Below are 56,444 nucleotides of genomic sequence, written 5' to 3' on the forward strand. Positions count from 1 at the left end.
GGCGCCGGCCGCGACGAGCTGCACCAGGCGGTGATCAACGCGGCCGACGAACTCGACGAGGCCTCGCGGCTGTCCCCCGCCACCGAGGCGGTCCTCACCCAACACCTGGACGAGCACCAAATGATGGAACTCGTCTTCACGGTCGGCTGCTACAGCATGTTGGCCATGGCCTTCAACACATTTGGCGTTGAACTCGATGAAGAACCCGAATCAGAGAGGTAAGACCGTGCCCCATTTCCCCAAACCGGCAGCCGGTAGCTGGACACAGAGCTACCCCGAGCTCGGCACCGAACCGGTCGATTACACCGACTCGTTCGATCCGGCGCATTTCGCCGACGAGCAGGAGGCCATCTTCAAGCGCACCTGGCTACACGTCGGGCGCATCGAGCGGCTGCCCAAGACCGGCAGCTACTTCACCCGGGAACTGCCCTCGGTGTGCAAGGGCACCTCGATCATCGTCGTCAAGGGCAAGGACGGCGTGGTCCGGGCGTTCCACAACATCTGCCGCCACCGCGGTAACAAGTTGGTGTGGAACGACTTCCCGAACGAGGAGACCGAGGGCACCTGCCGCCAGTTCACCTGCAAGTACCACGCCTGGCGCTACAGCCTCGAAGGCGACCTCACGTTCATCCAGCAGGAGGGCGAGTTCTTCGACGTCGACAAGAGCCAGTACGGCCTGGTCCCGGTGCGCTGCGAGGTCTGGGAAGGTTTCATCTTCGTCAACTTCGACGACAACGCCGGCCCGCTCAACGAATACCTCGGATCCCTGGCCAAGGGCATCGAGGGCTACCCGTTTGGCGAGATGACCGAGGTCTACTCCTACAAGTCCGAGATCGGCAGCAACTGGAAGCTGTTCCTCGACGCGTTCGTCGAGTTCTACCACGCGCCGATCCTGCACCAGGGCCAGTACACCAAGGAAGAGGCCGCCAAGATCCAGAAGTTCGGCTACGAAGCGCTGCACTACGAGCTGGCCGGACCGCACAGCCTGCAATCAACGTGGGGTGGTCAGTCGCCGCCGGCCGACCTCAACATGGTCAAGCCGTTGGACCGGGCGCTGCGCAGCGGACTGTTTGGCCCTTGGGACAAGCCGGACCTCATTGCCGACCTCAAGGAATTGCCACCGTCGGTGAACATCAAGCGAGTGCCGCAGTGGGGCATCGACTCCTTCGTGTTCTTCCCCAACTTCATGATTCTCATCTGGGAGCCGGGCTGGTACCTGACCTACCAGTACTGGCCGACCGCTGCCGACAAACACACCTTCGAAGCGAGCCTGTACTTCGTGCCGCCGCGCAATGCCCGGGAGCGTTTGGCCCAGGAATTGGCCGCGGTGACCTTCAAGGAGTACGCGCTGCAAGACGCCAACACCCTGGAAGCAACCCAGAGCATGATCGGCACGAAGGTCGTGGACGACTTCTTGTTGTGCGACCAGGAGGTCCTGATTCGACACCTGCACAAGACCGCCCGTGACTACGTATCCGAGTACAAGAAGGAGCACGCCAATGGCGCTACCGTCTGACTTCGCTGACCTGCAGCCCTACGCCGACTGGGCGCTGGCGACCGAGCCGGAGCGCTACGCCAAACGGCTGGCCTCCACCATGGGCGAGATGCAGGAGTTCTACGACGCGTCGTTCGGGCGACTCGAGGACGCCATCACCTACCTGGACAAGTTCGACCTGAATGACCTGCCCGAGGACGCGCGGTCGTTGATGCACCTCATGCAGTCGCTGGTGATGGTCTCCTTCCCGATCGAGGCCTGGAAGCAGCCGCGGGTGCCGGACAGCGGCGCGGCCTGGATCGACTGCATCAAGGAACCGGTCGTCTAAAGGTGCTGACGCTCAAGGCAGCCGGGCTGCTCGACGTCGACTCCGGAGAGATCATCCGGCCCGGGGTCATCCGGGTCGACGGCGACAAGATCGTCGGCATCGGCGAAGCCCCGGCCTCCGGTACGGATGACGAGGTGCTGGATCTGGGTGACCTGATCCTGCTGCCCGGGCTGATGGACATGGAGGTCAACCTGCTGATGGGCGGCCGGGGTGAGAACCCCGGCCTGTCCCAGGTGCAGGATGATCCGCCGACCCGGGTGCTGCGTGCGGTGGGCAATGCGCGCCGCACGCTGCGCGCCGGCTTCACCACGGTGCGCAACCTCGGGTTGTTCGTCAAGACCGGCGGATACCTGCTCGACGTCGCACTGGGCAAGGCGATCGACGCCGGCTGGATCGAAGGCCCGCGCGTGGTGCCGGCCGGTCACGCGATCACCCCGACCGGGGGCCACCTGGATCCGACGATGTTCGCGGCGTTCATGCCAGGCGTTCTGGAGCTGACCATCGAAGAAGGCATCGCCAACGGCGTCGACGAGATCCGCAAGGCGGTCCGCTACCAGATCAAGCACGGCGCACAGCTGATTAAGGTGTGCTGCTCGGGCGGTGTGATGTCATTGACCGGAGAGGCCGGCGCTCAACACTATTCGGACGAAGAGCTGCGCGTCATCGTCGACGAGGCGCACCGGCGCGGGCTGCGAGTGGCGGCGCACACCCACGGCGCCGAAGCGGTCAAACACGCGGTAGCGTGCGGAATCGACTGCATCGAACACGGGTTCCTGATGGACGACGAGGCAATCGCCATGCTCGTTGAGCACGACCGCTTCCTGGTGACCACCCGGCGCCTGGCCGAGGCGATGGACGTCTCCAAGGCTCCGCCGGAACTACAGGCCAAGGCGGCCGAGATGTTCCCCAAGGCCCGCACCTCGATCAAGGCCGCCTACGAGGCGGGGGTCAAGATCGCCGTCGGCACCGATGCGCCGGCGATCCCGCACGGCCGCAACGCCGACGAACTGGTCACCCTGGTCGACTGGGGCATGCCGCCCGCCGCGGTGCTCAAGGCGGCTACGGTGACGGCGGCCGAGCTGATCAACGCAGCCGACCGCGGCCGGCTGGCCGAGGGACTACTCGCAGACATCATTGGGGTGCCGGGAGATCCGTTGTCCGACATCAGCGTTACCCAGAACGTTAAGTTCGTCATGAAAGGCGGTCAAGTGTATGTCAACAAGAACTGACGAGCTCGTCGAGATCCAGCAACTACTCGCCCGCTACGCGGTGACGATCACCCAGGGCGACATCGACGGACTGGTGGGGGTGTTCACCCCGGACGGCACCTACAGTGCTTTCGGCGAGACCTATTCGCTGGACCGGTTTCCGGTACTGGTCGACGCCGCACCCAAAGGCTTATTCATGACCGGAACCCCGGTGATCGAACTCGACGGCGACACCGCGACCGGCACCCAACCGCTGTGCTTCATCGACCACGCCAGCCACGACATGCGGATCGGCTACTACAACGACACCTATGTGCGCACCACGGACGGCTGGCGGTTGAAGACCCGGGCGATGACGTTCATCCGCCGCAGCGGTGTCCACGATTCCGGGCGCCCACACGCGATCGGTCGCCCCTCATCGAAATGAATGTCTCTGAATTCCAAGCAGATCTGCGCGCCTGGCTTGACGACAACGACCTGACCCCGGGGACGGATCACTCCCTGGAAGCCCACATCAAACAGTTCGGCCGGGTCTGCGCCGCGTTATATGAGGCCGACTGGATGCGGTACGGCTGGCCGGTCGAGGCCGGCGGCCTGGGCGGTCCGGCGATGCTGCGGGCGGTCGTCGGCGAAGAGGTCGTCGGCCGCGGACTCGCCGAGCCGGGCCCCTACTCGATGCTGGAAGTGCTGGCGCCGACCATGATCGACTATGCGCCACCGGAGCTCGCTGCGGGGATGGTGCCCCGGCTGCTGTCCGGCCGGGAACTCTGGTGCCAGGGCTTCTCCGAGCCGGGCTCCGGCAGCGATTTGGCATCGCTGTCCACCCGCGCCACCCCCGACGGCGACAACTGGATCATCAAGGGCCAGAAGGTCTGGACCAGCTTCGCCCAGCATTCGACGCGCTGCGTCCTGCTGACCCGCACCGCCCCCGGACATGACGGCATCACCGCATTCTTCGTCGACATGGACACCCCCGGCATCACCGTGCGCCCGCTGCGGACAATGCACGGCGTGGACGAGTTCTGCGAGGTCTACTTCGACGACGTGGTGGTCCCCGCCGAGCGCATGCTCGGCAAGCCCGGCGACGGCTGGCGGCTCGCGATGGATCTGCTGCCCTTCGAACGCTCCACCTGCTTCTGGCAGCGAATCGCCTACCTGTACTCGCGGATGGATCGACTCATCGCCGAGACGACCGAGACCGACGACGCCGAGCTGGGCGAGGCCTACCTCGCGCTGCATACACTGCGCTGCCGGTCCCGCGCCACCCAGCACCGGCTGGACGGTGGCACCCGGCTGGGCCCGGACACCTCGATCGACAAGGTGCTGCTGGCCACCGCCGAACAGAAGCTCTTCGATACGGCGCGCGACATGTTGCCGGGCACCATCGAGCTCGACGAATCATCCTGGCGCACCGAGTTTCTCTACTCTCGCGCGGCGACCATATACGGCGGTACCTCGGAGATCCAGCGCAACATCATCGCCCGCCGACTGCTCGACCTCGGGAAGGAGTGACGATGACCACCGGGATGGACACCGCGTCGATCGCTCTGCTGGAAGATGCCCTGCGCAAGACCATGGCGTCGTGTTCCGGCGCCGAGCTGGATGGCGCCCTGGCCGAACTCGGCTGGGCCGAAATGCTTTCCGAGGATCCGGACCTGGCCATCCCGCTGGTGTTCCGGCTGCTCGGCGAGACCGGGGCACACGCCTCGGTGCTCAACGACGTGATACTGGAGACCATCGGCGGCCTGCCCGGCGGCACTCCCCCGATGCCTTACGCCGGCGGCAGCTGGGTGATCTGGGAACGCAGCGTTCACGAGGGCAATCCCGTTCTTGGCGGGCTGCCGCTGCGCGAAGTGCCCGGCGGAGAACTGATGCGGGTGGGTGAGGCGCGCCGCGCGCTGGGCTGGTGGCTGGTCGGCTCGGCGCGGGCAATGCTGGCGCTGGCCCGCCAGCACGCCCTGGACCGGGAGCAGTTCGGTAAACCGATCGCCTCCTTCCAGGCCGTCCGGCACCGGCTCGCCGAAACCCTGGTCGCCATCGAGGGCGCCGAGGCCACCCTCACCGTGCCCGTCAGCGAAAGCCCGGACCTGACCTCCATGCTGGCCAAAGCCGCCGCCGGCAAGGCCGCGCTGACCGCGGCCAAGCACTGCCAGCAGGTCCTCGGCGGCGTCGGATTCACCGCGGAACACGATCTGCACCGCCACATCGAGCGAGTACTGGTCCTGGACGGATTGCTCGGCAGCGCCCGGGAATTGACCCGCCGGGCCGGCGGCGGCCTGCGAGCCCGCCGCTCGGCCCCCCGACTGGTCAATCTCTAACCGCGAGCAGTCGCGAAAGCCCCCAAATCCACTCGGATTTGGGGGCTTTCGCGACTGCTCGCGCTGGTTTTATCGCGGGAGCCCGAGCACCCGTTGCGCGATGATGTTGCGCTGGATCTCCGAGGTGCCACCGGCGATCGTCCCGGAGAAGCTGCGCAGGTAGCGATCGAACCAGCTCGACGTCGCGTAGTCCTCGTTCATCGGCGTGTAGGTCCCCGAGTTGGCCGGATGCGTCAGCCCGCTGCTGCCGGCCGCGTCGAGCGCGTGCTCGGCGGCGGACTGCACCGCCTCGGAGCCCAGCAGTTTGAGCACCGAGAGCGCCGGGACGTCCTGCTCCCCGCGAGCCGCCTGCGCCAAGGCCACCGAACCGAGCAGCCCCAGCGCCTGGTTGTCCATCAACAAGGTGGCGAACCGGTCGCGGTTCAGCGCCCCGACCGGCCGCAGGTCATGGATCAGGTCGCGCAGCCGATCGGCGAAGCTCATCCACAGCAGGGTGCGTTCATGGCCGAGTGAGCCGTTGGCCACTCCCCAGCCGCCATTGAGCGGGCCCACCAGGTTCTCGGCGGGCACCTGGACATCGGTGAAGAAGACCTCATTGAAATCGACGTCGTCGTGGCCGCATGCCGAGGCGAAGGGCCGTCGCACCACTCCCGGGGCGTCGGTCGGTATCAGCAGCACGCTGATGCCCTTGTGCTTCGGGGCATCCGGGTCGGTGCGGACGAAGGTCAACAACACGTCGGCATCGTGGGCGCCCGAGGTCCAGACCTTCTGGCCGTTGACCACGAAGTCGTCGCCGGTCAGCACCGCGCGAGTCTGCAATCCGGCCAGATCCGAGCCCGCACCGGGTTCGCTCATGCCCAAGGAGGCGGTGATCTCGGCCCGCAGGATGGGAACCGCCCACCGCCGCTTCTGCTCCTCGGTGCCGAACGACAGCAGGGACGCCGCGATGATGCCGACCCCCTGCGGGTTGAAGCTGGGGTAGATCCGCCGGCGGGAAAGCTCCTCGGAGTGCACGTACTGCTGCAGAATGCTGGCGTTGCGGCCACCGAATTCGGGAGGGTTGCCGGGCAGCAACCAGCCGTTGTCGAACAACAGGCGCTGCCAGCGCCGCGCCCACTCGGGGACGTGCGAGCACGACCGGGAGCGCTCGAGCGCCTCGGCTTCGGTCGGCAGGTGCTCGTCGAGGAACGCCGAGAACTCGGCGCGGAAACTCTCGACATCGGCATCAAAGGTGAGTTGCACCGGCACTCCTCGACTCGTGCGCCCCGGGGTCTTCCGCTGGCGGACCGGCTCGGATCTTGCGAGTCCGCTTCCATAGACGCACGGATGAGAATATCATTCTCGAATGGAGAAGTTGCGATCTCTGAATCGTCACCCCTTGGCCGGCGGCCTGCGGCGCCGGCAGGTTACCGTCCAGTACAGTTGCGCTGTGCCTTGCCTTCCGCACACCAGGCCGGAGTGCCGGTGACCAGCCCGAGCGAAGAACCAGCCTGGAAGCAGCGCGCGGTCGAACGCTCGATCAAAACGGCGAAAATACGTGCGGCCCAACGTGTTCAACGCTTTTTGGATGCTGCGCAGTCAATCATCATCGAAAAGGGCAGCACCGACTTCACCGTCCAGGAAGTCGTCGACCGCTCGCGGCAGTCGCTGCGCAGCTTCTACCTGCAGTTCGACGGCAAGCACGAGTTGCTGCTGGCGCTCTTCGAGGACGCCCTGAGCCGGGCGGCCGAACAGATCCGCGCCGCGACGGCGAACTATCCCGACCCGCTGGAACGCCTCAAGGTCGCCGTCGAGCTGCTGTTCGAGTCGTCCCGCCCGGACCCGGCCGCCAAACGGCCGCTGTTCACCGATTTCGCCCCGAGCCTGCTGCTGACCCACCCCACCGAGGTCAAGGTCGCCCATACCCCGCTGTTGGCGTTGCTCGCCGAGCTGACCGAACAGGCGGCGGCCGCCGGGCAGTTGCGCGCCGGGCCCAACCCCCGGCGGGTGGCCGCGATGATCATGCAGACGGTTATGTTCAACGCCCAATCCAGCCCGGCCTCAACGGATCCGGCGGTCAAGCCGCTGACCGCTGACGAGGTCTGGGATTTCTGCGCACACGGCTTCGCGCGCAACTGAGCGGCCGCCCGGCGCACGTCCGTCGGCGCCGCAGCCGATGCCGTCCGGCGGCCCCGACACGGTCTTTCCCCGGCGCTGGTTTGCGTCGCACCGCCAACCCTGGACTTCCCATGCCGAAACGCATAACCTCATTCTGCGAACGTAATTATCGCTGAATGAGAAGGGGATTATCCATGTCGGTGCAGACGGTGTTGGACGACATTCGGAAAGTCCCCGGCACCGGCGACGTGATTCCGATCATCGATCCGGCCACCGAAGAACAGCTCACCGAGTTCACCGACTGCGGGCCCGAAGCCGTCAACGACGCCGTCGCCCGCGCCAAGGCCACCGCCGAATCCGGGGTGTGGTCGCAGATGGCCGACTACGACCGGGCCAAGGTGCTGTGGCGGATCGCAGACCTGATCGACGAGAACGCCGAGATCCTGGCCGAACTCGAGTCCGTCAACGCGGGCATCCCCGCTTCCCAGGCCGCGATCATCACCAAGGTCGGGTCGGAGTGGTTCCGCTACTACGCCGGCTGGTGCACCAAGATCGACGGCATCGCCCGCGACGTCAACACCGGCGGCCTGACCGGCATCGAGTCACATCAGCACGTCTACACGCTGCGCGAGCCCTACGGCGTGGTGGGGCTGATCTTCCCGTGGAACGGTCCGGTCTTCAACTTCTGCGCCAAGCTGGCTCCGTCGCTGGCCGCCGGCTGCAGCAGCGTCGTCAAGCCGGCCGAGGAGACCCCGCTGTCCGCGCTGGTCTTGAACCGCATCCTGTCCGAAGCCGGGGTGCCCGACGGCGTGGTCAACATGGTGCTCGGCTACGGTCACACCGCCGGCGCGGCGATCACCGCCCATCCCGACGTCGAGAAGGTCGCATTCACCGGATCGACCGAAGTGGGCCGGGAGATCGTGAAAGCCTCGGCCGCAACCAATCTCAACAAGGTGACCCTGGAGCTCGGCGGAAAGTCGCCGGTGCTGATCTACGGCGACGCCGATCTGGACATGGCCATCACCATGGCGGCGTTCGGCACCTTCGTGCACTCCGGGCAGGCCTGCGTCTGCGGGTCGCGCATCTTCGCCCAGCGCGGCGTCTACGAGCGGGTCGTGGAGGGCATCGCCAACATGGCCAACAGCATGCAGCTCGGCGGCCCCAAAGACGACGGCGTCATGGTCGGGCCGCTGATCAGCCAGAAGCAGCTCAGCCGGGTGCTGGGTTATCTGGAGCAGGGCAAGGCCGACGGCAATGAGCTGGTCACCGGCGGGCACCGGCTGGACCGCAAGGGCTACTTCGTGCATCCCACCGTCGTCACAGGCGTCGACCCTGACTCCAGCCGGCTGTTCCAGGAGGAGATCTTCGGGCCGGTGGTCACGATCCTGCCGTTCGATGACGACGACGAGGCGATCGCGTTGGCCAACAACAGCACCTACGGTCTGGCCGCCACCGCGTGGACGTCCAACCTGGGCCGGGCCCACCGGCTGGCCAAGCGGCTCAAGGCCGGAACGGTGGGGCTCAACTGCCAGATGCAGTTCGACCACTCGATGCCGTTCGGCGGCTACAAGCAGTCCGGCTGGGGCTACGAGTCCGGCAAGGCCGGCATTGAAACCTACCTCCAGACGAAGATCGTCTGGGCGCAGATGTAGCGCGGGCCGAGAACACGAGGTGATGCACATGCCTACCGTCCCTTACCGAATCGTCCAGTGGACCACCGGAAACGTCGGGAAGAGCTCCGTCCGGGCGATCGCGGCCAATCCGGATTACGAACTCGTCGGGCTCTTCGCGTGGTCGGATGACAAAGTCGGTCGTGACGTCGGCGAGCTGGCCGGCATCGACCGCCTCGGCGTCGCGGCCACCAACGACGCCGCGGCGCTGCTGGCGCTGAAACCCGACTGTGTCGTCTACAACCCGATGTGGATCAACGTCGACGAACTGGTGCAGATCCTTTCGGCCGGCGTCAATGTCGTGACGTCGGCGTCCTTCATCACCGGCCGCAATCTCGGCGATGATCGAGCCCGGCTCGACGAAGCGTGCCGCAAGGGCGGGTCCACCCTGTTCGGTTCCGGAGTCAGTCCCGGCTTCGCCGAGCTGCTGGCGATCGTGGCGGCCACCGCCTGCGACCGGATCGACAAGATCACCATCACCGAATCGGCCGACACCACGCTGTATGACTCCCCCGACACCGAGCGCCCGGTCGGCTTCGGCGTCGCGATCGACGACCCGGATCTGGCGCCGATGGCAGCCAAGGGCACCGCGGTATTCGCCGAGGCGGTGCAGCTGGTCGCCGACGCGATCGGCGTCGAGCTCGACGAGATCACCTGCGTCTCCGAGTACGCGCAGACCACCGAGGATCTGCCGATGGCGTCGTGGACCATCCCGGCGGGCCATGTGGCGGGGGTGTTCGCCAGCTGGCGGGGAATCGCGGGCGGCGAGACCGTGGTCGACATCAATGTGCGGTGGCGCAAAGGCCAGACGCTGCAGCCGGATTGGGAGATGGACGGCGACGGCTGGAGGATCACCATCGACGGCCGCCCGACGGTGAACATGCAGGTCGGCTTCACCCCGCCACCGGACATGATCGCCGCCGCGAAGTCCATCGACGATTTCTTCGAGCTCGGCCACATCATGACCGCGATGCCGCCGATCAACGCCATTCCGGCCGTGGTGGCCGCCGAGCCCGGCATCGCCACCTACAACGATCTGCCGCTTCCGCTGCCGCGCTGGTCGGCTCGCAACCGGTCGTAGAACTACTCGCCGCCGGGCGAGAGCAGCCGCTCGGCCGCCGAGTACGGGTCATCGCTTCCATCGACAACCAGCTCGGCGAGTCGGTGCAGCGCCGGATGGGTTCGCAGCCGGGTCTGGGCCAGCGACAGGATCTGTGAGCGGGCCCGTGCCAACCGGCGCTCCCGGCTGTCGGTGCGGTGATGGGCCTCGATGGTGTCCACCAGCTCATCGAGCCCCTCGCCGCGCGCGGCGATCAGGGTGAGAATCGGTGCGCCGGTGTGCTTCAGCTCGACCCGCAGCTCGCGGACGGTCTGCTGGGCACCCTCGCGGTCGGCCTTGTTGACCACCACGATGTCGGCCACCTCCAGTAACCCGGCCTTGGCGGCCTGGACCGCGTCGCCGGCACCGGGATTGAGCACGACGACCGTCGGGTCGGCGATCGCGGCGATCTCGATCTCGGATTGGCCCACCCCGACCGTCTCCAGCAGCAGCACGTCGTAACCGAGTCCGGCCAGCAGCTGGAGGGCCGCGGGCACCGCTTCGGCCAGCCCGCCGAGGTGTCCGCGGGAGGCCACCGACCGGATCAGCACCGCCGGATCGTTGATGTGCGCGGCCATTCGGATGCGATCGCCGAGCAGTGCGCCGCCGCTGTAGGGCGAGGACGGGTCGACGGCGAGCACCGCGACCCGCAGCCCCCGTTGCCGATACGCCCCGACCAGTGCGGCGATCGTGGTGGACTTGCCCGCGCCGGGCGGCCCGGTCACCCCGATGACCCGGGTGGTGGCGGGCCCGACGGCGGACAGCACCTCGGCCCGCCGGCCGCTTTCGACCAGGCTGAGCAGCCGCCCCGTCGCCCGCACGGATCCATCACGCGCGGCGGCGAGCAACTCGGCGATCGTCATCGCAGGGATCAGTTCTTGTTCGCGGTGAGCCGATCGATGATGTTGTTGAAGTCCTCGGTCTTGAACGACTGGTCTTCGGCCATGTTCGCGAAATCCAGGGTGGCCAGCACCGAGCGCTCCAAGTGGATGTTGAGCAGCCGCTTGGTGCTCTCGACTGCCTGGCGCGGCAGCTCAGCGATGCGTTTGGCGCATGAGATCGCTTCGGCTAGCGGGTCTTCCACGACGTGGTTGGCCAAACCGAGCTCCACTGCCCGCGCGGCCGGGATACGGGCCCCGGTCAGCGCGTACTCCTTGGCCTGCAGCAGGCTCATCTGCAGCGGCCAGGTCAGCGGGCCGCCGTCGGCGGCGACCAGACCCACCTGCACGTGCGGGTCGGCGAGATAGGCGGATTCGGCCATGTAGACGATGTCACTGAGCGCCACCAGGCTGCAGCCCAGCCCGACGGCGGGACCGTTGACCGCGGCGATGACCGGGGTGCGGCAGCGTGCCATACCCAGCACGATCTCACGGCCGTGCAGAATCGTCTTGGCGCGCAGCTTCTCATCGCGGCGCAGCTCGTCGAGGTAGGCGAAGTCGCCGCCCGCGGAGAATGCCCGCCCGCTTCCGGTCAGCACCGCCGCCCTCGCGTCGTGGTCTTCCTCCAGTTGCGCCCAGAGTTTCGCCAGTCCGGTGTGCAGCGCGTCGTTGACGGCATTGAGCGCGTCGGGGCGGTTGAGCGTGATGATCCGCAGCGGGCCGTCGGCGCGCACGTCGATTTCGTCAGGCAGGTCATACATTTCAAACTCCCAATCCCAGTATTCGGCCGGCAATAATGTTCTTCTGGATCTGCGAGGTCCCGCCCATCACACTCTGGGCGCGACTGTAAAGATAGGCGCTGAGCAGGTCGGGATCGTCGACACCGCCGACCGCCAGCGCGGCGTGGCCCACCGACTGCTCCACCCAGGTCATCAGCAACTTGTCCAGCGAGCCTTCCGGTCCGTGCGAAAGCCCGTCGAGCTGTTCGGAGAGCCGGCGGCGCACATGCAATCGCAGCATCTCGGTTTCCACTGCCGCCCAGGCCAATTCCTCCGGAACATCGCCCCCGGCACCCTCGAAGCGACCCGCCATCTGACGGACCAGCTTGCCGTAGCGGGCAGAATAGCCCAGCGTCGACGGTTCGCGCTCATGGCCGACGACGGTCATCGCCAGCTTCCACCCCTCGCCCGGTTCGCCGACCATCTGACTCGCGGGGACGGTGGCACCGTCGAAGAGCACCTGCCCGAATTCGGTGGTGACGCCGTTGATCATCTGCAGCGGCCGCTGTTCGATGCCGGGCTGGTGCATGGAGATGATGAACGCCGAGATACCGCGGTGCCGCGGGGCGTCCTTATCGGTGCGGGCCAGCAGTAGACACCAGTCGGCGACGTCGGAGTAGCTGGTCCAGATCTTGTGTCCGTGAATGACGTAGTCGTCGCCGTCGCGGGTAGCGGTGGTGGTCAGCGACGCCAGATCCGAGCCGGCCCCGGGTTCGGAGAAGCCCTGGCACCAACGCTGCGTTCCGTCGATCATGCCGGGCAGGAATCGTTGCTGCAGTTCGGGACTGGCGTGCCGGCCCAGGCCCACGACGAGGTAGCCCAGGCTTGGCCGCGGCGCGGCACCGGCGGCCGCCAGCTCCTCGTCGACGATCACGTCATAGACCGGTGGCAGCTCCTGGCCGCCGTATTCGCGTGGCCAGGACACCCCGAAGAATCCGGCGCCGTAGAGGGCCTGATGCCATTCGCCTTGGCGCGCCCAGTACTCGTCGTCGCCGGCGGCGGGGAAGGTGCCGGCCCGCTCGGTCAACCAGGACCGAAGCCGGCTGCGGAACTCGGCTTCCTCGGGCGAGTCACGAAAGTCCATCAGCGATCTCCCTTATCGTCACGGGCCACAGGGCCGTCGAGGTCAGTGCCCGCCGCAGGTACACGTGCGCCAGGCATTCCCAGGTGTTGCCGATACCGCCGTGCACCTGAATCGCGGTCTCGCACACCGTCCGAGCGCTGCGGGCGCAATAGATCTTGGCGATGCGGGCGGCGCGCACCGCCTCGGCCGCCTCGGCTTCGTCGACCGCCCAGGCGGCGTGGCGCAGCACGCTCACCGAGCCTTCGATCAGCGCCAGCCCTTCGGCGAGCAGGTGGGCGATCGCCTGATAGCTCCCGATGGGTTTGCCGTACTGCTCCCGAATCTTGGCGTAGTCGCACGCCAAGGCGTGTGCGCCGCGCGCGGTACCAACCAGATCGGCGGCGGTCGTCGCCAGTGCCAGCGCCTGCCAGCGCAACGCATCCCCGGCGCTGAGCTCGCCGGCCTGCTGCAGCGCACCGGCCAGGTCGGCTCCGGTCCGGGTCAGGTCGGCACCGCTGCGCGGCGCACCGACCGGGGCGGTCAGCACCGCATGCTCGCGCAGAGTCGCGGCGTGCGCAGCCCCGCGGGCGTCGATCGCAACATCGTTGAACGCGACCGTGGTCGGCTCTTCACCGAGCGGCAGGTGCCGGCTCAGATCGTCGGCGAGCACCGGCCCGAGGAACGGCACGTCGACCAGGCCGCGCCCGAACTCCTCGGCAACGATCGCCACCTCCACCCCCGACGCGCCGTCGGAGCGCAGCGAGCGCCAACCGGTCTGGGCGACAGTCTTTTCCAAGCGTGTCACCCGAGCGGCATCGTCAAGCTCGGCGACCGAGCCCGGGCCCAGGTCGTCGGCGAGTTTCGCTGCGGCATCCCGCAGTTGGCGCTGCTCAGCATTCAGCCGGACATCCATAGGCGCTCCTTCAGTAGTCGACGCAATAGCTTTCCGGACGGCAGCCGGGGGATCTCGGGTACGACCACCACCCGGCTGAGTCGTTTGTAGGACGCCAGGCGCTCACCCACCAGCGCCGCGAGCTCGGCTTCGTCGACCGGTGCGCGCAGCGTTACCGCCGCGACGACGGCCTCTCCGCCGGCCGCGTCGGGCACCCCGAACACGCCGCAGTCGGACACCGCCGGATGCTCGTGCAGCACCGCCTCGATCTCGGCGGGAGCGACCTGGAAGCCGCGCACCTTGATCATCTCCTTGCAGCGGTCGGTGATCCGCAACCAGCCGTCGGCGTCCAGATAACCGATGTCGCCGGTGTGAAACCAGCTGTCGCGCACCACTTCTGCGGTCGCCTCGCTGGGAAGGTAGCCGGCCATCAGCGAATCGGAGCGGGCGCGGATCTCACCGGCGACGCCGGGCGGCAGCGGCTCGCCGCTATCCACATCCACCACCTGCAGCTCGACCCCGGGCACCGGCCGCCCGACCGTGTCGAGGCGCGCCGTATCGGTCGGACCGCAGGCGAGCACCGGCAGTTCGCTGGTGCCGTAGGCCGGCACCCATCGGACCCCGGTGCGCCGGGTGACCTCCTCGGCGACGGCGGCGGCGACCGGCGTGGCGCCCCACATGATGAAACGCAGCGACGACAGGTCGAACGCCTCCAGGTCCGGATGCCCGGCGATGGCCAGTGCGATCGGCGCCACCGCCATCTCCACGGTGATCCGGTCTTCGCCGATCGTTGCCAACATCAGGTCGATGTCGAAACGGCGATGCAGGCGCACCCGCGCCCCGACACTCAATGCGGTCAGGATGTTGAGCAGGCCGAGGATATGCGACGGCGGCGTCGCGACCTGGATCCGGTCGTCGGCGGTCAGCCCCAGGGCATCGCGCCAGTGCCGCACCCCCGCGGCAAGCGAGGCATGGGTGTGCCGCACCGCTTTGGGCAGCCCGGTGGTGCCGGAGCTGAACACCAGCAGTGCGTCGGCGCCGGGATCGGCCGGCGGCGGGCCGGCGGCCGGGGCAGCGGAGACCGGTTCGTCCAGATGCCGCATCGGCATCAGCTCGGCCAGCACCGGAAGGTCGCCGAGCGCGTAGCGGGGTTCGGTCAGGGCCAGGGCGTGCGCCACCTCGTCGCGCTTCCAGGCGGGGCTGATCAGGGCGGCGACGGCCCCCAGCCGCCAGATGGCGCACACGGCGATGACGAATTCGGGCCGGTTCGACGCCATCAGCGCCACCCGGTCGCCGGCGCGGACACCGTCGCCGGCCAGGGCGGCTGCCAGCGCATCGGCGCGTGCGTCGAGCTCCGGCAACGGCAACTGCCGGTCCTCGAACGCGAGCACCGCGGTGGATGGCGCAGGCAACCCAGACAACATTTGAGAAGATCCTATCGGTTTGAGAGAATAGTATTCTCTGTAACGAAGAACGCAAACCGGAAGGGGTGGTCATGGCGGTCACTCATGTTTTCCAGCGGGCAACCGTGACCCGCATCGTCAAAGAGACCTCCGACGCTTACACGTTCGTGCTGGCGCCGCACCAGACTCCGTTCGCCTACCGAGCCGGCCAGTACGCGACGTTTCAGGTCAACGTCGGCGGCGAGGAGCTCTACCGGTCCTACTCGATGTCGAGTGCGCCGGAGACCGACTCCGAGCTGATGACCACGGTCAAGCGGGTTCCCGGCGGGAAGGTGTCGAACTGGCTGCTGGACAACGTCGCCGAAGGCGACGAACTGACCATGACCCGCGCGGCCGGCACCTTCTGCCTGGATCCCTCGGACACCCCGCTGCTGGGGTTCTCCGGCGGGAGCGGGATCACACCGATCCTGTCGCTGGCCAAGAGTGCGCTGGCGGGCACCGATCGCACCGTACGGCTGCTCTGTGCCGACCGGGACTCCTCATCGGCGATCTTCGACGATGCGCTCAGTGAGCTCGCTGACCGCTACCCGGGCCGACTGTCGGTGCAGCGGCACCGCGACGACACCGACGGACTGCTGGATGCGGCCGCCGTCGCCGCGTTCGTCGGCGACGACACCGGCGCCGACTGCTACCTGTGCGGCCCGGAGGGCTTCATGGCGGTGGTGCGGGGGAACTGGCCGGGACCGGGCCGGCTGTTCGTCGAGGACTTCGACACCACGGCTACACCGGAGGCGCCCGCCACCGAAGGCTCGACCGACACCGCGGCCGAGGTGAGCGGGACGGTGACGATTCACCTGGGCCGCAAGCAGGCGTCGGTGCCCCGGGTCGCCGGCGAGACCCTGCTGCAAAGCGCCCGGCGGGCCGGGCTGGCGCCGCCGTTCTCCTGCGAGGCCGGCAACTGCGGAACCTGCATCGCCCACATCAGCGAGGGCTGGGCGAAGATGATCGCCAACACCGCGCTCGATGACGACGAAGTCGCCGACGGCTATATCCTGACCTGCCAGGGCGTGCCCGAAGGCGGCTCGATCACCGTGCACTACGAGTGATTTTCGGGCCTCAGCCCGCCCCGCACCCCAGGGTGCTCTTGATCTCCAGGTATTCCTGGAACCCGGCGTCGCTCCATTCCCGGCCGTTGCCGCTGCGCTTGTAACCGCCGAACGGCGCGTTCATGTCGAAGGCGTGGTTGATGGTCACCCACCCGGCCCGGATCCGCCGGGCCACCGCACGCGCGGTATCGGCGTCGGCGCCGGAGACGTAGCCGGCCAGGCCGTAGTCGGTGTCGTTGGCGATCTCCACCGCCTCGTCCACGTCGTCGTAGCCCAGGATGCACAGCACCGGCCCGAAGATTTCTTCGCGCGCGATCGTCATCTGGTTGTTCACGTGCGCAAAGACCGTCGGTTGGACGTAGTAGCCGGTGTCGAGGCCGTCCGGACGTCCCGCGCCGCCGGCGGCGACCGTCGCGCCTTCGGCGATGCCCTTCTCGATCAGGCTCTGCACCTTCTCGAACTGCGTCTGGGACGCCACCGGCCCGATGGCGCGGGCATCGTCGGGATCGCCCACCTTCACCTGTCCGGCCACCGCGTTGGCAATCGCGATCGCCTCGTCCATCCGGGAGTTCGGCACCAGCATGCGCGACGGCGCGTTGCAGCTCTGCCCGGAGTTGACCATCATGTTCGCCACGCCGGCGGTGACGCTGTCGACGAACGCATCGTCGTCGAGCACGATGTTGGGACTCTTCCCGCCGAGCTCCTGCGTCACCCGTTTCACCGTGGGCGCGGCGTTCTCGGCCACCGACACCCCGGCCCGGGTCGACCCGGTGAACGACACCATGTCGATGTCGGGGTGCCGCGCCAGGGCCACCCCCACGCCGGGACCGTCGCCGTTGACCATGTTGTACACCCCGGCCGGAACGCCTGCGGCGGCCATGATCTCGGTGAAGATGTAGGCGGAGAACGGCGCCACCTCCGAGGGCTTCAGCACCATGGTGCAGCCGGTGGCCAACGCCGGATAGACCTTCACCGCGATCTGGTTCAGCGGCCAGTTCCACGGGGTGATCAGGCCGCACACGCCGATCGGCTCCCGGGTCACCAGCGTGTCACCGCGCTGTTCTTCGAAGGAGAAGTTCTTCAGCGCGTCGATCGCCGTGAGCATGTGGCCGATGCCCAGCTGCACCTGAGCTCCGGCGGCCAGCGCCGGCGGAGCCCCCATCTCCTCGTGCACCGCGTCGGCGAGATCGGCACTGCGGCGCTGGTATTCGGCCAGGATCGACTGCAGCAGATCCAACCGCTCGGTGCGGCTGGTCTGCGACCAGCTCGCGAAGGCCCGGCGGGCCGCGGCGACCGCGCGGTCGACGTCGGCGGACGAACCCAGCGAGATCGTGCCGCAGCGCTGCTCGGTGGCGGGGTTCTCCACGTCGAGGGTCTTCGGCTCGGCCGGGTCCACCCATTGCCCGTCGATGTAGAACTTGAGGTATTCGCGCATCACTACTCTCCTTCGACTACTGGGTTTCCTCGGGCTGAGGTCGGCCGGCGTGCGCCAGGCCGAAGCTGTAGCGGATGTGGTCAGCGTGACCGTCCGGCACCACCGGGAAGATCACCGGGGCACCGACATCCCGGATCTCCTCGATCCGCCTCCCGACCTGGCCGATGGTCCACGACGGCTGGTACACGCCGGGGCTTTCGGCCACCACCGCCCGGGCCACCCGGCCCGCCAGCGCGATCAGCACTTCGCCGGTAACCGAACAGGACTCGTGCGCAAGCCAGCCCACCACGGGTGCGACCAGCTCCGGTTGCATCGGCGGATAGCTGGAGGTGTCGATACCCTCGGCCATCCGCGTCACCGCCGCCGGAACCACGACATTGCACCGGACCCCGGCCGCTGCGCCCTCCAGGGCCGCGACGTTGCTCAGCCCCACCACGCCTGCCTTGGCGGCCGCATAGTTGGCCACGCCGCAGTTGCCGTAGAGGCCGCCGATCGAGGAGGTCAGCACGATGCGACCGTAGCCCGCATCGCACATCACCGGGAAGGCCGGGCGCACGACGTGGAACGCGCCCCGCAGGTGCACGTCGAGGACGGCGTCGAAATCCTCGTAGCTCATCTGCCGCAATGAGCCGCGGCGGACGTTGCCGGCGTTGTGGATCAGCACGTCGAGCCGGCCGTAGTGCTCGAGTGCGGCGGCGACGATGGCCTGCCCGCCTTGCGGGGTCGCCACCGAGGCGGTGCACGCGATAGCGTCGCCGCCGGCCGCCCGGATCTCCTCGGCCACCTCCTCGGCCGCCTCGACGCGCACGCCGTCGCCGGTGAGATCGGCGCCGGTGTCATTAACGACGACGCGGGCTCCCCGCTCCGCCAGCAGTTGCGCGTAGGTGCGCCCCAGACCCCGCCCGGCACCGGTCACGACGGCGACGCGGCCGTCGAAACCAGACTCGTGAGGTCTGCTCAAGCGAATGGTTCCTCGCCGGCGAGCTTGGTCCGGTGCAGCATCCGGCCCGAGCCGGGATCGTAGGGGCGGGCCCGGTGCAGCGTCCCGGTGTTGTCCCACATGACCAGGTCCCCGACCGACCACTGGTGCCGGTAGACGAACTGCGGCTGGGTGGCCCAGTCGCGAAGCCGCACCAGGGTTTTGGTGCTCTCGGAGTACTCCATCCCGACGACGTGGCTGGCGGTGCAGCCCAGTATCAACGACTTGCGTCCGGAGCGGTGCGTCCAGACCAGCGGCAGCTCGCACTGGCCGATCGCCATCATCTGTCGCAGCGTAGCGGCTGCCGGCTCGGGGTCGTAGTACAACAGTGAGTTCCACGCCGAGTGCATCGCCCGCAGCGAACCCAGCTGCTGCTTGTCCTCTTCGGGCAGCGCATCGTAGGCGGCGTAGGTGTTGCAGAACTCGGTGTCACCGCCGCCGTCGGCCGGCAGCACCTTGCTCGAGAGCAGTGACGCGAGGATCGGCACCTCGTTCATCGTGCCGTCCAGGTGCCAGTAGAAGGAGCCCTTGAGGTAATCGGCCTGCTTGTTGACGTTGGTGTCCAGGGTGACGTCGTAGACGGCCTCACCGTCCCGCTCGGGCGCCAGCGTGCCCAGCGTTTCGGTGAAGGCGATCTGTTCGGCGTCGGTGAACCCGATCTGGGGGAACACCAGCACGCCGCGCTGTTCGAGAAGCTCGCGGATCGCCCCGGCATGGTCGCCGGACAGCAGCGCTTCCTTGTCGGCGTGGACCTCGGTGGCGATGTGCTCGGTGAGGTCCCGTGTCGGCAACGTGGTCGTCGTCTTCGATGTCACTGCAGTTCCATACCTTTCAGGTCGCCCGCCTCGCGCCAGTGCTTCAACAGATCATCGAAGGCGTAGAACCCCGGTGAGTACACCTCGCCCAGGAACGAGCGGCTGGCGTCGCCGAATCCACGGCCCTCGTTGTTGTAATAGCCGGGCGTGCATGACAAGTCGAACGCCGAGTTGTCGAATGCCAACTCCCGGATGGTGTTCACCCAGGCGTCTTGCCCCTCCTGACTGGGCTCGACGACCGTCGCTCCCCGTTTGAGAGCCTCGGCGATGATGTAGGCGATGTGCTCGGCCTGCTGCTCGAACATCGCGGTGGTGTTGGCAGACACGCCGCCCTGGATGAAGCCGGTGTGGAACTGGTTGGGGAACCCGCGGCTGGTCATCCCATGCAGGGTCTGGAACCCGTCGCGCCAGTGGTCGAACAGCGATACCCCGTCGCGGCCCTCGATGACGTCCATCGCGTACCGACGGCCGATCTCCGTGGAGATCTCGAAACCACTGGCGAAGATGACGCAGTCGACCTCGTACTCGACTCCTCCCGCGACAATGCCCTTTTCCGTAAGTCTTTCGACGCCCTTGGATTCAGCCACGTCGACCAGCGTGACGTTGGGCCGATTGAACGCGGGCAGGTAGGTGTCGCTGGAGGTCGGGCGCTTGCACATGAACCGGTAGTACGGCTTGAGCGCCTCAGCGGTCTGCGGATCCTCGACGATGTCGGCGATCCGGCGGCGCAGCCGCTCCATGATCTTGTAGTCCTCCTCCTCCCGCATCGCCATGATCTCCTCGACGCCCAGCGCCGTCGGGTCGGGACTGGCGCCGATGCGAGCGGTCAGGTTGCGACCCAACTCGGTCCAGAAGTCGCACACCATATCGGGGGCATCGAACACCACGCCCTCGAACGGCGACCAGCGATGAAAGTTGCGCTTGCGTTCGGCCTGCCAACCCGGCTGCAGCGACGCGGCCCACTGCGGGTCGGTGGGCTCATTGCCGCGGAAGTCCACCGACGACGGGGTTCGCTGGAAAACATACAGCTGCTTGGCATCCCGGCCTAGGTGCGGGACCAGCTGCACACCGGTAGCGCCGGTGCCGACCAGTGCCACGCGCTTGTCGGCCAGCTTGTCCAAGCCGCCGTTGGCGTCGCCGCCGGTGTAGTCGTAATCCCAGCGGGCCGAGTGGAAGACATGGCCGCCCGCGGTCATGAAGTCCTTGATGCCTGCGATGCCGGGCAACTTGGGCCGGTTGTAGGAGCCCTGCGCCATCACCACGAAACGCGCCCGCAGGTCGTCACCCCGGTTCGTCGTCAGCCGCCAGCGCTTGATCTCTTCGTCCCAGCGGACGGTGCGTACCTGAGTCGAGAAGATCGCCCCGTCATAGAGGCCGAAGTGCTTTCCGATGTTCTGGCAGTGCTGGAAGATCTCAGCGCCGTCGGCGAACTTCTTGGACGGAATGAAGTCGAGCTCTTCGAGCATCGGGATGTAGCAGTAGGCGTCGTTGTCGCACTGGATTCCGGGGAAGCGGTTCCAGTACCAGACGCCGCCGAAGTCGCCGGCCATCTCGATGACCCGCACATCGGCCACGCCGGCCTTCTTCAGGTAGGCGCCGGCCAGCAGTCCGGCGATGCCGCCGCCGAGGACCACGACTTCGATGTGGGCATCGATGGGTTCACGCGGAGTCACCGCGGTGTGCGGATCGACCTCGGCGAACTCCACGAAATCATCTTTGAGTTCAAGGTACTGACTCGATCCGTCGGAGCGAATGCGTTTAGCCCGTTCGACGGCGTACTTCTCCCGGAGCGCTTCGATGTCGAAGTCGTCCGGAGTCCGGGTCGGGGGGCAGTCGGTCATCGGTGGTTTCCTGTCGGGAGTTCTCGGGGCGCGCCGGCCCCCATGTACTTCGCCAACTGGTGGTGCAGGTTGACGATGGCGCGTTCCCGGTACGGGTTGGGCCTGGCGCCTTGATAACCAAGCGATTTCATCCCCTGCTGCACCGCAGCCATGTTCGAGAAGTCCTGCGGCAGCACCGAACGCCAGCCCGGATCACCCACCGGGGTATACTCCCATTGGGTCTGCGGCTCTTCGCCTTTCGGGAACAGCTCGAACACCGAGACCTCGAAGAGGCACTTGTCGGGGTTGTAGCTGGGATGCGGTCGTGCGCTGTAGCACAGGGCGCTGGTGAGGCCCTGGCCGATCTGGAAGTTCGGGAAGATCTGCCAGGCGGTCCCGGCCTGCCCGAGCACGTCGGCGGGAATCGTCGGCCAGATGACCCCGCGGGCCTCGTCGTCACGGCGTGCCGAGGCCAGCCAGTGCTCCAGGACCTTGTCGGCCGGTGTGCCCTCCGGCAACTCGTCGACCAACCGCTTGGCGGCGTTCACCAGCGTCGCCGTGGTGGTGGCGTTGGTCTCCTCCATGGTGTAGATCTGCATCTCCGCGGTCGACACCCGGGGGTCGGCGCCGGTGCCCAGCCGGATCTTGGACTTGGTGGTCTCCAGATCTTCGGGAGCGTCGTAGCCAATGTTGCTGTGCTTGCCCTGCGCTTTGGCCCAGCCCTTGAATTCGCCGAACTTGTTGAACTCCGGATGGGTCGTATAGACGTGGTAGGTCTCGTTGAAGGCCTCCATGGCGACCTTCCAGTTGCAGTCGAATTCCAGCCACTTGCGCCACTTGTAGCGCATGTTCTCCAGTCCGAACGGGTCGAGGATCTTGGCCGCCGGGAACAGGTAGTCGGCCAGCGGTTCGCAGTCCGGATCCATGTTGATCCAGACCCAGCCGCCCCAGGTGTCGACGCGCACCGGCCGCAGATGGGTGTTCTCGCGCGTCAGCGCGCCCTGCCAGTCGTCCTGTTCGCGGATGTGGGTGCATGCCCCGTCCAACCCGTAGGTCCAGCCGTGGAAGCCGCAGACGAAGGACTTACGGGTGCGCGCGCAGGCGTTCTTCGCCCCGGCGGGGGTGTCCACCAGCCGGCGGCCGCGGTGCATGCAGACGTTGTGGTGGGCCCGAAATTCGTTCGACCCGGTGCGCACCACGATGATCGAGTCGTCGAGGATGTCGTAGGTGAGGTAGCTGCCCACCTCCGGCAGATCCTCGACCCGCCCGGCCTGCTGCCAGACCTTGCGCCACAACTTGTCCCGCTCGGCGCGGGCGTAGTCGCCACACGTGTAGGCCTCGACGCCGATCGTCATCGGTTGCGAGAGTTCTTCGGCCGCTTGCGGATCGGTCATCACATCCTCCTCATCGCCGCGCGGAAGGTTTCGTCCTTGAGGAACAGCGAGGTGTTGTCGGCGGCGAGGTGGCTCCATTTGAGGTCGAGCCCGCCGTCGACCAGCAGCGTCTGGCCGGTGATGTAGCTGGACAGCTCGGAGAGCAGAAACAGGATCGGGCCGGCCTGCTCCTCGGGCCGCCCGCGGCGTCCCATCGCGATCGCCCGCCGGTCGCGGTCGGGATCGTCGTCGACATAGGTTCCGGACGCCGCCGTCTCGGTGACCCCGGGGGCCACCGCGTTGACCCGGATTCCGGCCGCGGCGAGTTCGAGCGCCATGGTGCGGGTCATCGCGACCACGGCGGCTTTGGCGGTGCCGTAGGCGATATGGAACGGCGCGGTGTTCATCCCGCTGATCGAGGAGATCGACACGATCGAGCCCGGTCGCTGCTGGGACACCAGTTCGGCGGCGACCGCGCGGCTCATGAAGAACGCCGTTTCGAGGTTGTGCGCGAAGATCTCCCGCCACTCCGAGCGCGTTACCCGGGTAGCGGGCATCCAGGTCGACGGCGCAGCGCCACCTGCGACGTTGACCAGGCCGTAGAGCTCACCGTCGGCCCGGCGCGCCGCATCGAGCACCGCGGCGATGCCCTCGTCGGTGGCGGCGTCGGCGGCCACCGGCAGCACCGGCAGGCCCTGGGCGGCCAGCGGCGCGACGTGTTCGTCGAGGTTGTCCGCCGAGCGGCTCACCGCGATCACGGTGGCGCCGGCGCGCGCCGCCATCGCGGTGATCGTCGTACCGATGCCCCCACCACCGGCTCCCGACACCACGATGACGCGGCCTTCAAGGCCCAGCAGGTCAACGTGGCCCAGGAGGCTGGAGTGATCCGCCATGACCCGCTTTCTCCTGGAACGGACAGCAGATCCGCACGCTCCCGGCAGTCTCAGGCACCGGATATGCGGATTTGTCCGGACAACATACGTGATTCTTCGTTCTGAAGAACACTATTCCGCAGCACTGTGCGCCTAGTCAAGGGCGCCAGCGGGCCGCCCCGCGGTTTTATTGTCTGGACTAACTGCGCGCGGGAGCCGCTTCCGGCCGGCACTGCACCGCCGTCTCGATGCTCGAGCGGCGAAAGATCGGACGTCGCCGCCCGCGACCGGCGGCTACGATCGTTGTCAACATGGACCTTTAGGAGATTGAAGTGCCGTCCGGTCAACGCCGGGGCCGTTGGTCCGGGGTCCCACTGGAAGATCGTCACGCCCTGCGCCGCGACGAATTCATCGCCGTCGGCGTGCAACTGCTCGGCGCCGAAAGCGGGCCCACGCTCACCATCCGGTCGGTCTGCCGCGCGGCCGCGCTGACCGAACGCTATTTCTACGAAAGCTTCGCCGACCGTGATGAATTCGTGCGCGCGGTGTACGACGACGTGTGTGGGCGCGCCATGGCGGCACTGCTGTCGGCCCACACGCCGCGCGAAGCCGTGGAAGGCTTCGTCGCCTTGATGGTCGACGACCCGGTGCGCGGCCGGGTGCTACTGCTGGCCCCCGAGAGTGAGCCGGTGCTGACCCACTCCGGTGCGCGCTGGATGCCCAACTTCATCGAGATGCTGCAGCGCAAGCTCACCCGGATCGGCGATCCCGCGGTACAGAACATGGTGGCGACCGGGCTGATAGGCGCCCTGACCGCGTTGTTCACCGCCTATCTCAACGGGCGGCTCGCGGCCAGCCGAACGCAGTTCATCGACTTCTGCGTCGACATGCTGCTCAATACCGGCCGGCCCGACGATGCCGATGTGTAACACAACACGGCCTCGCGAAACTTGCTGCTACCGACATACACAGATATATTGCCTGCAACTAGCGGACACAGATATTCAGGAGCTGTTATGACGCGTGAGTGGACCGACCTGGAGTTGCTGCACGAACTCGAGCCGGTCGTCGAGAACGCGGTCAACCGCCACTTCTCCATGACCAAGGACTGGAATCCCCACGACTACGTGCCGTGGTCGGAGGGCAAGAACTACTACGCCCTCGGCGGCCAGGACTGGGACCCCGAGCAGTCGAAGCTGTCCGAGGTCGCCCGCACCGCGATGATCCAGAACCTGCTGACCGAGGACAACCTGCCCTCGTATCATCGCGAGATCGCGATGAACTTCACCATGGATGCCCCCTGGGGCACCTGGGTCAACCGGTGGACGGCCGAGGAGAACCGGCACGGCATCGCGCTGCGGGACTACCTCGTCGTCACCCGCAACTGCGACCCGATCGAGCTGGAGACCCTGCGGATGGAGACCGTCAACCGCGGCTTCAGCCCCGGGCAGAACCACCAGGTCTCCGGCGACCTGTTCGCCCAGAGCCTGTTCGACTCGGTCGTCTATGTGACCTTCCAGGAGCTGGCCACCCGGATCTCGCACCGCAACACCGGCCGGGCCTGCAACGACCCGGTGGCCGACCAGCTGCTGGCCCGCATCTCGGCCGACGAGAACCTGCACATGATCTTCTACCGCGACATCAGCGCGGTCGGGTTCGACATAGCGCCGGAACAGGCGATGTACTCCCTGCACCGGGTGCTGGCCAACTTCCAGATGCCCGGCTACGTGGTGCCCGAATTCCGCCGCAAGGCGGTGATCATCGCCGTCGGCGGCGTCTATGACCCGCGCATCCACCTCGACGACGTGGTGATGCCGGTGCTGAAGAAGTGGCGCATCCTCGAGCGCGACTTCACCGGCGAGGCCGCCCGCTACCAGGACGAGATCGGCAAGATCGTCACCGAGCTGGAAGAGACGTGCGACAAGTTCGAGGTGGCCAAGCAGCGCCGGCTCGAGCGGGAGGCCAAAGTGGCCGAGAAGCGCGCCGCCAAGGCCTCCACGAAGGTGCTGGAGCCATCAGCGCCGTAGCCGACGTGGCAGCGCGGCCTGCGTTGCGGATCGGTTCGATCGAACTCGCCAGCCCCGTGGTGCTGGCCCCGATGGCCGGTGTGACCAACGTCGCATTCCGCACGCTCTGCCGCGAGCTGGAGCAGTCCCGGGCCGGAACGGTCAGCGGGCTCTACGTGTGCGAGATGGTGACCGCCCGCGCGCTCGTCGAGCGCCACCCGGCCACCTTGCACATGACGACGTTCGCGTCCGAGGAGTCCCCCCGCTCGCTGCAGCTCTACACCGTCGACCCGGACACCACCTACGCCGCGGCCAAGATGATCGCCGACGAAGGCCTGGCCGATCACATCGACATGAACTTCGGCTGCCCGGTGCCCAAGGTGACCCGACTGGGCGGCGGGTCGGCGCTGCCCTACAAGCGCCGGCTGTTCGGCAACATCGTCGCGGCGGCGGTTCGCGGCACGGCCGGCACCGATATCCCGGTGACCGTGAAGTTCCGGATCGGGATCGACGACGCCACCCACACTCACCTCGACGCCGGGCGGATCGCGGAATCCGAGGGCGCCGCGGCGGTGGCCCTGCACGCCCGCACCGCGGCGCAGCGCTACTCCGGCACCGCCGACTGGGAGCAGATCGCGGCGCTGAAAGCCCAGGTGCGCTCGATCCCGGTGCTCGGCAACGGGGACATCTTCGAAGCCGGTGACGCGCTGGCCATGTTGGCCGCCACCGGCTGCGACGGCGTCGTCATCGGCCGGGGCTGTCTGGGACGGCCCTGGCTGTTCGCCGAGCTGTCCGCGGCCTTCGCCGGCCGCAAGGCCCCCACCCCGCCCACGCTGGGCGAAGTCGCCGATGTCATCCGCCGCCACGGCGAATTGCTGGCCGCGCATTTCGGCGAGGACAAGGGCATGCGGGAGATCCGCAAGCACGTCGCCTGGTACCTGCATGGGTTCCCGGCCGGGTCGGAGCTGCGCCGCGCGATGGCCATGGTCACCACGCTGGCCGAACTCGACGCGCTGCTCGAGCAGCTCGACGGGTCGATCCCGTTCCCGGCTGCCGCGACCGGGCCGCGCGGACGGCAGGGCTCACCCGCCAAAGTCGCGCTGCCCGACGGCTGGCTGACCGATCCAGACGATTGCGCGGTGCCGGACGGGGCAGACATTATGCACTCGGGTGGCTGAAATGAGACGTTCTCGACATCGCGTGTCTGGAAACTTCTCAGTAGAATAAGTAGCTTGTTGTCCCAGGTGGGGTTCTCCCCTGCGGGGGCGGAACAGGTACGGAGACTCAACGGTGACCATCCGTGCCGCGCTGACGCGCGATCGACGCCGTCAGTCCCGAAGACTCGGAGGCCCGTGAGGACATGAGTGACGGCGACAACGCCACTCCTGGCCCCTGGGCGCCAGACGGCCGAGACGACGGGGACCATCAGGTCCTGACGATGGCGGCGCCCGGTCCCGCACCCTGGGAGCGGTGGCAGACCCCCGCCCAGGACGCAGCCCCGGCCCCGCGCCGTTCGGCTTCATCTCGCCGCCGCAACGGCGGTGACGGCTCGGTGAGCGTGGCCGACCTGATCGCCAGGGTCAACAGCGGCGTTCCGCCCTCTGGCGGCCGCAGCCGGCGTCGTGCCGCCCCGGAGCCCGAAGACGAGCTGACGCCCGAAGAGTGGGAAGACGAATCCGCGCCGGAGCCCGAAGCCGAATCCTGGCCGGCCTTCGACGTCGTGGACGCACCGGATTTCGAGGCCTTCGAGCCCTTCGAGGCCTTGGAAGCCACCGACATCGCCGACGTGGCTTATCCCTCGGAGCTGCCCGACCTCGACCTGATTCACGGCACGCAGCCCGACGACACCGCCGAGCCCGATTGGGCGGACTGGGACGGATTCGAGCCCACCACCGAACTGCCGGACGTGGCGGGCGAGATCCTGCGCATCGACCCGCCGGGCGGCGATTACGAAGCCGAGGACGCCGGTGACGAGCCGCGCCCGCACAAGACCCGCCGTCGGGCCATGGTGGCCGGCCGGATGGTGGCGGCCATGATGGCGGTCCTCGCCCTGGTGCTGACCGGTTCGGCCTGGCAGTGGAGCACGTCGAAGAACCGCAGCCTCAACCACGTCAACGCGCTGGACCCCAACTCGCAGGACATCCTCGACGCGGCCGGCCAGTACGGCGACGAGAACTTCCTGATCGTGGGCGCGGACACCCGCGCCGGGGCCAACAGCGAGATCGGCGCGGGCACCACCGAGGACGCCGAGGGCGCCCGATCCGACACGATCATGCTGGTCAACATCCCGGCCGACCGCAGACGCGTGGTGGTGGTGTCCTTCCCGCGCGACCTGGCGATCACGCCGATCAAGTGTGATGTCTGGAATCCCGAGACCGGTGCCTACGGCTCGATCTACGACGCGGATACCGGCACCTACAGCGCCGAGACGGTCTACACCGAGACGAAGCTGAACTCGACGTATGCCTTCGGCGGGCCGAAGTGCCTGGTCAAGGAGATCCAGAAGCTCTCCGGCCTGGCGGTCAACCGGTTCATGGCCGTCGATTTCGTCGGCTTCGGCAAGATGGTCGACGCGCTGGGCGGCGTCGAGGTGTGCACCACCAGCCCGCTCTACGACCTCGAGCTGGGCAGCGTTCTGGAACACAGCGGGCGCCAGCGGATCAACGGGGGGACCGCGCTGAGCTACGTGCGGGCCCGCAACGTCACCACCGAGGACAACGGCGACTACGGCCGCATCAAACGCCAACAGCTGTTCCTGTCGTCGCTGCTGCGCTCGCTGATCTCCACGAACACGTTCTTCTCGCCGACCAAGCTCAACAACGTCGTCAACATGTTCATCGGCGACAGCTACGTGGACAACGTCAAGACCAAGGACCTGGTGAACCTCGGGCAGTCGCTGCAGAAGGTGGCGGCCGGACACATCACCTTCGTCACGGTGCCGACCAGCGAGACCGACGAGAACGGCGACGAGGTCCCGCGGATGGACGATATGCGGGCATTGTTCGACGCCATCATCAACGACGACCCGCTGCCCGGCGAGAACGACCACAACGCCACGTCGGTCTCGACCACCACGGCCAGCCCCACCACGCAGTCCCCCGCCCAGTCCTCGGCGGCTCAGTCTTCGGCGGCCCCTGCCGGGCCGTCCAAGCCGCAGAGCGAGCAGGTGCGAGCGGTCGCCACCTCCCCCGGCGACGTCACCGTGCGGGTGTCCAACGCCACCGACGTCTCCGGCCTGGCCGCCTCCACCTCTGAAGGCCTGCAGCGGTGGGGTTTCGACGTCGACAGCGCCGACGACTACCCGGGTACGGTCAAGGCCACCAAAGTGCTGTTCTCCCCCGGCAACGAGCAGGCCGCCGCCACCGTGGCTTCGGCCTTGTCGGGCGCGCCGATCGAGCGGGTCACCGGTTTGGGCAGCATCGTGCGCGTGGTCCTGGGTTCGGACTTCCGCAGCGTCACCAAGCCGGCTGGCACCGGCGCCCAGCTGAACGTGCAGCTCAACCGCGGCGCCAGCGTCGAGCCGACCGAGCTGCCCGACGATCTGACGGTCACCAACGCAGCTGACACCACCTGCGAGTAGTCGCCGCGGCGGCTGCCGGGGCGAGGCCATCGGGCGCGGTCCCAGGTTAGTCTTGAGGGCATGCGTACCGCCTACCATGAGCAGCTCTCGGACCTGGCCGAACAGCTCGGCACCATGTGCGGCCTGGCCGGAAAGGCCATGGAGCGTGCCACGCAGGCGCTCTTGCAGGCTGACCTCGTGGTGGCCGAGCAGGTGATCAGCGACCACGAGAAGATCGCCGCGATGAGCGCCCGCGCCGAGGAGAGCGCCTTCGTGCTGCTGGCGTTGCAGGCGCCGGTCGCCGGAGACCTCCGGGCCATCGTCAGCTCCATCCAGATGGTCGCCGACATCGACCGGATGGGCGCGCTGGCCCTGCACGTCGCCAAGATCGCCCGCCGCCGGCATCCGCAACACGCACTCCCCGAAGAGGTCAATGGATACTTCGCCGAAATGGGCCGGGTGGCAGTCGATTTGGGCAACAGCGCCCGAGAGGTGCTGCTGTCCCGCGACCCGGAGAAGGCCGCCCGGATTCGCGAGGACGACGACGCGATGGACGACCTGCACCGGCATCTGTTCTCGGTGATGATGGACAAGGAATGGCGACATGGAGTGGCGGCGGCCGTCGACGTGACCCTGCTCGGCCGGTTCTACGAGCGGTTCGCCGACCACACCGTCGAGGTCGCCCGCCGGGTGATCTTTCAGGCCACCGGCAAGTTCCCGGACGAGAACACCCTGCCCTCACCCGAATAGAGCGGCTAGCGCCCGCCCGGTGTATGCATGTCCTGTTAGTCTTTTCCACAGCCCGTGCCGTACCCGATTTTGTGGTTTCGCGGCCGGGCCGATCCGGTGATACAGCGGGTGTGTTCGTCAACCTGACTTCGACCGAAAGGCCCCGAGATGAAACTGAACGGTTACGGTGCGGCATTGGGAATCCTGGCTACCAGCACGCTGGCATTGTCCGGCTGCGGCAGCGACAGCAACACCACTTCCCACGGCGGCGCTTCCTCCGGAAGTTCCTCGGCCAGCAGCGACTGCGGCGGCGCCAGCACGCTGAAAGCGAGTGGATCGACGGCCCAGCAGAACGCGATGGCCAGATTCGTCAAGACGTTCATCGCGGAGTGCGCCGACCAGACGGTGAACTACACGGCCAACGGGTCGGGCGCCGGAATCCGCGAATTCATCGGCGGCCAGACCGATTTCGCGGGCTCCGACGTGCCGCTCAAGCCCGAGGAGGCCGCGCAGGCCGAGCAGCGCTGTAAGTCCCCGGCGTGGAACCTGCCGGTGGTTTTCGGTCCGATCGCCATCACCTACAACGTCGGCGGCGTCGACGACCTGATCCTCGACGGCCCGACGGCGGCAAAGATCTTCAACGGCGCCATCACCAGTTGGGACGACCCGGCGCTCAAGGCCCTCAACCCCGACGCCGCACTGCCCGCCGCGCCCATCCATGTGGTGTTCCGCAGTGACGAATCCGGTACCACCGACAACTTCCAGCAGTACCTGGACGGCGCATCGGACGGTGCGTGGGGCAAGGGCGCCGGCAAGACGTTCAACGGCGGCGTCGGCGAAGGCGCCAAGGGCAACGACGGCACCGCGGGCGCGATCAGCACGACTGATGGTGCGATCACCTACAACGAGTGGTCGTTCGCCCAGGCCAAGGATCTGCGCACCGCGAAGATCGTCACGTCCGCCGGCCCGGATCCCGTCGCGATCAGCACCGAATCGGTCGGCAAGACGATCGCCGGGGCCACCATCGCGGGTCAGGGCAACGACCTGGTGCTGGACACCGCGTCGTTCTACAAGCCGAGCCAGGCCGGCTCGTACCCGATCGTGCTGGCGACCTACGAGGTGGTCTGCTCGAAGTACCCCGATGCCGAAGTGGGCACCGCGGTGCGGATGTTTTTGAAGTCGACCATCGGGTCCGGGCAGTTCGGCCTGGATGAGAACGGATACGTGCCGATCCCGGACGCTTTCAAGCCGCGCTTGTCGACCGCAGTCGACGCCATCGAGTGACCGTTCGTCAACGGTCACCTCAGGGTGGAGGCCGTTTTCGCCGGCCTGACGACAGCTCGAAGTCGTCGTTGCCCGAAGTGGCCGGCAGGACGCGCGGGTCCGTGGGGGAACGGATCTTTCGGGCGATCGCGGTGGCGGCCGGATCGACGGTCGTCGTCGCGATCGCTCTGATCGCTATCTTTCTACTGATCCGCGCCGTGCCCTCACTGCGCGCCAACACCGCGAATTTCTTCACCGCCGCCACTTTCAGCACCGGCGGCGCCAGCGGCCTGGCGTTCGGGATCCGGGACCTGCTGATGGTGACGGTATTGAGCTCGCTGCTCGCGTTGGCGGTGGCCGTGCCGGTCTCGATCAGCATCGCGGTATTCATCACCCGGTATGCGCCGCGCCAGCTGTCGCGGCCGTTCGGCGTGATCATCGACCTGTTGGCGGCGGTCCCGTCCATCATCTTCGGGCTGTGGGGGATTTTCGTGCTGGCGCCGATGCTGTATCCGGTGGCGCGATTCCTCAACGATCACCTGGGCTGGTTGCCGCTATTCGCCAAGGGCAACGTGTCCCTGGCCGGCGGCGGCACGATTTTCACCGGCGGAATCGTCCTGGCGGTGATGATCCTGCCGATCATCACCTCGGTAGCCCGCGAGGTGTTCCGACAGACGCCGGCCGCACACATCGAGGCGGCCCAGGCACTGGGCGCCACCCGCTGGGAGGTGGTGCGGATGGCAGTGCTGCCCTACGGTCGCAGCGGTGTCATCGCCGCGTCGATGCTGGGGTTGGGCCGCGCCCTGGGCGAGACGATCGCCATGCTGATCATCCTGCGCGCCTCACCGCGCCCCGGGAATTGGTCGCTGTTCGACGGCGGGTACACGTTTGCCTCCAAAATCGCGTCCGCCGCCTCCGAGTTCAGCGCCCCCCTGCCGACCGGCGCTTACATCGCCGCGGGTTTCGCCCTGTTTCTCCTGACATTCGTCGTCAACGCCGCTGCCCGCGCGGTGGCCGGAGGCAAGGTCAACGGATGAGCACCCCCGCACTGGAAAAACCGGCCAAGGTCCGCGAGGCCAGCCACATCAGCCTCCGGCGCCGGATCAAAGACCGATTTGCCGCGCTGATCTTCCTGGTCTCGTTCGGCATCGCGACCGTGCCGCTGATCTGGTTGCTGTGGGTGGTGATCGCGCGCGGCTGGCGGGCCATCGTCAACACATCCTGGTGGACCCACTCGCTGCGCGGCGTATTGCCCGATGAGTTGGCCGGCGGGGTGTATCACGCGTTGTACGGAACGCTGGTGCAGGCCGGGGTGGCGGCCCTGCTGGCGGTACCGCTCGGCCTGATGACCGCGGTATACCTGGTCGAGTACGGATCCGGACGGTGGGCCCGGCTGACCACGTTCATGGTCGACGTGCTGGCCGGAGTGCCCTCCATCGTGGCGTCGCTGTTCGTCTTCAGTCTGTGGATCGCCACCCTGGGTTTCGAGCAGAGCGCGTTCGCCGTTTCCCTGGCCCTGGTCCTGCTGATGCTGCCCATCGTGGTGCGATCCACCGAGGAGATGCTCCGGCTGGTCCCCGACGAGCTACGGGAAGCCAGCTACGCGTTGGGCGTGCCGAAGTGGAAGACGATCGTCCGGATCGTGATTCCGACCGCCTTGTCGGGAATCGTGTCCGGAACCTTTCTCGCGCTGGCCCGCGTCATCGGTGAGACCGCGCCGGTACTGGTTCTGGTCGGCTACAGCCGCTCGATCAACTACGACATCCTGCACAACAACATGGCCTCACTACCGTTGCTGATCTACAGCGAGCTGGCCAATCCCGAAGCCGCCGGCCACGCCCGGGTATGGGGTGCGGCGCTGACATTGATCCTCGTCGTCGCGTTCAGCGCCGTTCTGGCCGCGGTGGCGACCCGGCTCACCGCGGTCCGGCAGCGATAACCGATCCGCTTACCGCGGTGGCCCCGGCTCGCTATGAGCCGGGGACCAGCTTGACCACCCGGTTGTTGCCGCGGTCAGCCACGAACAGCCCGCCGTCGGCGCCGGCCACCACCTGCAACGGAGTGTTGAGGCCGGTGAACGGCAGCTTGGTCTGGTTGCTGCTCCCGGCATCGAGCTTAAACACCTTGTGGTTCTCGTGGTTGGTGACGTAGACGTTGTCGCTGCGATCCACCGAGACGCCCCACGGTGAGGCCAGTTCGGTGAACGGCAGGTCCGTCTGAGCGTCCGAACCGGCGTTCAGGCGCACCACCCGGTCATTGTCGGTGTCGGTGACGTAGACGTTCCCCCCGCTGTCGACGGCGACATCGTCAGGGTTACGCAACCCGGTGAAGGGCAGCACGACCTGCGCGTCAGACCCGGCCGGCAACTTCACCACCCGGTTGTTGCCGCGGTCGGCGACGTAGACACTGCCCTGAGCGTCCACCTCCACGCCCTCGGGGTAGTTGAGCCCCGCGAATGGCAGTTCGGTCTGCTCGCCGGTGTCCACCACCAACTTCACCACTCGGTTGTTGAAGTCGCTGACGTACACCGAGCCGTCGGCAGCGACGGCCACCCCCTGCGGCTCGTAAAGGCCGGTGAACGGCAGCACTTCCGGGCTGTTCGATCCCGGCGCCAGTTTCAGCACCCGACCGTACATGCTCTGGTTGGTGATGTAGAGGTTGTCATCGCGGTCCAGCGCCAGGCCCCCCGGGGAGAGTCGAAAACTCAGTCCCTCCAACGGCACAACGCTCTGCCCGTTCGCCGAGGCCACCTGAGCCGGACTCGACTCACGGGTGAGCGCGTATCCGCCGGCCAGGCCCACGACGGCCAGCACCGCCGCGGCGGCCGCGGCTGGCAGCAGCCACTTGGGTCGGCTCTCACGCTGTGCCGCCGGGGCCAGCGACTGACCCTGGAACCCTGCGGGTGCCGGATGACGTTCGGGTGCCGGCCGCTCCCGCCACGAGCCGTCGGCCACCGCCGGCCGGGCCATGGTCGAGTCGAACTCGCCGGTGTGGCCGGGCTGCCCGCGAAAACCACCCGGGGGCCGATCGGATCTGCCGGCGACCGCGATACCGGCAACGCTGACCGCACGGCTGGTTTCCTCACCCTGCCGCACGATCATGGCGGCCCGATGCTGCTCCGCCACGGTCAGCGCGTCGTGCGCCGCGTGAGCCAGATCGCCGGCGCTGCTGTAGCGGTCCCACGGGTTCTTCGCCATGCCTCGGGCGATCACCTGGTCCAACGCGATGGGCACGACGCCCGGCCGCAGCTGGCTGGGCCGCGGCGGGGGCTCCATCAGGTGGGCGGTGATCAGCCGCTCGACGCTGTTGGACCGGTACGGGGGCACGCCGGTCAAGCACTCGTTGAGCACACAGGCCAGCGAATAGATATCGGAGCGGTAGGTGACCTCGTCGGCGCCGAACCGCTCCGGGGCCATGTAGTTGTAGGTGCCCACCGTGGTACCGGTCTGGGTGATGCCGGGATCGGTGGCGGCGCGCGCGATCCCGAAGTCGACCAGGTAGGCGAAATCGCGGTGGGTGATCAGGATGTTCTCGGGTTTGACGTCGCGGTGCGTCACGCCGTTGTCGTGGGCGGCGTCCAGCGCGGCGGCCACCTGGTCGATGATCGCCACCGCTCGGCCCGGGTTCAGCGGGCCGGTCCGCCGCAGCACGGCGGCCAGGTCCTCGCCGTCGACCAGCTGCATCGCGACGAACATCTGCCCGTCGACCTCGCCGTAATCGAAAATGGGAATCACATGCGGTTCCCGGAGTTGGCCGGCTGCGTCGGCCTCTCGTTGCATCCGGGCCCGAAAAAGCGGGTTTCCCGACAACGGCGGCGAGATCAGCTTCAGCGCAACCGATCGACGTTTGCGGGTGTCTTCGGCTTCGTAAACCTCACCCATCCCGCCACGACCAAGCAGCCGCAGCAGCCGGTAGGGGCCGAACTGCGTTCCTACCAGCGAGTTCGCCTCACGACTGTCCACAACACTCCCTTCACCCGGTGACATGAGCGGCACCGACGCGACTTGCTCTCTGCAGGGCAACTGCAGGCACCGTCCCGATGAAGGGCAGGTGAACTGAAGGTTACAGGTCGACCTTAAGGAATGGCTACTTTCCGGGTCAGAAATAAATTCAGAAGAACCACGAATTCATTTCGATAAAAGGCATGCGCCGACCACCGGTCGCGCGAAGACCGGTCGACTATTGGATCGCGTCGATCGCTGTACGCAATTTCGATCGGAAGGTGTCCGGCAACGGTATGTAGCCGTACTGATCCAAATCCTCCTGGCCGGCACCGATCGCCGCGTTCATGAATGCCTTGACCGCCTGCCCATTAGCGGAGTTCGGGTACTTCGAGCAGACGATCTCGTAGGTCACCAGCACAATCGGGTAGGCGCCGGCCTCCGTCGGCCGGTAGAACGACGAGGTGTCGACGACCAGATCGTTGCCCTCGCCGATGAACTTGGCACCGGCAATGGTTTTCTCCACCGACTCGGTGGAGATGGCCACCGGCTCCGGGCCCGCCGAGGTGATGATCTGGGCCATTTTCAACTGCCGCCCAACCGCAAAAGACCATTCGTTATAGGTGATCGCACCCTCGGTGCTGCGGAGCAGCGCGGAACTGCCGTCATTACCGGTAGCGCCGACACCGACACCACCCTTGAAGGATTTACCGGCGCCCTTGCCCCAGGCGCCGTCGGACGCGGCGTCGAGATACTTCTGGAAGTTGTCGGTGGTACCGGACGAATCAGCGCGGAACAACACGTGGATCGGCTCGTCCGGCAGCGAGACACTCTTGTTGAGCGCCGCCACCGCGGGATCGTTCCACGTGGTAATGGTGCCGTTGAAGATCTTGGCCAGCGTCGGCCCGTCCAGATTGAGCTCACCGACACCGCTGACGTTGTACGTCACCGCGATCGGACCGAAGACCGTGGGCAGATGCCAGGCCGGCGATCCGCAGCGGGCGCTCACCCGTTGCGGCTCGCCCGTCGAGGGGTCCAAGGGCGAGTCGGACCCCGCCAGCTCGGTGTGGCCGCTCGCGAACTGCGCCACCCCCTGGCCGGATCCGTTGGACCGGTAGTCCAGCGTGTACTCCGGGCACGCCCGAATGTAGGCGTAGACGAACTGCTCTATCGCGTGAGCCTGCGCGGTCGACCCGCTGGCGAGCAGCTTCTTCTTGCCGCCGCACTGCACCGGTATGTCTGAAGCGGAATCCGAGGACGCCGAGCTGCCGCAGCCGGCGACCAGCAGCAGGGCCGTCACCAGCAGACTCAACGCGACGACGAAACGATTGGACTTCACAGCATCCCTCCCGGCGGTGCAGCTCACCACACAGTAGTCGATCTCGCTGGCAGAAAAACCGGATAGATGCGCAATGGTTCGCCGGCGTTTACCCGAAGCGACCCGAGATGTAGTCCTCGGTCTCGCGACGGCTCGGGTTGGAGAAGATCTTCTCGGTGCCGTCGATCTCGATCAGCCGACCCGGCTTGCCTACGGCCTCGAGGTTGAAGAACGCGGTCTGGTCGCTGACCCGGGCCGCCTGCTGCATGTTGTGCGTGACGATGACGATGGTGTAGTCCTGCTTCAGCTTGGCGATCAGCTCCTCGATCGCCATCGTGGAGATGGGGTCCAACGCCGAACAGGGTTCGTCCATCAAGAGCACATCGGGCTGCACCGCGATGGCCCGGGCGATGCACAATCGCTGCTGCTGACCGCCGGACAGCCCGCCTCCGGGCTTGTCCAGCCGGTCTTTCACCTCGTTCCACAGGTTGGCGCCGCGCAGCGAGTGCTCCGCGGTCTCGTCGAGCAACCGGCGGTTGCGGACACCCTGCAGTTTCAGCCCGGCCACCACGTTGTCCCGGATCGACATCGTCGGGAACGGGTTCGGACGCTGGAACACCATGCCGATGGCTTTACGCACCCCGACCGGGTCGATCGCCGAGCCGTAGATGTCCTCGCCGTCGAGCAGCACCGATCCCTCGACCCGCGCACCGGAGATGACCTCATGCATCCGGTTCAGGGTGCGCAACACCGTCGACTTACCGCATCCGGACGGCCCGATGAACGCGGTGACACTGCGCGGCGCGACCGACAGCGTCACGTCGGCGACAGCATGGAAGGCCCCGTAATAGATGTTGAGATCGGTCAGGTCCAACCTTTTTGCCACCGTGCAGCTCTCCTATTCATTGCCCACCGCTTCGCGTTAGATCGCCGACAGACTAGAACTTCTTCGGCGCGAACACCCTTGCCCCGAACCGGGCCGCGATGTTCAGTATCCCTATCAGCACGATCAGCGTGAGCGCGGCACCCCAGAGACGATCAGTGGGCACCGCACCCGTACCCGCGCCTGCCGACGTCTGGTCATACATCATTCCCGGCAACGATCCCATGAAGCCGTGAAACATGTCGAAGTTCATCGCCTGCGCATAGCCGACCAGGATCAGCAGCGGCGCCGTCTCGCCCATCACCCGGGCCAACGCGAGCAGGATCCCGGTGATGATTCCCGACAGCGCGGTCGGAATGACGATGCTGACTATGGTCTTCCACTTCGGGGCGCCCAGTGCGTAACTGGCTTCCCGCAGGTCCATCGGGATGACCCGGAGCATCTCTTCGGTCGCCCGCACGATCACCGGCACCATCAGCAGCACCAGCGACAGCGACACCGCGAAGCCGGAACGCTGAAATCCCAGGGTGGCCACCCACAGCGCATAGATGAACAGCGCCGCCACGATCGACGGCACCCCGGTCAGGATGTCGACCATGAACGTGGCGAGCTTGCCGAGCCGGGTGCCGGCACCGTATTCGACCAGGTAGATGCCCACAAAAACACCGAGCGGGATCGACAGCGCCGCGCACACCGCGCCTTGCAACAGGGTCCCGACGATCGCGTGGTAGGCGCCGCCGCCGGGCGCAAAGGCCGTCATACCGGCCTGCGAATGGGTCCACCAGCGACTGGAGACGACTGCCGGAAGACCGTGCTCGATCACCGAATACATCACCCACACCAGCGGCACCAGCGCCGCGGCCATGGCGAGGGTGACCAGCACCGTCGCCACCTTGTTCACCAGCCTGCGCCGCAGGCTGACCGTGGCGAAAGTCCGTTCCTTGACGGGCCGATCCAGTAGGGCGGTCACTGGTGCACCTTCTTGGTGATGGCGGCGCGCGCCAACGCGTTGACGACCAGGGTGAGTACGAACAGCACCAACCCTGCGGCGATGTAGGCACCCGCCTTGTACTGGTCGTTGAACTCTGATGCGGTGGCGGCGATCTTGGTGGCGAAGGTGGAGCCGCCGTCGAACAGCGACCACCCGAATGCCTTCTGGGTGGCCCGCAGAATGATCAACAGCGCGACCGTCTCACCGAGCGCGCGCCCCAGTCCCAGCATTGCGGCGCTGATGTAGCCCGATCGCCCGAACGGCAGTATCACCATCTTGACCACTTCCCAACGAGTCGCGCCCAGTGCCAGCGCGGCCTCGATCTGACCGCCGGGGGTCTGCGCGAACACCTCGCGGGTGACCGCGGTGATGATTGGCAGGATCATCACCGCCAGCACGATTCCGCCGGTGAAGATGGTCCCTCCGCCGGCGACCGACGCATTGCCGGTGGCGAACAGGAACACCTCGCCGAAATTCTCGTTCAGCCATTGCGCGCTGCCCCGCAGCTGCGGCGCCAGCACGTACAGCCCCCACGCCCCATAGATGATCGAGGGCACCGCGGCCAGCAGTTCGACCAGATACGCCAGCGGCCCGACCAGGCGCCGGGGCGCGTACTGGACGAGGTACACCGCCACGCCCAAGGCCACCGGCATGGCCAACAACAGGGCGAACAGCGAGACGAACACCGTCACCCGCAGCAGTTCGGCGATGCCGAAGTGCATGGCCGAGGTGTCGGTGGTGACCCAGCTGCCGGCGTAGGTGAAGAAGTTCTCCTCGTTGCGCCGCAACGCCGGGATGGCGCGCAACAGCAGAAAGCCCCCGACGGCGGTGATCAAGACGATGATCAACACGCCCGACCCCTCGGCCACCAGGCGGAACACCCGGTCGGTCAGGCGGCCTCCGGCGGAGCGTCTGGTCGACGAAGTCACCGGCGGGACACCCCCCCTCGGTTGCGCAGAACCCGGCTACTGAATCGCGTCGATCGCAGCACTCAGCCGCCGCTTGAGCGGTTCAGGCAACCGTACGTAGCCCGCCTCCGCCAGTCCGTCCTGGCCGGAGGTCGACGCCGTCGTCAAGAAGGACTTCACCGCCGCCGAGGTGGCCGGGTCATAGCCCTTGGAGCAGACGATCTCGTAGGTCACCAGCACCAGCGGGTACGCGGCGGGTTGCCTGGTCCCGTAGAGCGAGCGCAGGTCCAGTTGCAAGTCGTGGCTGTCCTCGGCGACGAACCCGGCCGCCTGGATCGCAACACCGGCGGCCTCGTCGGTTGCGGCGACCACCCCGGCTCCGGAGTCGATCATCGCGGACTGCAGGTTGGCCTGGTCAGCGAAGCCCTTCTCGACGTACCCGATGGCGCCCGGCGTGCTCTGCACCGCCTGCACCACACCGGCGGACTTCTGCGCGCCCTCGCCCACGCCGCCCTGGAACTCGCTGCCGTCGCCCTTGGTCCAGCTCTGCGGGGCAGCCGCGCTGAGGTACTTCTGGAAGTTGTCGGTGGTGCCCGAGGAATCCGACCGGTAGATCGGGGTGATCGGAGCGGCCGGCAGCTCCACACCCGGGTTCAAGGCCACTAGTGCCGGGTCGTTCCAACTGGTGACCGCGCCGCTGAAGATCCGCGCCAGTACGTCGCCGTCGAGCACCAGGTGCTCGACCCCGTCGAGGTGGTAGGCCATGCTGACCGGGCCGAACACCAAGGGCAGATGCCACGCCGGATTGCCGCCACCGCACCGGTCGGCCGCCGCGGAGACCTGAGCCTCGGTGAGCGGCGAGTCGGATCCGGCGAAGTCGACATGGCCGGCGATGAACTGTTCACGGCCGGCACCGGATCCGGTCGGGTTATACGACAGGTTCTTGCCCGCGCACTCCTTGCCCCACACCTGGTTGAACACGGCGATCGCGTTCTGCTGGGCGGTCGACCCTTCGGCGGTCAGCGCGTTCTTCCCGCCGCAATCGGCGGAACTCGATGCGCCGGCGGCGGTTCCCGGGTCGGCGTTGTCGTCACTGCCGCATCCGGTCAGGCCCAACCCCGTGACCGCGGCCGTCAACAGCGCTAGGGCCGCCGTCCTGGATTTCATCGCTTCTCGCTTCCTCGCCCGGGTTCAACCCAACCGGAACCTAAACGGCACTCATGGATGGCGTCCACCTGGCAGGTGAACGGATGGTGAACAAATCGACGACGGCCGTGCTCAGGCCCCGTAGGCGGTGTCCACGTTGTGCACGGCAAACCCCAGCTGTCGGTAGGTGCGTAGCGCCGCGGCGTTGTCCGCCTCGACGTAGAGCAGCACGGTCGGCGAGGCGGCCTCGGCGAGCCGGTCAGCCAGATGGTCCAGGCCTACCTCGGTGAGTACGCGTCCCAGACCGCGCCCCTGCGCGGCCGGATCGACCCCGACGATGTAGACCTCACCGATGGGTTCGGCGCCGGCGTGGATCTTGGTCCAGTGGAAGCCCAGCAGCGTCCGGTCAGCGGCTTGGTCGAACGCCAGAAAGAGCCCGTGCGGATCGAACCACGGCTCGGCACGCCGTTCGGCCAGATCCGCCGCGGTCCAGCCGCCCTGCTCCGGGTGCCAGGCGAAGGCGGCGTTGTTCACCCGGAGCAACTCGGCGTCGTCGGACTCCCCCGCGTAGCTGCGGATCACCACGCCGGACGGCATCGTGGGGTCCGGCAACCCGCGCAGCGACCGCCGCATCTGCAGCAGTTCGCGCACCGCGGTCAGGCCCAGCGCCGCGGCGGTGGCCTGGGCCGCGGGCAGTGTGCCGTGCGCCCAGAACCGGTTACGGCCTTGCGTTTTCGCCAACGCGGCGCGGGCCATCGCGGACCCGATGCCACCTCGACGGGCCCGCGGCGCCACCACCAGTTCCGCCATGGTGTCATCGGGGCTCAGGTTCAGATAGCCCAGCACCGCACCGCCGTCCTCGACGAGCAGATGCCCGGCGCGGTCACCGGCGAGCTCGCGCAGTACCTGCTCACCGACCGGGGCGACACCGTCGTGGTCCCCGGCGGCGGCGATCAACTTCCGAACCTGCCGCTGCTCGTCGTCGGTGAGTGCGGCCCGCCACTGCGGCGCGATCACTGACTGGCCAGCGACTCGGGTGCCCCGTCATCGGCGGCGTCGGCACCCCTCTCCTCGACCGCCTCCTCGGCGTCGTCGGATTCGTCGTCGGACGCGTCCGCGGGTTTGCCACGCACCGGCCGGACCGCCTTGTAGCCGACGTTGCGGACCGTGCCGATCAACGACTCGTACTCGGGGCCGAGTTTCGCCCGAAGCCGCCGGACGTGCACGTCGACGGTGCGGGTGCCGCCGAAGAAGTCATAGCCCCACACCTCCTGCAGCAGCTGCGCGCGGGTGAAGACCCGGCCGACGTGCTGGGTGAGGTACTTCAGGAGCTCGAATTCCTTGTAGGTCAGATCCAGCGGCCGGCCCCGCAGCCGCGCGGTGTAGGTGCCTTCGTCGATAACCAGCTCGCCGAGCTTGGTCTGACCGGAGGCCTGGTCGGCGGCCGGCGCGACCCGGCGGCCGGTCAACAGCCGCAGGCGGGCGTCGGTCTCGGCCGGTCCGGTTCCCGGTAGCAAGATCTCGTCGACACCCCACTCGGCGTTGACAGCGACCAGCCCGCCCTCGGTCACCACCGCCACCACCGGCACCGAACCGGCGGTAGTGCTCAGCAGTCTGCACAACCCGCGGGCTCCGGCCAGATCGGTGCGCGCGTCGACGAGCACCACCTCCGCCGAGCCGGCCTCGAGCAGCGCGGAAACCTCCGGCGACGCCGTCCGCACTGTGTGTGCCAGCAGCGACAGCGACGGCAGCACCGCTTCGGGGTGCAGGTCAGCGGTCAACAGCAGTAGCTCCAACGAGGCCTCCAGCGTCCCAGGTGATCTAACGATAGCGTGCGACCTGCCAGAATGGCCGGGTGCGCAGGGTGCTTATCGGGATATCGGCCGTGATCGTGGCTCTGGTCGTCGCCGCCGCCGGAGTCGATTTCGGGACCAGCGTCTACGCCGAATACCAACTGTCCCGGGCGGTTCGCCGGGCCACCGCCCTCGGATCGGATCCCTTCGTGGCGATCCTCGGCTTCCCATTCATCCCGCAGGCGCGGCGGGATCACTACGACGAGGTGGAGATCAAGGCCCCCGCCGTCGAGCTGCCGATGATCGGCAAGGCGATGCTGGAGGCCACCATGCATTCGGTCGACCTGAGCGAGGCGTCCTGGCGGTTCCGCCCGGGCGCCAAGATCCCGGTCGCCAAGCTGGAGAGCCGGATCATCATCGGGTCGGTGTATCTGGGCCGCTACCTGGGCATTCGCGACCTGATGGTGGAAGCGCCCCCGAGCGAGACCAACGACGCCACCGGCGGCACCACCGAGTCGGGGATCTCCAGCAGTCGCGGGCTGGTGTTCACCGGCACCCCGGCCGGCTACGGCAAGCGGGTCAGCGTCGCGGTGGACCTGTCGATCGCCGGCGCCGACCACAGCACCCTGGTGATCACCCCGACCGGGGTGCTCACCGGGCCGGACACCGCCAACCAGCACGTTCCCGAAGAGCAGCGGGCCGCGGTGCTGGCGGCCTTCCGCGGCAGCCTGCCGCAACAACGGCTGCCGTTCGGGCTGGTTCCCACCAGCCAGGGTGCCCGCGGCTCCGACGTGATCATCGAGGGCATCGCCGGGGACATGACCGTAACCCTGCCGGAATTCCGCCAGCGGTGAGCATGATCGCGATCGTCGCCGGCTGTGCGCTCGCGGGCGTGATCGGCTGGTGGTTGAACCGCCGGGCCGGGGTGCTTCGGACGGTAGCGGTCAGCGACTCCGGGGCCGACGCCGGCGACGACACCGCTGCCGCGTTTCTCGGGCTGACGTCCAGCGGCCCGACGGTGGTGCACTTCTCCGCGCCATGGTGTGGGCCGTGCGCCGGGGTGCGCCGGGTGGTCGACAACGTCTGCGACGAACTGGGCGTCGCACACCGCGAGATCGACATCGACGCAGATCCCGCTGCGGCGCGCAGGTTTTCGGTGCTGTCGCTGCCCACCACGCTGATCTTCGACGCCGACGGCCGGCAGCGCTACCGGGCTGCCGGCGTCCCGACGGCCGCTACCCTGCGATCCGCGCTGCAGCCGCTATTGGCTTGAACGCCCCGCCATTGGGTAGGCTGTACGCCGTGTTCGCCCGCCTTGAGCTTGTGCTCACCAAGCGCCGCACAGTCGACCTGTGCCGCACCGCGGGCTGCTGCTGTTGTCGCTGTCGCTGAGTCGCCGCGTTCTCGCGTCGCTCTGGAGCGCAGCCCGGTAATCCGTGGCATGTCTCCACCAGCCATTCGCCACGACAGCCAGGGAGCAGCAACCATGCCGAGCATCGAACCTGATACCAGTCAGGTAGACGTCCGCGGGCCCAGATTCACCGCTTGGGTCACCACCGCGGTGCTGGTGGCCGTCCTGCTCCTTTTCGAGTCGAGCCCGGCCGTGGCCACCGTCGTGCTGGCCGGTCAGGCCGTCGTGTTCGCGGTCGGTGCGGCGTGGGGTCCGCGCCGCCACCCCTACGGCGTGCTCTACCGGCGACTGGTGGCGCCGCGGCTGGGTCCGGTGACCGATCGTGAGCCGGCGGCGCCGCTGCGCTTCGCGCAGCTCGTCGGCCTGGTGTTCGCCGTGATCGGAGTCGCGGGATTCGCCTTCGCCCCGGGGGTCGGGCTGACCGCGACGGCCTTCGCGCTGGCAGCGGCCCTCCTCAACGCGGCCTTCGGCATCTGCCTGGGCTGTCAGCTCTACCCGCTCGTCGTGCGCCTGCGCCCGACACCAGCCTCGTTCGCTTCGAAGTAACCGGAAGGATTGCCCGCCATGGCTCGCTCCGACGTCCTGGTCTCCACCGACTGGGCTGAGAGGAATCTCGACGCACCCGCCACGGTCTTCGTCGAGGTCGACGAGGACACCAGCGTCTACGACACCAACCACATTCCGGGCGCGATCCGGCTGGACTGGCGCAAGGATCTGCAGGACCCGGTCCGGCGTGATGTCATCGACGCCCCCGCATTCTCCAAGCTGCTCTCCGAACGCGGCATCTCAGAAGACGACACCGTAATCCTCTACGGCGGCAACAACAATTGGTTCGCCGCGTTCGCCTACTGGTACTTCAAGCTCTACGGGCACCAGAACGTCAAGCTGCTCGACGGTGGCCGCAAGAAGTGGGAGCTCGACGGGCGCCCGCTGTCCGGCGAGAAGGTCACCCGGCCCGCGACGTCGTACACGGCCAAGCCGCTGGACGAGTCACTGCGGGCCCGCCGTGACGAGGTGGTCGCCGCGATCAACACCAAGAACCTGGTGGATGTGCGCTCCCCCGAGGAGTTCTCCGGCAAGATCCTGGCGCCGGCGCACCTGCCCCAGGAGCAGAGCCAGCAGCGCGGGCACATCCCGAGTGCGATCAATGTGCCGTGGAGCCGTGCCGCCAACGAGGACGGCACCTTCAAGTCCGACGAGGAGCTGGCCACCCTGTACGCCGGCGCCGGCCTGGACGGCGAGAAGGAAACCATCGCGTACTGCCGGATCGGTGAGCGTTCGTCGCACACCTGGTTCGTGCTGCGCGAGTTGCTCGGCCACCGCAACGTCAAGAACTACGACGGCAGTTGGATGGAATACGGCTCCCTGGTGGGCGCCCCGATCGAATTGGGAAGCTGATATGTGCTCTGGACCGAAACAAGGACTCGCCTTGCCGGCCAACGTCGACTTGGAGAAGGAGACGGTGATCACCGGCCGGGTGGTGGACAGCTCCGGGGCGACCGTCGGCGGCGCGTTCGTGCGGCTGCTGGACTCCTCTGAGGAGTTCACCGCGGAGGTCGTCGCCTCGGCCACCGGCGACTTCCGGTTCTTCGCCGCGCCGGGTGCATGGACGGTGCGGGCACTGTCCGCGGCCGGCAACGGTGACGCCGTGGTGACGCCGTCGGGGGCGGGCATCCACGAGGTCGACATCAAAGTCGCCTGACCGCTCGGGATAGACTTCCCCTCGTGGTCCTGTTCTTCGAGTTATTGCTGGTGGCGGCTACTGGGCTGATCACCTGGTTTGCGCTGTACACGCTGTATCGGCTGATCACCGACGAGATGTGAGTGCCCCCGGCGGCGACGACCGTCCGGTCATCCCGGGTTCGGGCGACCGTGCGGTAGCCGCCGCTGCGGAGCGGGCACAGCAGACCGCGGCCCGCAATATCCCCGTCTTTGACGACCTCCCGGTCGCCGATACCGCCAACTTGCGCGAAGGCGCGAACCTGCACGACGCCCTGTTAGCGCTGCTGCCGCTGGTCGGGGTGTGGCGCGGCGAAGGCGTGGGCCACGGCGCGCACGGCGACTACCGGTTCGGCCAGCAGATCGTGGTCTCCCACGATGGTGGCGACTACCTGAACTGGGAAGCCCGCTCCTGGCCGCTCGATGAGGCCGTGGGCGGTCCCGCCTTGCGGGAGACCGGCTTCTGGCGGTTCATCGACGACCCCGCCGATCCGGACGAGACCCAAGCCATCGAGCTGCTGCTGGCGCACTCGGTCGGTTATGTGGAGTTGTTCTACGGGCGCCCGCACGGTCCGGCGTCCTGGGAGCTGGCCACCGACGCGTTGGCCCGCAGCAAGTCCGGTGCCCTGATCGGTGGCGCCAAGCGGCTCTACGGCATCGTCGAGGACGGCGATCTGGCCTACGTGGAGGAGCGGGTCGACGCCGACGGCGAGCTGGTGCCGCACCTGTCGGCCCGGTTGGTCCGCTTCGTCGGCTGATTCCTTGCGTTGACTCTACCGGCCAAAAGTACGAGTGAGTCGCCTGGTCAACGGGCGATGGCGCGATCCACCAGGGCGGCAAACTCGGTAGCGGACATCCGCGGGTTCAGCGCCCGGCCGTCCAAGGTGTGCACCCGAGCGGCCAGGGTGATGCTGGAGACCAGCCAGACATCCTGCGCCGCAAACAGATCCGTGTCCCGCAGCGACGTGTACTCGCAGTGATAACCCGCACCGCGAGCCACCTCGAACAGCGCCTCGGCGGTGGTACCGCGCAGAATCGGCTGCGACGACGGCGGCGTGATGATGCGCCCCGGTTCCACCAGGACGACGGTGGAGCGCGGGCCCTCCAGGACGTAGCCATCGGAGCTGATGAAGATCACGTCGTCCGCACCCTGTTTGGCGGCGTGACGCAGCGCCGCCATGTTGACCGCATACGACAGGGTCTTGGCCCCGGCCAGCAGCCACGGCATCGACGGCCCCTGCGCCGGCACGCCGCGGTCCAGGCTCAGCACCGCCACGCCCTTTCGGCGGGCCTCGGCGATGCGAACCGGCAGCGGGGTGATCATCACGTACGCCGTTGGTGCCGAACCGCTTTCCCGGCCCCGGCTGTAGATCATCCGCAGCGCGCCCTCGCCCGCCTGCGGCCACTGACGCACCGCCTCCTCGACGGCATGGCGCCACGCACCCAGGTCCGGGGCGGGCAGATCCATCAGCTCGGCGGAACGGGCCAGCCGCTGCAGATGCGCGTCGAGCAGACAGGCGGTGCCGTCACGCACCAGCAGGGTCTCGAAGACGCCGTCGCCACGCAACACCGCCAAATCGTCGGCATGCAACAACGGGACATCCGGCGCGACCGGCCCGCCGCCCACGGTGACGATCGTCACGGCGTCATCGGCGGGCATGGACCCTGAGCGTAGCGGCTCCGTAGAGTTGACCTGTGTCCGCGGTACCCGCCCCCGATCCCGGCCCCGATGCCGGCGCAGTCTGGCACTATGGCGATCCATTCGGCGAACAGCGAAGTGCCCAAACCGAAGCCGTAGTCGTGGACCGATCCCATCGGGCCGTGCTCACCGTCGGCGGCCCGGAACGCAGGACGTGGCTGCACACCCTGTGCACCCAGCACGTGGCTGAACTTCCCGACGGCGCCACCACCGAGAACCTGACCCTGGACGGCAAAGGCCACCTCACGAATCACTGGATCCAAACCGAACTGCGCGACACCATTTATCTCGACACCGAGCCGTGGCGCGGCGAACCGTTGGCCGAGCACCTTCGCAAGATGGTGTTCTGGGCCGACGTGACGATTCAGCCCGCCGATCTCGCGGTGCTGTCCCTGCTGGGTCCCCGCCTGGCCGATCCGGCGGTGCGCGACGCGCTGGGGGTGGGCGCGCTGCCCGGCACCGATGCGGTGGCGATCGGTGACTCGGGCGCGTTCGTACGGCGCGGACCCGGCGAACACGCGCTGGAGCTGCTCGTGCCGCGCGCCGAGAAGGCCGCCTGGCAGCGCCGGCTGACCGGGGCCGGGGTCAAGCCCGCCGGGGTGTGGGCCTACGAGGCCGAGCGGGTGGCAGCGCGTCGGCCGCGCCTGGGCCTGGACACCGATGAGCGCACCATCCCCCACGAGATGAACTGGATCGGCGGCCCGGGCGTCGGCGCGGTGCACCTGGACAAGGGGTGCTACAGCGGGCAGGAAACCGTGGCCCGGGTGCACAACCTGGGCAAGCCGCCCCGGATGCTGGTGCTGCTGCACCTGGACGGATCGGTGGACCGGCCTTCGACCGGCGACCCGATCACCTCCGGTGGCCGCCCGGTGGGCCGGCTGGGCACCGTGGTGGATCACTTCGAACTGGGACCGATCGCCCTGGCACTGCTCAAGCGCGGACTGCCGGCCGACACCCCGTTGTCCACCGGCCCCGGCGGGGAGGTCAGCGCGGTGATCGACGCCGAATCGATGCCGCCGCCGGATGTGCGGGGGGCGGGGCGCGTCGCCGTCGACCGGCTGCGGGGCCGGGTTTGACGGTCGTCACACCGGCACAGGCCAGGTCGGCGGTCGGCCGGACCACCGGGTAAGCTGTCGGCAGGACAATACACACACTCAGATCGGAGCCGCCTGCTCGTGGGGCCGCTCCGTTATTGCGCGAGGGGGTCCCCCCATGGGCCGCGGCCGGGCTAAGGCGAAGCAGACCAAGGTTGCTCGAGAGCTGAAGTACAGCTCACCGTCGACCGATTTCACCCAGCTCCAACGTGAGCTGGCTGGAGCTGAGGTCAAAGACCCAGACGGTGACGACTCGTGGAGCAGTGACGACGACTGGCGCCGCTGAGCGCTGAGGCCTGAACCGCCGGGTTGGTGCGGCGGCCCCAGCTTCACCTCTCCTCCGTCGAGGCTCGCCGGACCGCCGGGGCGCTAGAACCTCGGGTGCTGCCCGACCAGCTTGGCGCCCGCGCTCGCGGCGTCTTCCCCAGCGGTCTTGCCGGCCTTGGCCACCGTGCCCAGCGGCCAGCAGTCGACGTGGCGGGCGGTCAGGATCGCCAGGGCCCGGTCGGTGTCCTCCGGCGCGACGACGGCGACCATGCCGACACCGAGGTTGAACGTCTTCTCCATCTCGTCGCGGCTCACCCGTCCGCGCTGCGCGATCATCGCGAACACCGGGGCCGGCGTCCAGGTGCCGCGGTCCACCTCGGCGACCAACCCGTCCGGGATGACCCGGGCCAGGTTGCCGGCCAAGCCGCCGCCGGTGACGTGGCAGAAGGTGCGCACCTGGGTTTCGGCGGCCAGCGCCAGACAGTCCTTGGCGTAGATGCGGGTCGGCTCCAGCAGTTCCTCGCCCAGCGTGCGGCCGAACTCCTCGACGTGTCCGGCCAGGTTCATCCGGTCGATGTCGAGCAGCACCGCCCGAGCCAGCGAGTAGCCGTTGGAGTGCAGGCCCGAGGAGCCCATCGCGATCAGGACGTCACCGGGGCGGACCCGGTCCGGTCCCAGCACGTCGTCGGCTTCCACCACGCCGACGCCGGTCGCGGAGATGTCGTAGTGGTCGGGTTCCATCAGGCCGGGGTGCTCGGCGGTCTCCCCGCCAAGCAGGGCACAGCCGGCCTGCACGCACCCTTCGGCGATACCGGAGACGATCGCGCTGACCCGTTCGGGCACCGTGCGGCCGACGGCGATGTAGTCCTGCAGGAACAACGGCTCGGCGCCGCAGACCACCAGGTCGTCGACCACCATCGCGACCAGGTCGATGCCCACGGTGTCGTGCTTGTCCATCGCCTGGGCGATCGCCAGCTTGGTGCCCACGCCGTCGGTGGAGGACGCCAGCAACGGCTCGCGATAGTCGTTGCGCAGGGCGAACAGCCCGGCGAATCCGCCGAGCCCGCCGCGCACCTCCGGCCGAGTGGCCCGGGCGGCCAGCGGTTTGATCAGTTCGACGGCCCGGTCACCGGCGTCGATGTCCACACCTGCCGAAGCGTAGGTGACGCCCTGGGCGCTCGAGTGTGCTGCGGGATCCGTCATCGCGGTAAAGGCTACCGTGCTCGCGGCGGTCGCGGTCAGGCCCGGTTGTGTCGGACCTGGTTGAACGGGACACCCCGGTCGGCGGCGTATTCGCGGGGCAGGCCCAGGACGCGCTCGGCGATGACATTGCGCGCCATCTCGTTGCTGCCGCCCCCCAGCGCCACCGTCTGGCGGGACAGGTACCGTTTGCCGACTTTGAGCAGCCGCGCCTCGCCGTCGACGACGCCGAGCGGCCCGGCGACCTCGGTGGCGGTGTCGACCTCCAGGAAGGTCACGTCGGAGTGGAACAGCCGGATGAGCGAGCCGGCGGCCGGCGGCAGCGCCCCGGTGCGCGTGGCGCGTGCGACGTAGTCGACGAGACAATCGCGCACCATCCGGCGGGCGAGCACCCGGCCGATCTTGTCCTGGGTCAGCGGGTCGTCGGCGGTTCCGGCGTCGGCGGCCAGGGCCAGGAAGTCGCCGGCGGCCATTTCAGTGCGTTCGGGGCCGCGGCCGCTGGCGAACTCCGAGCCCTGTCCGACGGCGCGGCGTTCGTGGAACAGCAGCCGGGAGGCGACGTCCCAGCCCTTGTTGACCTCCCCGACCACCGCGTCGTCGCCGAGGCGCAGGCCGTCGAAGAACTCCTCGCAGAACTCGTTGGAGCCGTCGACCTGTTCGATGCGCCGCAGCGTGACCCCGGGCGCGTCGACCGGCATCAGGAACATCGTCAGGCCGTCGTGTTTGGGCACCGTCGAGTCGGTGCGGGCCAGCAGCAGCCCATAGTCGGCGGCGAAGGCACTGGTGCTCCACGTCTTGGCCCCGCTGATCACCCAGCTGTCCCCGTCGCGATCCGCGCGGGTGATCAGCCCCGCCAGATCGGATCCGCCGCTGGGTTCGGAGAGCAGCTGGACGAGCACCTCTTCCCCCCGCAGCGCCGCGTGAATGTGCCGGCGCTTCTGCTCCTCACTTCCGGTGTCCAGCAGCGTCGCGCAGCAGATGGTGAAGGTCGGGACGTTGAGGATCAACGGCATCTCGTAGCCGTCGGATTCGACGTTGAAGGCCTTCTGATAGCGGATGTCCAGGCCGAGACCGCCGTATTCGCGCGGGAAGCAGATCCCGGCGAAGCCGCCGTCGTACAGCCGCCGCTGCAATTCCCGGGCACGCTGCCAGGCGCCCTCGTCGTCGCGACCGTTGCGGGGCGGCTGCTGCGGGTCGAGTCGCGGCATGTTGGCGGCCAGCCAGCTGCGCGCTCGAGCGGCGAACTCCTCGACGGTGAGCTCTGCGGTCTGGCTCATGCGGCCGGCTCCGTTGCGCTCGCGGCCCTGGTGATGGCCTGATGGTGTTCGGCGGCGGTGCCGAACAGCCCGGCGTACAAGGTGATGCGGCGCAGATACACGTGCAGGTCGTGCTCCCAGGTGACGCCGATACCGCCGTGCAGCTGGACACATTCCTGGACCAGCAGCCCGGCGTGCTCGCCGAGATAGGACTTGGCGGCGGCGGCCCACACCGCGGCGTCCGCGGCGCGCGCGGCCACCTTGTCGACGGCGCCGGCGGTGACGGCGCGACCGGCGTGCAGCCACATGGTCATGTCGGCGAGCCGGTGTTTGAGCGCCTGGTAGGACGCCAGCGGCCGGCCGAAGCTGTACCGATCCCGGCTCCACTCGAGTGTCATGGCCAGCACCACATCCAGGATTCCCACGGTTTCGGCGCAGGTCAGGGCGATCGCCACCTGGGCCTGGCGGTCGATGAGTTGCGCTGTCTGCGCTGCGCTGCCCACGACTGCCTGGGTCTCGACGTCGTTGAGCTCGATCCGCGCGTATTGCTTGACCAGGTCGATGCAGGCCTGCGGACGCACCGTCACCCCGGGGGCGTCGGCGCCGACCAGGAACTGCCGCAGCGCACCGTCGTCGGTACGGGCGCCGACGAGGATCAGGTCGGCCTGGGCACCGGCCTCCACCCGGTCTTTGACGCCGTTGAGCCGGTAGCCGGTCCCGGTTTTGGTGGCGGTGGCAGTGGGCTGGTGTGGCCGAAAGGCCCGGCCCGGTTCGTCTGCCGCCCAAGTGGCCACCTGCTCACCGGAGACCAGCGCCGCTATGGTCGCGGCGTGCTCGGCGCGGTTGTCCGCGTCGACCAGACCCGCCAGCACGGTGCTCACCGGGTACAGCGGCCCCGGCGCAACGGTGTGCCCGATCGCTTCGGCGATCGCCGTGAGGTCGTGCAGACCGCTGGCCGAGACACTGCCCCCGCCGAGTTCCTCGGGCACCAACAAGCCGGCCCAGCCCAATTCGGCGGCTTGGGTCCACCAGTGCGGGTCGTAGGAGCGGCCTTGTGCGTGCAACTCACGCTGCGCGGTCAGCGTCGCGTGTTTGTCCAGGAACGCGCGTGCTGTGTCGACGAACAGCGCTGTCTCCGAGGTTAGTTCGGCCACCGAGCCTCCTTCGTGCCGTTGGGCCGTCACTGGATCGGCTCGTCGCCGAGCACCGTGGTACGCAGCATCTCACGTGGCGAGTCGGGGGCGTACGGGGCGGCGCGATGCAGCACGCCGCGGTTGTCCCAGATGACGGTGTCGCCCACCGACCACTTGTGCCGATAGACCTTGGCGGGCACCGTGGCGCGCCTCAGCAGTTCGGCCAGCAGCGCGCGGCCCTCATCGAGATCCATGCCGACGACGTAGTCGGTGGAGGCGCCCAGCACCAACGACTTTCGGCCGGTGCGGTGCGTCCACACCAGGGGATGCTCGTGGGTGGGCCGGGCCCGCCACTTCGCCAGTTCTTCCGGTGTCGGATCGGGTGTGACCCGGCGCTGGGACGCTTCCAGCGAGTGCACCACCCGCAGCGAGCCGAAGCGCTGTTTCTCATCGTCGGTGAGTACGTCGTAGGCGGCGTAGGAGCTGGCGAACTCGGTCTCGCCGCCACGCTCGGCCACCTGCACCGCGGAGAGCACGGTGGCTTTCTGCGGGCACTCGTCACCCGTCGGCGTGCAGCCGTCGATATGCCAGTCGAAGGTGGCGCGCAGGTAGCTCGCCGCGGAGTTCTTCGTCGTGTTCAACGTGATCGGATAGATGCCGGCGACCTCGTGGTGTCCGTCGGAGGAGAAGTCGACGCTGCCCAGCCGCCCGCAGAACGCGACCTGATCCCGGGGTTTGAGCTGCAGATCGCGGAAGACCAAGACCCCGTTGTCCTCCAGTGCGTCAAGAACTGCGGCAGCGAGCTGGTCGTCGTCGACCAGCCGTTGCGGGTCGACGCCGACGACCTCGGCGCCGACGGAAGAGGTGAGCTTGTTGATCGTGAGCAGACTCATCGGCTGCGTCCTTTCGGCGATGGATTTCCGGTGGTCACGGAACCGGCCAGCCGGTGCGGATCATGACGGCGTCGGCGGCATCGACGGGGGCGGGCTGGCCCATTACTTCCACCGCCATCGCCACCATGACCAGCGAATAGATCAGATGGAGCAGGTTGAGCGCGTCCTCGGGGAGCTCGTCCAGCGCGAATTTGTCGCAGTAGTCGATCGCTTCCTCCAACCGCGGGAAGAACGCCTCGTAAAAGAGCCGCAACTCCGGGATGGTGCTGGCCAGCCGCTGGCTGAAACGTTCGGTTTCCGTTGGCAAGCACCAGGTTTCGGTGAACTTCTCCAGTTCGGCGAAGGCGCTGGGCAGCCTCTTGGCGGTCATCGGGCCGCTCCCGCGCCGGCGTGGTCGCTCCGGTAGTCGTCCACCCAGTCGTTGACCACCTTGTGCAGGTGCCGGACCAGGATCTCCTGATCGTTGAGGGGAAAATCGTCGACGATGCCGTACTCCAGCGCAGCTTGGGTGCCGCCGAGCATGCCGGCGTCCTGCAGTGCGAACTCCTTGAGCACCACCGAGGCCACCTCGTGCTCGATGCGTTCGCGCACGGTGCGGGCCGGATGGAAATAGGTGTGAGCCTCGAACCGGTGGGTGTTGTGCGAGGTGGGCCAGTACCGGTAGAGCAGGTACCAGCCGCCGTAGATGAGGATCTCGGTGTTGGGGAAGATCTGGAAGTTGCTGATCCCCCACGGTTCGATGCCGCCCGGATTCACCCCGGCCGGCACCTCGCCGATGTCGGGGGTCTGCCAGGGGCCGACCAGCCCGCTGCGGGTGGCCCGCTCGATCGGGTACATGTACTCCGGCGGCAGCAGCCAGCGGCGCCGGCCGGCGGTGGACACCAACCGGTGCGGCCCGTCGAGCTGGAAATGACCACAGGTGAAGCCGGCGTCGGGTACCCGCACCGCAGCGGGAACCTGCTGTGAATGCAGTGCCGGCACATGGTAGTACTCCTGGAAGGCGTCGGCGAAGATCTTCCAGTTGCTGTTGTTGTGGGCCACCCAGTCGTAGCGTTCGGTCAGCTTCTGAAACGGGTAGTCGTCGAGACCGGTGATCATCGGCCCGAGAAAGTCGCGCAGACCCTGCCGCGGTTCGTCGGCGAAGTTGATGAAGATGAAGCCGTTCCAGATGTCGCAATGCACACTGACGAGATCCGGGTCGGCACCGTCGAATCCGTGGCTGCGGCGGCAGCGTTTGCAAGTGAACTCCTGGCATTGCCCGACGGTCTCGCGATCCGGGAAGTCGTCCCAGACCAGCTTCGTCGCGCACCGCGGGCAGGCATTGTGGAATGCGCGAATCCCCCGGTCCGCGTGGACCAGGATGACCGATGCCCGGGCCGCTTCGATCTCCTTGGTGGCGTAGCTGCCGTGGCCGGGCGCCTCCTCGACGCGGCCGACGTTGAGCCAGGCGCGCTTGAACACCGCCTCACGCTCGACCTCGTAGAACTCGCGCGACGTGGAATCGGCGAACGAGACCGGACCGGTGCCGAGATCGTAGTGCTCGGTCCAGGAACCCTCCGCGGGCCTACCGGATCGTTGCATCTGAACCTCCCTGTTTGCCTGGTGCCGGCGAAATCCGCTGTGTCACATCACTGACCCGCCGTTGACGCCGAGCACTTGCCCGGTGATGAAGCCGGCCTCCGGCGAGCACAGGAATCCGACCGCCGCGGCGATGTCGCCTCCGCTACCCAGCCGGCCCAGCGGGATGTTCGCGGCGATCTGCTCGTTGGGCGGCAGGTATCCGGCTGCCTGCGATTGGTGCTGCATGGGCGTCTCGATACCCGAGGGCGGGATGTTGTTGACCGTGATGCCGTGCACGGCGTACTCGCGGGCCAGCGACTTGGTCAAGGTGATGACCGCGCCCTTGGATGCCGCGTAATGGGCGGCGAACGGCGTTCCGCGCTGGGCGGACGACGACGAGATCATCACGATGCGCCCCCAGCCGGCGTCGACCATGTCCGGCAGCGCCGCCTGGCAGCAGTGGAAGGTGCCGGTGAGGTTGACGTCGATGATTCTCGCCCACTCCTGTGGGGTGATCTCGGCGAAGGCGGAGTAGACGAATAGGCCCGCACTGGTGACCAGAGCGGCGACCGGTCCCAGCTGGCTGCGCACCTTCGCGAAGGCGTCGTCGACGGCGGCCCGGTCGGTGACGTCGACTCCGATGCCCAGCGCCGTCGCGCCCTCGCCGCGCAGGTCATCGGAGACCCGCTGTGCGGCTTGGTCATTGATGTCCAGGACGGCGACCTGATAGCCACGCCGGCCAAGTTCGTGACAGGTGGCCTCGCCCATGCCTGAGGCTCCGCCGGTGACCACGGCGACCCGCGGCGGCACCACTGTGGTCATTGCATCCCCTTCGGCGCCGTTCGGCGGATCGCGAACTCGGACATCGCAAGAATATTATCAAGTACTTGTCATTGATCTCAAGTGCTGGCGATCTGCGCTGCGGACATCGGCTCAGGGCAGCTTGATCATCGAGACGTACATCGCCACGATCGGCCGGTAGAGATCGACGTCGTCGAGCTGACTGGCCAGCACGGCGGAATCGCTGGTGGCTACCAGTACCTGGGCCAGCGTCTGCGCCGGAATCAGCAGAGTCCCGCCGAGCCGTTCGACGCCCTCGACGATGAACGTCGCCAGCTGCTCGACGACCTCGGCCCGCTTGCCGGCGACCCGCTCGCGGGCCTCGGGGTTGCGCAGTAGATACAGCGCGAACTCATGCCCGAGCGCGGCGTGCTCGGCGCCATGATCCAGGCTCAGCTGCCGCCAACGTTCGGCGATGTCGTCCAATTCGCGCGCCCCGACCTGACTCGCGTTGGCCATCACGTCGGCGAAGTTGTCGAAATAGCGCCGCCAATAGCGGTCGCTGACCGCCAGAAAAAGCTCTTCTTTGCCGGCGAAGTGCTTGTAGATGGCGCCCTTGGTGTAGCCGGCGGCTTGGGCGATGTCATCGAGAGTCGCCGTATTGAAGCCCTTTTCGGCGAATACTTCCTCGGCGGCATCCAGCAATAGCGAACGCGTGTGCGCCAGCCTCCGCTCCCGGGTCCACCGCTCCACCATGGTCGAAATTATCCCACAGAATCTGCGATACCCCTTGGCAGCTTAGATACCGGTGAGTATATTTTGGCCCACTGCGCTATCGGAAAGGGACCGCATCATGAGTAGCGGCGTGTCGAGTCGAAAGAACGTTGTCGCCGAGCCGACATCCTCCAGTCACCGGGGCGGCGTCCGGATCTGGGCCGCCGTCGGCGGGGCGCTGCTGGCGCTGCAGCTGTATGTCTGGGCGCGGTGGATCACCGGACCGTTCTTCGAACGCGTCCCGGTAGGGCCGAACGATCCGCCGATGTACATGAAGGTGCCCCTGATGGCCAACGCCATCGTTTTGTGGGTCGGCCTGCCGTTCGCCATCTGGTGGTTCTTCATCCGGCCGTGGCGACGCGAGCGGCGAATCACGCTGGACGGCATGTTGTTTGCATCGATGGGCTTGATGTTCTTTCAGGATCCGCTGCTCAATTACTTCAACACCTGGTGCACCTACAACACCTGGCTGTTCAACCGGGGTTCGTGGA

At 67.6% G+C, this 56,444-nt stretch carries 57 protein-coding genes and 1 pseudogene (2 of these 58 running past the window's edge); 29 read left to right on the forward strand and 29 right to left on the reverse strand.

The genetic code is table 11. From position 1 onward, the window contains the following. The 7 genes in view from AC5Y31_RS06640 to AC5Y31_RS06670 are tightly spaced (at most 4 nt apart) and all read left to right on the forward strand, a layout consistent with a single transcriptional unit that may run on beyond the window. Positions 1–222, forward strand: the end of a protein-coding gene (locus AC5Y31_RS06640) for a carboxymuconolactone decarboxylase family protein (RefSeq protein ID WP_499979115.1). Its footprint begins 324 nt before the window's first position; only the last 222 of its 546 coding nucleotides appear in the window; the start codon falls outside the window, past its left edge; its stop codon occupies positions 220–222. Between the two features lie 4 nt (positions 223–226). Then, a complete protein-coding gene (locus tag AC5Y31_RS06645) occupies positions 227–1,516 on the forward strand; it encodes an aromatic ring-hydroxylating oxygenase subunit alpha (protein ID WP_499979119.1) in 1,290 nt (429 codons plus the stop codon). Continuing rightward, positions 1,500–1,823 (forward strand): hypothetical protein, encoded by a 324-nt coding sequence (locus AC5Y31_RS06650; RefSeq protein WP_499979121.1) that lies wholly within the window; start codon positions 1,500–1,502, stop codon positions 1,821–1,823. The genes AC5Y31_RS06645 and AC5Y31_RS06650 overlap by 17 nt, the downstream gene beginning before the upstream one ends. Positions 1,824–1,825: 2 nt before the next feature. Continuing rightward, on the forward strand, positions 1,826–3,052 hold the full coding sequence (locus tag AC5Y31_RS06655) for a metal-dependent hydrolase family protein (protein ID WP_499979123.1): 1,227 nt from the start codon (positions 1,826–1,828) through the stop codon (positions 3,050–3,052). After that, positions 3,036–3,458, forward strand: coding sequence for a nuclear transport factor 2 family protein (locus tag AC5Y31_RS06660; protein ID WP_499979125.1), 423 nt, complete (start codon positions 3,036–3,038; stop codon positions 3,456–3,458). Before AC5Y31_RS06655 ends, AC5Y31_RS06660 begins: the two co-directional genes overlap by 17 nt. Next, the gene (locus tag AC5Y31_RS06665; RefSeq protein WP_499979126.1) at positions 3,455–4,543 is read left to right on the forward strand and encodes an acyl-CoA dehydrogenase family protein; all 1,089 of its coding nucleotides are present in this window, start codon (positions 3,455–3,457) and stop codon (positions 4,541–4,543) included. The genes AC5Y31_RS06660 and AC5Y31_RS06665 overlap by 4 nt, the downstream gene beginning before the upstream one ends. 2 nt (positions 4,544–4,545) lie before the next feature. Then, complete coding sequence (locus AC5Y31_RS06670) at positions 4,546–5,349, forward strand: acyl-CoA dehydrogenase family protein (RefSeq protein WP_499979128.1); 804 nt, start codon at positions 4,546–4,548, stop codon at positions 5,347–5,349. A gap of 69 nt (positions 5,350–5,418) precedes the next feature. Here AC5Y31_RS06670 and AC5Y31_RS06675 read toward each other — a convergent pair whose 3' ends face one another. After that, a complete protein-coding gene (locus AC5Y31_RS06675; protein WP_499979129.1) occupies positions 5,419–6,591 on the reverse strand; it encodes an acyl-CoA dehydrogenase family protein in 1,173 nt (390 codons plus the stop codon). Positions 6,592–6,813: 222 nt separating this feature from the next. Here AC5Y31_RS06675 and AC5Y31_RS06680 point away from each other — a divergent pair, with 222 nt between their 5' ends. From AC5Y31_RS06680 to AC5Y31_RS06690, 3 genes are all read left to right on the forward strand, one after another. Next, a complete protein-coding gene (locus tag AC5Y31_RS06680) occupies positions 6,814–7,467 on the forward strand; it encodes a TetR/AcrR family transcriptional regulator (protein WP_207511602.1) in 654 nt (217 codons plus the stop codon). 173 nt (positions 7,468–7,640) lie between these two features. After that, a complete protein-coding gene (locus tag AC5Y31_RS06685) occupies positions 7,641–9,098 on the forward strand; it encodes an aldehyde dehydrogenase family protein (RefSeq protein ID WP_499979132.1) in 1,458 nt (485 codons plus the stop codon). A gap of 28 nt (positions 9,099–9,126) precedes the next feature. Further along, complete coding sequence (locus AC5Y31_RS06690) at positions 9,127–10,197, forward strand: NAD(P)H-dependent amine dehydrogenase family protein (RefSeq protein WP_065023563.1); 1,071 nt, start codon at positions 9,127–9,129, stop codon at positions 10,195–10,197. A gap of 2 nt (positions 10,198–10,199) precedes the next feature. Here the strand turns inward: AC5Y31_RS06690 and meaB are convergent, their stop codons facing one another. The 5 genes and pseudogenes from meaB to AC5Y31_RS06715 form a co-directional block, all read right to left on the reverse strand. Further along, positions 10,200–11,078, reverse strand: coding sequence for a methylmalonyl Co-A mutase-associated GTPase MeaB (gene meaB / locus AC5Y31_RS06695; protein ID WP_065023541.1), 879 nt, complete (start codon positions 11,076–11,078; stop codon positions 10,200–10,202). Positions 11,079–11,086: 8 nt separating this feature from the next. Beyond that, complete coding sequence (locus AC5Y31_RS06700) at positions 11,087–11,854, reverse strand: enoyl-CoA hydratase/isomerase family protein (RefSeq protein ID WP_065023540.1); 768 nt, start codon at positions 11,852–11,854, stop codon at positions 11,087–11,089. A gap of 1 nt (position 11,855) precedes the next feature. Continuing rightward, a complete protein-coding gene (locus AC5Y31_RS06705) occupies positions 11,856–12,956 on the reverse strand; it encodes an acyl-CoA dehydrogenase family protein (protein WP_065023539.1) in 1,101 nt (366 codons plus the stop codon). Next, positions 12,943–13,848 (reverse strand): acyl-CoA dehydrogenase family protein, encoded by a 906-nt coding sequence (locus tag AC5Y31_RS06710; RefSeq protein ID WP_065023538.1) that lies wholly within the window; start codon positions 13,846–13,848, stop codon positions 12,943–12,945. The genes AC5Y31_RS06705 and AC5Y31_RS06710 overlap by 14 nt, the downstream gene beginning before the upstream one ends. Beyond that, positions 13,826–15,251 (reverse strand): annotated as a pseudogene (locus tag AC5Y31_RS06715) (class I adenylate-forming enzyme family protein). Before AC5Y31_RS06715 ends, AC5Y31_RS06710 begins: the two are co-directional and overlap by 23 nt. 71 nt (positions 15,252–15,322) lie before the next feature. Here AC5Y31_RS06715 and AC5Y31_RS06720 point away from each other — a divergent pair. Next, on the forward strand, positions 15,323–16,336 hold the full coding sequence (locus AC5Y31_RS06720; protein ID WP_499979135.1) for a 2Fe-2S iron-sulfur cluster-binding protein: 1,014 nt from the start codon (positions 15,323–15,325) through the stop codon (positions 16,334–16,336). 10 nt (positions 16,337–16,346) lie between these two features. Here the strand turns inward: AC5Y31_RS06720 and AC5Y31_RS06725 are convergent, their stop codons facing one another. From AC5Y31_RS06725 to AC5Y31_RS06750, 6 genes are read right to left on the reverse strand one after another with little or no spacing between them, the layout of a single operon-like run. Further along, entirely contained in the window at positions 16,347–17,771 is a 1,425-nt protein-coding gene (locus AC5Y31_RS06725) for an aldehyde dehydrogenase family protein (protein ID WP_499979137.1), read from the reverse strand. 16 nt (positions 17,772–17,787) lie between these two features. Then, positions 17,788–18,732, reverse strand: a complete 945-nt coding sequence (locus AC5Y31_RS06730) for an SDR family NAD(P)-dependent oxidoreductase (RefSeq protein WP_499979139.1) — start codon at positions 18,730–18,732, stop codon at positions 17,788–17,790. Continuing rightward, the gene (locus AC5Y31_RS06735; RefSeq protein ID WP_499979141.1) at positions 18,729–19,565 is read right to left on the reverse strand and encodes a TauD/TfdA dioxygenase family protein; all 837 of its coding nucleotides are present in this window, start codon (positions 19,563–19,565) and stop codon (positions 18,729–18,731) included. Before AC5Y31_RS06735 ends, AC5Y31_RS06730 begins: the two co-directional genes overlap by 4 nt. Continuing rightward, complete coding sequence (locus AC5Y31_RS06740; protein WP_499979143.1) at positions 19,562–21,406, reverse strand: flavin-containing monooxygenase; 1,845 nt, start codon at positions 21,404–21,406, stop codon at positions 19,562–19,564. The genes AC5Y31_RS06735 and AC5Y31_RS06740 overlap by 4 nt, the downstream gene beginning before the upstream one ends. Beyond that, positions 21,403–22,779, reverse strand: a complete 1,377-nt coding sequence (locus AC5Y31_RS06745; protein WP_499979144.1) for an aromatic ring-hydroxylating oxygenase subunit alpha — start codon at positions 22,777–22,779, stop codon at positions 21,403–21,405. The genes AC5Y31_RS06740 and AC5Y31_RS06745 overlap by 4 nt, the downstream gene beginning before the upstream one ends. Beyond that, positions 22,779–23,651: an SDR family NAD(P)-dependent oxidoreductase gene (locus AC5Y31_RS06750; RefSeq protein WP_065023531.1), complete on the reverse strand. Its 873-nt coding sequence runs from the start codon at positions 23,649–23,651 to the stop codon at positions 22,779–22,781. Before AC5Y31_RS06750 ends, AC5Y31_RS06745 begins: the two co-directional genes overlap by 1 nt. A 311-nt stretch (positions 23,652–23,962) precedes the next feature. Here AC5Y31_RS06750 and AC5Y31_RS06755 point away from each other — a divergent pair, with 311 nt between their 5' ends. From AC5Y31_RS06755 to pstA (AC5Y31_RS06790), 8 genes are all read left to right on the forward strand, one after another. Beyond that, on the forward strand, positions 23,963–24,559 hold the full coding sequence (locus AC5Y31_RS06755; RefSeq protein ID WP_065023530.1) for a TetR/AcrR family transcriptional regulator: 597 nt from the start codon (positions 23,963–23,965) through the stop codon (positions 24,557–24,559). 87 nt (positions 24,560–24,646) lie between these two features. After that, a complete protein-coding gene (locus tag AC5Y31_RS06760; protein WP_064854302.1) occupies positions 24,647–25,657 on the forward strand; it encodes an acyl-ACP desaturase in 1,011 nt (336 codons plus the stop codon). Between the two features lie 5 nt (positions 25,658–25,662). Further along, positions 25,663–26,814: a tRNA dihydrouridine synthase DusB gene (dusB, locus tag AC5Y31_RS06765; RefSeq protein ID WP_499979146.1), complete on the forward strand. Its 1,152-nt coding sequence runs from the start codon at positions 25,663–25,665 to the stop codon at positions 26,812–26,814. 182 nt (positions 26,815–26,996) lie between these two features. Beyond that, complete coding sequence (locus tag AC5Y31_RS06770; RefSeq protein WP_499979147.1) at positions 26,997–29,216, forward strand: LCP family protein; 2,220 nt, start codon at positions 26,997–26,999, stop codon at positions 29,214–29,216. A gap of 60 nt (positions 29,217–29,276) precedes the next feature. Further along, positions 29,277–29,945: a phosphate signaling complex protein PhoU gene (phoU, locus tag AC5Y31_RS06775; protein WP_065023527.1), complete on the forward strand. Its 669-nt coding sequence runs from the start codon at positions 29,277–29,279 to the stop codon at positions 29,943–29,945. A gap of 147 nt (positions 29,946–30,092) precedes the next feature. Beyond that, a complete protein-coding gene (gene pstS, locus AC5Y31_RS06780) occupies positions 30,093–31,208 on the forward strand; it encodes a phosphate ABC transporter substrate-binding protein PstS (RefSeq protein WP_301633488.1) in 1,116 nt (371 codons plus the stop codon). A 68-nt stretch (positions 31,209–31,276) separates the two neighbouring features. Next, positions 31,277–32,224 carry a phosphate ABC transporter permease subunit PstC gene (gene pstC, locus AC5Y31_RS06785; RefSeq protein WP_065023525.1) on the forward strand — a complete coding sequence of 316 codons (948 nt, stop codon included), beginning with the start codon at positions 31,277–31,279 and terminating at the stop codon, positions 32,222–32,224. Continuing rightward, positions 32,221–33,126: a phosphate ABC transporter permease PstA gene (pstA, locus tag AC5Y31_RS06790; RefSeq protein WP_065023524.1), complete on the forward strand. Its 906-nt coding sequence runs from the start codon at positions 32,221–32,223 to the stop codon at positions 33,124–33,126. The genes pstC (AC5Y31_RS06785) and pstA (AC5Y31_RS06790) overlap by 4 nt, the downstream gene beginning before the upstream one ends. A gap of 31 nt (positions 33,127–33,157) precedes the next feature. On the opposite strand, the gene AC5Y31_RS06795 is transcribed toward pstA (AC5Y31_RS06790), so the two are convergent. The 8 genes from AC5Y31_RS06795 to AC5Y31_RS06830 form a co-directional block, all read right to left on the reverse strand. Then, positions 33,158–35,173 carry a serine/threonine-protein kinase PknD gene (locus AC5Y31_RS06795; protein ID WP_499979149.1) on the reverse strand — a complete coding sequence of 672 codons (2,016 nt, stop codon included), beginning with the start codon at positions 35,171–35,173 and terminating at the stop codon, positions 33,158–33,160. Positions 35,174–35,366: 193 nt separating this feature from the next. Then, complete coding sequence (gene pstS, locus AC5Y31_RS06800; RefSeq protein WP_065023522.1) at positions 35,367–36,467, reverse strand: phosphate ABC transporter substrate-binding protein PstS; 1,101 nt, start codon at positions 36,465–36,467, stop codon at positions 35,367–35,369. Between the two features lie 88 nt (positions 36,468–36,555). Next, positions 36,556–37,332 (reverse strand): phosphate ABC transporter ATP-binding protein PstB, encoded by a 777-nt coding sequence (gene pstB / locus AC5Y31_RS06805; RefSeq protein ID WP_065023521.1) that lies wholly within the window; start codon positions 37,330–37,332, stop codon positions 36,556–36,558. Between the two features lie 52 nt (positions 37,333–37,384). After that, the gene (gene pstA / locus AC5Y31_RS06810) at positions 37,385–38,299 is read right to left on the reverse strand and encodes a phosphate ABC transporter permease PstA (RefSeq protein WP_301633483.1); all 915 of its coding nucleotides are present in this window, start codon (positions 38,297–38,299) and stop codon (positions 37,385–37,387) included. Continuing rightward, entirely contained in the window at positions 38,296–39,249 is a 954-nt protein-coding gene (gene pstC, locus AC5Y31_RS06815) for a phosphate ABC transporter permease subunit PstC (RefSeq protein WP_499979151.1), read from the reverse strand. The genes pstA (AC5Y31_RS06810) and pstC (AC5Y31_RS06815) overlap by 4 nt, the downstream gene beginning before the upstream one ends. 36 nt (positions 39,250–39,285) lie before the next feature. After that, complete coding sequence (pstS, locus tag AC5Y31_RS06820) at positions 39,286–40,395, reverse strand: phosphate ABC transporter substrate-binding protein PstS (protein ID WP_065023518.1); 1,110 nt, start codon at positions 40,393–40,395, stop codon at positions 39,286–39,288. Between the two features lie 111 nt (positions 40,396–40,506). Next, positions 40,507–41,391, reverse strand: a complete 885-nt coding sequence (gene mshD / locus AC5Y31_RS06825) for a mycothiol synthase (protein ID WP_499979152.1) — start codon at positions 41,389–41,391, stop codon at positions 40,507–40,509. Beyond that, entirely contained in the window at positions 41,388–42,170 is a 783-nt protein-coding gene (locus tag AC5Y31_RS06830; protein WP_301633476.1) for a response regulator transcription factor, read from the reverse strand. Before AC5Y31_RS06830 ends, mshD begins: the two co-directional genes overlap by 4 nt. A gap of 59 nt (positions 42,171–42,229) precedes the next feature. On the opposite strand from AC5Y31_RS06830, the gene lmeA reads away from it, so the two are divergent. The 7 genes from lmeA to AC5Y31_RS06865 all read left to right on the forward strand — a co-directional run bounded on the left by lmeA (position 42,230) and on the right by AC5Y31_RS06865 (position 46,055). Then, positions 42,230–43,021, forward strand: coding sequence for a mannan chain length control protein LmeA (gene lmeA / locus AC5Y31_RS06835; RefSeq protein ID WP_499979153.1), 792 nt, complete (start codon positions 42,230–42,232; stop codon positions 43,019–43,021). 2 nt (positions 43,022–43,023) lie between these two features. Next, entirely contained in the window at positions 43,024–43,440 is a 417-nt protein-coding gene (locus AC5Y31_RS06840; protein WP_065023514.1) for a thioredoxin family protein, read from the forward strand. Between the two features lie 50 nt (positions 43,441–43,490). Beyond that, positions 43,491–43,559, forward strand: a complete 69-nt coding sequence (locus AC5Y31_RS06845) for a putative leader peptide (protein ID WP_350355359.1) — start codon at positions 43,491–43,493, stop codon at positions 43,557–43,559. A 94-nt stretch (positions 43,560–43,653) separates the two neighbouring features. Continuing rightward, a complete protein-coding gene (locus tag AC5Y31_RS06850; protein WP_499979155.1) occupies positions 43,654–44,124 on the forward strand; it encodes a DUF4395 domain-containing protein in 471 nt (156 codons plus the stop codon). Positions 44,125–44,142: 18 nt separating this feature from the next. Then, positions 44,143–44,976 (forward strand): sulfurtransferase, encoded by an 834-nt coding sequence (locus tag AC5Y31_RS06855; protein WP_065023512.1) that lies wholly within the window; start codon positions 44,143–44,145, stop codon positions 44,974–44,976. Between the two features lies 1 nt (position 44,977). After that, positions 44,978–45,280: a DUF1416 domain-containing protein gene (locus AC5Y31_RS06860; protein WP_065023511.1), complete on the forward strand. Its 303-nt coding sequence runs from the start codon at positions 44,978–44,980 to the stop codon at positions 45,278–45,280. A 118-nt stretch (positions 45,281–45,398) separates the two neighbouring features. Next, entirely contained in the window at positions 45,399–46,055 is a 657-nt protein-coding gene (locus AC5Y31_RS06865; protein WP_065023510.1) for a heme-binding beta-barrel domain-containing protein, read from the forward strand. 47 nt (positions 46,056–46,102) lie between these two features. On the opposite strand, the gene AC5Y31_RS06870 is transcribed toward AC5Y31_RS06865, so the two are convergent. Beyond that, positions 46,103–46,957: an aminodeoxychorismate lyase gene (locus AC5Y31_RS06870; protein WP_499979156.1), complete on the reverse strand. Its 855-nt coding sequence runs from the start codon at positions 46,955–46,957 to the stop codon at positions 46,103–46,105. Positions 46,958–46,992: 35 nt separating this feature from the next. Here AC5Y31_RS06870 and ygfZ point away from each other — a divergent pair, with 35 nt between their 5' ends. Both ygfZ and AC5Y31_RS06880 read left to right on the forward strand, forming a co-directional pair. After that, positions 46,993–48,072 carry a CAF17-like 4Fe-4S cluster assembly/insertion protein YgfZ gene (ygfZ, locus tag AC5Y31_RS06875; protein ID WP_065023508.1) on the forward strand — a complete coding sequence of 360 codons (1,080 nt, stop codon included), beginning with the start codon at positions 46,993–46,995 and terminating at the stop codon, positions 48,070–48,072. A gap of 136 nt (positions 48,073–48,208) precedes the next feature. Beyond that, positions 48,209–48,376, forward strand: a complete 168-nt coding sequence (locus AC5Y31_RS06880) for a DUF3073 domain-containing protein (protein WP_082966327.1) — start codon at positions 48,209–48,211, stop codon at positions 48,374–48,376. An 83-nt stretch (positions 48,377–48,459) separates the two neighbouring features. On the opposite strand, the gene purM is transcribed toward AC5Y31_RS06880, so the two are convergent. The 8 genes from purM to AC5Y31_RS06920 all read right to left on the reverse strand — a co-directional run bounded on the left by purM (position 48,460) and on the right by AC5Y31_RS06920 (position 55,935). Further along, entirely contained in the window at positions 48,460–49,560 is a 1,101-nt protein-coding gene (purM, locus tag AC5Y31_RS06885; RefSeq protein WP_065023507.1) for a phosphoribosylformylglycinamidine cyclo-ligase, read from the reverse strand. A 35-nt stretch (positions 49,561–49,595) separates the two neighbouring features. After that, the gene (locus tag AC5Y31_RS06890) at positions 49,596–50,834 is read right to left on the reverse strand and encodes an acyl-CoA dehydrogenase family protein (protein ID WP_499979158.1); all 1,239 of its coding nucleotides are present in this window, start codon (positions 50,832–50,834) and stop codon (positions 49,596–49,598) included. Next, positions 50,831–51,967, reverse strand: coding sequence for an acyl-CoA dehydrogenase family protein (locus AC5Y31_RS06895; protein WP_499979160.1), 1,137 nt, complete (start codon positions 51,965–51,967; stop codon positions 50,831–50,833). The genes AC5Y31_RS06890 and AC5Y31_RS06895 overlap by 4 nt, the downstream gene beginning before the upstream one ends. Positions 51,968–51,993: 26 nt before the next feature. Further along, positions 51,994–52,839, reverse strand: coding sequence for a TauD/TfdA dioxygenase family protein (locus AC5Y31_RS06900; protein ID WP_499979161.1), 846 nt, complete (start codon positions 52,837–52,839; stop codon positions 51,994–51,996). Between the two features lie 34 nt (positions 52,840–52,873). After that, positions 52,874–53,209: a hypothetical protein gene (locus tag AC5Y31_RS06905; protein WP_065023504.1), complete on the reverse strand. Its 336-nt coding sequence runs from the start codon at positions 53,207–53,209 to the stop codon at positions 52,874–52,876. Next, positions 53,206–54,420, reverse strand: a complete 1,215-nt coding sequence (locus AC5Y31_RS06910; protein ID WP_499979163.1) for an aromatic ring-hydroxylating dioxygenase subunit alpha — start codon at positions 54,418–54,420, stop codon at positions 53,206–53,208. Before AC5Y31_RS06910 ends, AC5Y31_RS06905 begins: the two co-directional genes overlap by 4 nt. A gap of 42 nt (positions 54,421–54,462) precedes the next feature. Further along, on the reverse strand, positions 54,463–55,221 hold the full coding sequence (locus AC5Y31_RS06915; RefSeq protein WP_499979164.1) for an SDR family NAD(P)-dependent oxidoreductase: 759 nt from the start codon (positions 55,219–55,221) through the stop codon (positions 54,463–54,465). 111 nt (positions 55,222–55,332) lie between these two features. Continuing rightward, positions 55,333–55,935 (reverse strand): TetR/AcrR family transcriptional regulator, encoded by a 603-nt coding sequence (locus AC5Y31_RS06920; RefSeq protein ID WP_065023501.1) that lies wholly within the window; start codon positions 55,933–55,935, stop codon positions 55,333–55,335. Positions 55,936–56,032: 97 nt separating this feature from the next. Between AC5Y31_RS06920 and AC5Y31_RS06925 the strand changes: the two genes are divergently transcribed. Next, positions 56,033–56,444: the start of a spirocyclase AveC family protein gene (locus AC5Y31_RS06925; protein ID WP_499979166.1), read on the forward strand. The gene runs 731 nt beyond the window's last position; only the first 412 of its 1,143 coding nucleotides appear in the window; the start codon lies at positions 56,033–56,035; its stop codon lies off the right edge, out of view.

It is taken from the genome of Mycobacterium sp. NGS18 (genome assembly GCF_059813185.1).

What these genes read in the sequence shown, in the direction of transcription:
- AC5Y31_RS06650 (WP_499979121.1), top strand. Translation starts at nt 1,500, where the DNA reads ATGGCGCTACCGTCTGACTTCGCTGACCTGCAGCCCTACGCCGACTGG.
- AC5Y31_RS06660 (WP_499979125.1), top strand. Translation starts at nt 3,036, where the DNA reads ATGTCAACAAGAACTGACGAGCTCGTCGAGATCCAGCAACTACTCGCC.
- AC5Y31_RS06665 (WP_499979126.1), top strand. Translation starts at nt 3,455, where the DNA reads ATGAATGTCTCTGAATTCCAAGCAGATCTGCGCGCCTGGCTTGACGAC.
- AC5Y31_RS06670 (WP_499979128.1), top strand. Translation starts at nt 4,546, where the DNA reads ATGACCACCGGGATGGACACCGCGTCGATCGCTCTGCTGGAAGATGCC.
- AC5Y31_RS06685 (WP_499979132.1), top strand. Translation starts at nt 7,641, where the DNA reads ATGTCGGTGCAGACGGTGTTGGACGACATTCGGAAAGTCCCCGGCACC.
- AC5Y31_RS06690 (WP_065023563.1), top strand. Translation starts at nt 9,127, where the DNA reads ATGCCTACCGTCCCTTACCGAATCGTCCAGTGGACCACCGGAAACGTC.
- meaB (WP_065023541.1), bottom strand. Translation starts at nt 11,078, where the DNA reads ATGACGATCGCCGAGTTGCTCGCCGCCGCGCGTGATGGATCCGTGCGG.
- AC5Y31_RS06700 (WP_065023540.1), bottom strand. Translation starts at nt 11,854, where the DNA reads ATGTATGACCTGCCTGACGAAATCGACGTGCGCGCCGACGGCCCGCTG.
- AC5Y31_RS06705 (WP_065023539.1), bottom strand. Translation starts at nt 12,956, where the DNA reads ATGGACTTTCGTGACTCGCCCGAGGAAGCCGAGTTCCGCAGCCGGCTT.
- AC5Y31_RS06710 (WP_065023538.1), bottom strand. Translation starts at nt 13,848, where the DNA reads ATGGATGTCCGGCTGAATGCTGAGCAGCGCCAACTGCGGGATGCCGCA.
- AC5Y31_RS06720 (WP_499979135.1), top strand. Translation starts at nt 15,323, where the DNA reads ATGGCGGTCACTCATGTTTTCCAGCGGGCAACCGTGACCCGCATCGTC.
- AC5Y31_RS06725 (WP_499979137.1), bottom strand. Translation starts at nt 17,771, where the DNA reads ATGCGCGAATACCTCAAGTTCTACATCGACGGGCAATGGGTGGACCCG.
- AC5Y31_RS06740 (WP_499979143.1), bottom strand. Translation starts at nt 21,406, where the DNA reads ATGACCGACTGCCCCCCGACCCGGACTCCGGACGACTTCGACATCGAA.
- AC5Y31_RS06745 (WP_499979144.1), bottom strand. Translation starts at nt 22,779, where the DNA reads ATGACCGATCCGCAAGCGGCCGAAGAACTCTCGCAACCGATGACGATC.
- AC5Y31_RS06750 (WP_065023531.1), bottom strand. Translation starts at nt 23,651, where the DNA reads ATGGCGGATCACTCCAGCCTCCTGGGCCACGTTGACCTGCTGGGCCTT.
- AC5Y31_RS06760 (WP_064854302.1), top strand. Translation starts at nt 24,647, where the DNA reads ATGACGCGTGAGTGGACCGACCTGGAGTTGCTGCACGAACTCGAGCCG.
- AC5Y31_RS06770 (WP_499979147.1), top strand. Translation starts at nt 26,997, where the DNA reads ATGAGTGACGGCGACAACGCCACTCCTGGCCCCTGGGCGCCAGACGGC.
- phoU (WP_065023527.1), top strand. Translation starts at nt 29,277, where the DNA reads ATGCGTACCGCCTACCATGAGCAGCTCTCGGACCTGGCCGAACAGCTC.
- pstS (WP_301633488.1), top strand. Translation starts at nt 30,093, where the DNA reads ATGAAACTGAACGGTTACGGTGCGGCATTGGGAATCCTGGCTACCAGC.
- pstA (WP_065023524.1), top strand. Translation starts at nt 32,221, where the DNA reads ATGAGCACCCCCGCACTGGAAAAACCGGCCAAGGTCCGCGAGGCCAGC.
- AC5Y31_RS06795 (WP_499979149.1), bottom strand. Translation starts at nt 35,173, where the DNA reads ATGTCACCGGGTGAAGGGAGTGTTGTGGACAGTCGTGAGGCGAACTCG.
- pstS (WP_065023518.1), bottom strand. Translation starts at nt 40,395, where the DNA reads ATGAAATCCAGGACGGCGGCCCTAGCGCTGTTGACGGCCGCGGTCACG.
- AC5Y31_RS06840 (WP_065023514.1), top strand. Translation starts at nt 43,024, where the DNA reads ATGATCGCGATCGTCGCCGGCTGTGCGCTCGCGGGCGTGATCGGCTGG.
- AC5Y31_RS06850 (WP_499979155.1), top strand. Translation starts at nt 43,654, where the DNA reads ATGCCGAGCATCGAACCTGATACCAGTCAGGTAGACGTCCGCGGGCCC.
- AC5Y31_RS06855 (WP_065023512.1), top strand. Translation starts at nt 44,143, where the DNA reads ATGGCTCGCTCCGACGTCCTGGTCTCCACCGACTGGGCTGAGAGGAAT.
- AC5Y31_RS06860 (WP_065023511.1), top strand. Translation starts at nt 44,978, where the DNA reads ATGTGCTCTGGACCGAAACAAGGACTCGCCTTGCCGGCCAACGTCGAC.
- AC5Y31_RS06870 (WP_499979156.1), bottom strand. Translation starts at nt 46,957, where the DNA reads ATGCCCGCCGATGACGCCGTGACGATCGTCACCGTGGGCGGCGGGCCG.
- AC5Y31_RS06880 (WP_082966327.1), top strand. Translation starts at nt 48,209, where the DNA reads ATGGGCCGCGGCCGGGCTAAGGCGAAGCAGACCAAGGTTGCTCGAGAG.
- purM (WP_065023507.1), bottom strand. Translation starts at nt 49,560, where the DNA reads ATGACGGATCCCGCAGCACACTCGAGCGCCCAGGGCGTCACCTACGCT.
- AC5Y31_RS06890 (WP_499979158.1), bottom strand. Translation starts at nt 50,834, where the DNA reads ATGAGCCAGACCGCAGAGCTCACCGTCGAGGAGTTCGCCGCTCGAGCG.
- AC5Y31_RS06900 (WP_499979161.1), bottom strand. Translation starts at nt 52,839, where the DNA reads ATGAGTCTGCTCACGATCAACAAGCTCACCTCTTCCGTCGGCGCCGAG.
- AC5Y31_RS06905 (WP_065023504.1), bottom strand. Translation starts at nt 53,209, where the DNA reads ATGACCGCCAAGAGGCTGCCCAGCGCCTTCGCCGAACTGGAGAAGTTC.
- AC5Y31_RS06910 (WP_499979163.1), bottom strand. Translation starts at nt 54,420, where the DNA reads ATGCAACGATCCGGTAGGCCCGCGGAGGGTTCCTGGACCGAGCACTAC.
- AC5Y31_RS06915 (WP_499979164.1), bottom strand. Translation starts at nt 55,221, where the DNA reads ATGACCACAGTGGTGCCGCCGCGGGTCGCCGTGGTCACCGGCGGAGCC.
- AC5Y31_RS06920 (WP_065023501.1), bottom strand. Translation starts at nt 55,935, where the DNA reads ATGGTGGAGCGGTGGACCCGGGAGCGGAGGCTGGCGCACACGCGTTCG.